This is a genomic window from Pseudomonas mandelii (assembly GCF_006438925.1).
In the GTDB taxonomy this organism is placed as follows: domain Bacteria; phylum Pseudomonadota; class Gammaproteobacteria; order Pseudomonadales; family Pseudomonadaceae; genus Aquipseudomonas; species Aquipseudomonas mandelii_C.
Genome location: NZ_RCZA01000002.1, coordinates 401,228 through 458,898, shown reverse-complemented (window position 1 = coordinate 458,898; position 57,671 = coordinate 401,228). Strand labels below are relative to the sequence as shown.

Annotated in this window: 51 protein-coding genes and 1 pseudogene (1 of these 52 cut by a window edge); 27 read left to right on the top strand and 25 right to left on the bottom strand. The window is 59.5% G+C overall.

Going from position 1 to position 57,671, the window contains the following annotated elements; all coding sequences use genetic code 11:
• Positions 1–40: 40 nt before the first annotated feature.
• Complete coding sequence (gene apbC / locus EAH74_RS05940; RefSeq protein WP_046055352.1) at positions 41–1,135, top strand: iron-sulfur cluster carrier protein ApbC; 1,095 nt, start codon at positions 41–43, stop codon at positions 1,133–1,135.
• 92 nt (positions 1,136–1,227) lie between these two features.
• Here the strand turns inward: apbC and EAH74_RS05935 are convergent, their stop codons facing one another.
• Positions 1,228–1,986 (bottom strand): SDR family oxidoreductase, encoded by a 759-nt coding sequence (locus EAH74_RS05935; RefSeq protein WP_140676983.1) that lies wholly within the window; start codon positions 1,984–1,986, stop codon positions 1,228–1,230.
• Positions 1,987–2,153: 167 nt separating this feature from the next.
• On the opposite strand from EAH74_RS05935, the gene EAH74_RS05930 reads away from it, so the two are divergent.
• From EAH74_RS05930 to groL, 4 genes are all read left to right on the top strand, one after another.
• Complete coding sequence (locus tag EAH74_RS05930; RefSeq protein WP_056742005.1) at positions 2,154–2,885, top strand: HugZ family protein; 732 nt, start codon at positions 2,154–2,156, stop codon at positions 2,883–2,885.
• Between the two features lie 66 nt (positions 2,886–2,951).
• Positions 2,952–3,428, top strand: a complete 477-nt coding sequence (locus EAH74_RS05925) for an FxsA family protein (protein WP_140676981.1) — start codon at positions 2,952–2,954, stop codon at positions 3,426–3,428.
• Between the two features lie 249 nt (positions 3,429–3,677).
• Positions 3,678–3,971, top strand: a complete 294-nt coding sequence (locus tag EAH74_RS05920) for a co-chaperone GroES (protein ID WP_008155545.1) — start codon at positions 3,678–3,680, stop codon at positions 3,969–3,971.
• 49 nt (positions 3,972–4,020) lie between these two features.
• On the top strand, positions 4,021–5,664 hold the full coding sequence (groL, locus tag EAH74_RS05915; RefSeq protein ID WP_008155543.1) for a chaperonin GroEL: 1,644 nt from the start codon (positions 4,021–4,023) through the stop codon (positions 5,662–5,664).
• 159 nt (positions 5,665–5,823) lie between these two features.
• Here the strand turns inward: groL and EAH74_RS05910 are convergent, their stop codons facing one another.
• The gene (locus tag EAH74_RS05910; protein WP_140676979.1) at positions 5,824–6,567 is read right to left on the bottom strand and encodes a phosphatase PAP2 family protein; all 744 of its coding nucleotides are present in this window, start codon (positions 6,565–6,567) and stop codon (positions 5,824–5,826) included.
• A 54-nt stretch (positions 6,568–6,621) separates the two neighbouring features.
• The gene (locus tag EAH74_RS05905) at positions 6,622–8,571 is read right to left on the bottom strand and encodes an LTA synthase family protein (RefSeq protein WP_140676977.1); all 1,950 of its coding nucleotides are present in this window, start codon (positions 8,569–8,571) and stop codon (positions 6,622–6,624) included.
• A gap of 204 nt (positions 8,572–8,775) precedes the next feature.
• Between EAH74_RS05905 and colR the strand changes: the two genes are divergently transcribed.
• The 5 genes from colR to EAH74_RS05880 all read left to right on the top strand — a co-directional run bounded on the left by colR (position 8,776) and on the right by EAH74_RS05880 (position 12,505).
• Positions 8,776–9,459, top strand: a complete 684-nt coding sequence (gene colR / locus EAH74_RS05900; protein WP_123368483.1) for a two-component system response regulator ColR — start codon at positions 8,776–8,778, stop codon at positions 9,457–9,459.
• A complete protein-coding gene (locus tag EAH74_RS05895) occupies positions 9,449–10,726 on the top strand; it encodes a sensor histidine kinase (RefSeq protein ID WP_123368484.1) in 1,278 nt (425 codons plus the stop codon). Before colR ends, EAH74_RS05895 begins: the two co-directional genes overlap by 11 nt.
• A gap of 162 nt (positions 10,727–10,888) precedes the next feature.
• Complete coding sequence (locus EAH74_RS05890) at positions 10,889–11,557, top strand: class I SAM-dependent methyltransferase (protein ID WP_140677285.1); 669 nt, start codon at positions 10,889–10,891, stop codon at positions 11,555–11,557.
• Positions 11,558–11,561: 4 nt separating this feature from the next.
• Positions 11,562–12,275: a lipopolysaccharide kinase InaA family protein gene (locus EAH74_RS05885; protein ID WP_140676975.1), complete on the top strand. Its 714-nt coding sequence runs from the start codon at positions 11,562–11,564 to the stop codon at positions 12,273–12,275.
• Between the two features lie 2 nt (positions 12,276–12,277).
• Complete coding sequence (locus EAH74_RS05880; RefSeq protein WP_123368486.1) at positions 12,278–12,505, top strand: hypothetical protein; 228 nt, start codon at positions 12,278–12,280, stop codon at positions 12,503–12,505.
• Positions 12,506–12,645: 140 nt separating this feature from the next.
• On the opposite strand, the gene EAH74_RS05875 is transcribed toward EAH74_RS05880, so the two are convergent.
• The 5 genes from EAH74_RS05875 to EAH74_RS05855 all read right to left on the bottom strand — a co-directional run bounded on the left by EAH74_RS05875 (position 12,646) and on the right by EAH74_RS05855 (position 20,671).
• A complete protein-coding gene (locus EAH74_RS05875) occupies positions 12,646–15,672 on the bottom strand; it encodes a multidrug efflux RND transporter permease subunit (RefSeq protein WP_140676973.1) in 3,027 nt (1,008 codons plus the stop codon).
• Between the two features lie 13 nt (positions 15,673–15,685).
• Positions 15,686–16,834, bottom strand: a complete 1,149-nt coding sequence (locus tag EAH74_RS05870; protein WP_140676971.1) for an efflux RND transporter periplasmic adaptor subunit — start codon at positions 16,832–16,834, stop codon at positions 15,686–15,688.
• 203 nt (positions 16,835–17,037) lie between these two features.
• Positions 17,038–18,138, bottom strand: coding sequence for a DUF1513 domain-containing protein (locus EAH74_RS05865; protein ID WP_140676969.1), 1,101 nt, complete (start codon positions 18,136–18,138; stop codon positions 17,038–17,040).
• A 14-nt stretch (positions 18,139–18,152) separates the two neighbouring features.
• On the bottom strand, positions 18,153–19,217 hold the full coding sequence (locus tag EAH74_RS05860; RefSeq protein WP_140676967.1) for an imelysin family protein: 1,065 nt from the start codon (positions 19,215–19,217) through the stop codon (positions 18,153–18,155).
• A gap of 26 nt (positions 19,218–19,243) precedes the next feature.
• Positions 19,244–20,671, bottom strand: a complete 1,428-nt coding sequence (locus tag EAH74_RS05855) for a di-heme oxidoredictase family protein (protein ID WP_140676965.1) — start codon at positions 20,669–20,671, stop codon at positions 19,244–19,246.
• Between the two features lie 240 nt (positions 20,672–20,911).
• On the opposite strand from EAH74_RS05855, the gene EAH74_RS05850 reads away from it, so the two are divergent.
• Positions 20,912–21,241, top strand: coding sequence for a DUF190 domain-containing protein (locus EAH74_RS05850; RefSeq protein ID WP_123369312.1), 330 nt, complete (start codon positions 20,912–20,914; stop codon positions 21,239–21,241).
• A gap of 49 nt (positions 21,242–21,290) precedes the next feature.
• Here EAH74_RS05850 and EAH74_RS05845 read toward each other — a convergent pair whose 3' ends face one another.
• Together EAH74_RS05845 and EAH74_RS05840 are read right to left on the bottom strand one after the other, a co-directional pair.
• Entirely contained in the window at positions 21,291–22,637 is a 1,347-nt protein-coding gene (locus EAH74_RS05845; RefSeq protein WP_140676963.1) for an imelysin family protein, read from the bottom strand.
• 207 nt (positions 22,638–22,844) lie between these two features.
• Positions 22,845–24,896 carry a putative bifunctional diguanylate cyclase/phosphodiesterase gene (locus EAH74_RS05840; RefSeq protein WP_140676961.1) on the bottom strand — a complete coding sequence of 684 codons (2,052 nt, stop codon included), beginning with the start codon at positions 24,894–24,896 and terminating at the stop codon, positions 22,845–22,847.
• Positions 24,897–25,923: 1,027 nt separating this feature from the next.
• Between EAH74_RS05840 and EAH74_RS05835 the strand changes: the two genes are divergently transcribed.
• A complete protein-coding gene (locus EAH74_RS05835; RefSeq protein WP_140676958.1) occupies positions 25,924–26,190 on the top strand; it encodes a DUF6124 family protein in 267 nt (88 codons plus the stop codon).
• A 174-nt stretch (positions 26,191–26,364) separates the two neighbouring features.
• Here EAH74_RS05835 and EAH74_RS05830 read toward each other — a convergent pair whose 3' ends face one another.
• From EAH74_RS05830 to EAH74_RS05820, 3 genes are all read right to left on the bottom strand, one after another.
• Positions 26,365–26,961, bottom strand: a complete 597-nt coding sequence (locus tag EAH74_RS05830; RefSeq protein WP_008156084.1) for a superoxide dismutase — start codon at positions 26,959–26,961, stop codon at positions 26,365–26,367.
• Between the two features lie 176 nt (positions 26,962–27,137).
• Entirely contained in the window at positions 27,138–27,740 is a 603-nt protein-coding gene (locus EAH74_RS05825; protein WP_140676956.1) for a LysE/ArgO family amino acid transporter, read from the bottom strand.
• A 7-nt stretch (positions 27,741–27,747) separates the two neighbouring features.
• Positions 27,748–28,149 (bottom strand): ACT domain-containing protein, encoded by a 402-nt coding sequence (locus tag EAH74_RS05820; protein ID WP_033057513.1) that lies wholly within the window; start codon positions 28,147–28,149, stop codon positions 27,748–27,750.
• Positions 28,150–28,245: 96 nt separating this feature from the next.
• On the opposite strand from EAH74_RS05820, the gene EAH74_RS05815 reads away from it, so the two are divergent.
• The 4 genes from EAH74_RS05815 to EAH74_RS05800 all read left to right on the top strand — a co-directional run bounded on the left by EAH74_RS05815 (position 28,246) and on the right by EAH74_RS05800 (position 32,291).
• Positions 28,246–29,139 (top strand): LysR family transcriptional regulator ArgP, encoded by an 894-nt coding sequence (locus EAH74_RS05815; RefSeq protein WP_140676954.1) that lies wholly within the window; start codon positions 28,246–28,248, stop codon positions 29,137–29,139.
• Positions 29,140–29,207: 68 nt separating this feature from the next.
• A complete protein-coding gene (locus tag EAH74_RS05810; protein WP_140676952.1) occupies positions 29,208–30,200 on the top strand; it encodes an NAD-dependent epimerase/dehydratase family protein in 993 nt (330 codons plus the stop codon).
• Positions 30,201–30,318: 118 nt separating this feature from the next.
• On the top strand, positions 30,319–31,194 hold the full coding sequence (locus EAH74_RS05805) for an ATPase (RefSeq protein WP_140676950.1): 876 nt from the start codon (positions 30,319–30,321) through the stop codon (positions 31,192–31,194).
• 248 nt (positions 31,195–31,442) lie between these two features.
• Complete coding sequence (locus EAH74_RS05800; RefSeq protein WP_140676948.1) at positions 31,443–32,291, top strand: cache domain-containing protein; 849 nt, start codon at positions 31,443–31,445, stop codon at positions 32,289–32,291.
• A gap of 87 nt (positions 32,292–32,378) precedes the next feature.
• Here EAH74_RS05800 and EAH74_RS05795 read toward each other — a convergent pair whose 3' ends face one another.
• Both EAH74_RS05795 and pobA read right to left on the bottom strand, forming a co-directional pair.
• A complete protein-coding gene (locus EAH74_RS05795) occupies positions 32,379–33,896 on the bottom strand; it encodes an MDR family MFS transporter (RefSeq protein ID WP_140676946.1) in 1,518 nt (505 codons plus the stop codon).
• An 80-nt stretch (positions 33,897–33,976) separates the two neighbouring features.
• Positions 33,977–35,161: a 4-hydroxybenzoate 3-monooxygenase gene (gene pobA / locus EAH74_RS05790; protein WP_185049435.1), complete on the bottom strand. Its 1,185-nt coding sequence runs from the start codon at positions 35,159–35,161 to the stop codon at positions 33,977–33,979.
• 188 nt (positions 35,162–35,349) lie between these two features.
• Between pobA and EAH74_RS05785 the strand changes: the two genes are divergently transcribed.
• Complete coding sequence (locus EAH74_RS05785) at positions 35,350–36,246, top strand: helix-turn-helix domain-containing protein (RefSeq protein WP_140676944.1); 897 nt, start codon at positions 35,350–35,352, stop codon at positions 36,244–36,246.
• Between the two features lie 9 nt (positions 36,247–36,255).
• Here EAH74_RS05785 and EAH74_RS33050 read toward each other — a convergent pair whose 3' ends face one another.
• Positions 36,256–36,432, bottom strand: coding sequence for a hypothetical protein (locus EAH74_RS33050; RefSeq protein WP_170206612.1), 177 nt, complete (start codon positions 36,430–36,432; stop codon positions 36,256–36,258).
• Positions 36,433–36,666: 234 nt separating this feature from the next.
• On the bottom strand, positions 36,667–37,572 hold the full coding sequence (locus EAH74_RS05775) for a LysR family transcriptional regulator (protein WP_140676942.1): 906 nt from the start codon (positions 37,570–37,572) through the stop codon (positions 36,667–36,669).
• A gap of 208 nt (positions 37,573–37,780) precedes the next feature.
• Here EAH74_RS05775 and EAH74_RS05770 point away from each other — a divergent pair, with 208 nt between their 5' ends.
• Both EAH74_RS05770 and EAH74_RS05765 read left to right on the top strand, forming a co-directional pair.
• Positions 37,781–38,662 (top strand): MBL fold metallo-hydrolase, encoded by an 882-nt coding sequence (locus EAH74_RS05770; RefSeq protein WP_140676940.1) that lies wholly within the window; start codon positions 37,781–37,783, stop codon positions 38,660–38,662.
• A 163-nt stretch (positions 38,663–38,825) separates the two neighbouring features.
• Positions 38,826–39,440, top strand: a complete 615-nt coding sequence (locus EAH74_RS05765; RefSeq protein WP_140676938.1) for an NAD(P)-dependent oxidoreductase — start codon at positions 38,826–38,828, stop codon at positions 39,438–39,440.
• 175 nt (positions 39,441–39,615) lie between these two features.
• On the opposite strand, the gene EAH74_RS05760 is transcribed toward EAH74_RS05765, so the two are convergent.
• Positions 39,616–40,497, bottom strand: a complete 882-nt coding sequence (locus tag EAH74_RS05760) for a LysR substrate-binding domain-containing protein (protein ID WP_140676936.1) — start codon at positions 40,495–40,497, stop codon at positions 39,616–39,618.
• Between the two features lie 159 nt (positions 40,498–40,656).
• On the opposite strand from EAH74_RS05760, the gene EAH74_RS05755 reads away from it, so the two are divergent.
• From EAH74_RS05755 to EAH74_RS05730, 6 genes are all read left to right on the top strand, one after another.
• Positions 40,657–42,294 carry a 5-guanidino-2-oxopentanoate decarboxylase gene (locus EAH74_RS05755; RefSeq protein ID WP_140676934.1) on the top strand — a complete coding sequence of 546 codons (1,638 nt, stop codon included), beginning with the start codon at positions 40,657–40,659 and terminating at the stop codon, positions 42,292–42,294.
• An 8-nt stretch (positions 42,295–42,302) separates the two neighbouring features.
• Positions 42,303–43,751, top strand: coding sequence for an aldehyde dehydrogenase family protein (locus EAH74_RS05750; RefSeq protein WP_140676932.1), 1,449 nt, complete (start codon positions 42,303–42,305; stop codon positions 43,749–43,751).
• Positions 43,752–43,969: 218 nt separating this feature from the next.
• Positions 43,970–45,073: an extracellular solute-binding protein gene (locus tag EAH74_RS05745; protein WP_140676930.1), complete on the top strand. Its 1,104-nt coding sequence runs from the start codon at positions 43,970–43,972 to the stop codon at positions 45,071–45,073.
• 230 nt (positions 45,074–45,303) lie between these two features.
• Positions 45,304–46,212 (top strand): ABC transporter permease, encoded by a 909-nt coding sequence (locus tag EAH74_RS05740; RefSeq protein WP_140676928.1) that lies wholly within the window; start codon positions 45,304–45,306, stop codon positions 46,210–46,212.
• Positions 46,209–47,057 carry an ABC transporter permease gene (locus EAH74_RS05735; RefSeq protein WP_140676926.1) on the top strand — a complete coding sequence of 283 codons (849 nt, stop codon included), beginning with the start codon at positions 46,209–46,211 and terminating at the stop codon, positions 47,055–47,057. The genes EAH74_RS05740 and EAH74_RS05735 overlap by 4 nt, the downstream gene beginning before the upstream one ends.
• 15 nt (positions 47,058–47,072) lie before the next feature.
• Entirely contained in the window at positions 47,073–48,128 is a 1,056-nt protein-coding gene (locus EAH74_RS05730) for an ABC transporter ATP-binding protein (RefSeq protein ID WP_140676924.1), read from the top strand.
• 148 nt (positions 48,129–48,276) lie between these two features.
• On the opposite strand, the gene EAH74_RS05725 is transcribed toward EAH74_RS05730, so the two are convergent.
• Entirely contained in the window at positions 48,277–49,206 is a 930-nt protein-coding gene (locus EAH74_RS05725; protein WP_140676922.1) for an AraC family transcriptional regulator, read from the bottom strand.
• A gap of 428 nt (positions 49,207–49,634) precedes the next feature.
• Between EAH74_RS05725 and EAH74_RS05715 the strand changes: the two genes are divergently transcribed.
• Positions 49,635–49,988, top strand: coding sequence for a putative quinol monooxygenase (locus tag EAH74_RS05715; RefSeq protein WP_123368238.1), 354 nt, complete (start codon positions 49,635–49,637; stop codon positions 49,986–49,988).
• Between the two features lie 41 nt (positions 49,989–50,029).
• A complete protein-coding gene (locus tag EAH74_RS05710; RefSeq protein ID WP_123368237.1) occupies positions 50,030–50,260 on the top strand; it encodes a hypothetical protein in 231 nt (76 codons plus the stop codon).
• On the opposite strand, the gene EAH74_RS05705 is transcribed toward EAH74_RS05710, so the two are convergent.
• The 6 genes and pseudogenes from EAH74_RS05705 to EAH74_RS05680 all read right to left on the bottom strand — a co-directional run.
• Positions 50,261–50,890 carry a flavin reductase family protein gene (locus EAH74_RS05705; protein WP_140676916.1) on the bottom strand — a complete coding sequence of 210 codons (630 nt, stop codon included), beginning with the start codon at positions 50,888–50,890 and terminating at the stop codon, positions 50,261–50,263.
• An 86-nt stretch (positions 50,891–50,976) separates the two neighbouring features.
• A pseudogene (locus EAH74_RS05700) lies at positions 50,977–51,171 on the bottom strand (hypothetical protein); the annotation flags it as partial.
• 208 nt (positions 51,172–51,379) lie between these two features.
• Complete coding sequence (locus tag EAH74_RS05695) at positions 51,380–52,699, bottom strand: MFS transporter (protein ID WP_140676910.1); 1,320 nt, start codon at positions 52,697–52,699, stop codon at positions 51,380–51,382.
• Positions 52,700–52,965: 266 nt separating this feature from the next.
• Positions 52,966–54,291: a sigma-54-dependent transcriptional regulator gene (locus tag EAH74_RS05690; RefSeq protein ID WP_140676907.1), complete on the bottom strand. Its 1,326-nt coding sequence runs from the start codon at positions 54,289–54,291 to the stop codon at positions 52,966–52,968.
• Complete coding sequence (locus EAH74_RS05685; protein WP_140676904.1) at positions 54,285–56,093, bottom strand: sensor histidine kinase; 1,809 nt, start codon at positions 56,091–56,093, stop codon at positions 54,285–54,287. The genes EAH74_RS05690 and EAH74_RS05685 overlap by 7 nt, the downstream gene beginning before the upstream one ends.
• Positions 56,094–56,129: 36 nt before the next feature.
• Positions 56,130–57,671: the 3' portion of an RHS repeat domain-containing protein gene (locus EAH74_RS05680; protein WP_140676901.1), read on the bottom strand. 1,296 nt of this gene lie beyond the right edge of the window; the window shows 1,542 of its 2,838 coding nt (coding positions 1,297–2,838); its start codon lies off the right edge, out of view; it ends in the stop codon at positions 56,130–56,132.

Here is a 57,671-nt window from a genome sequence, read left to right as displayed (position 1 = left end):
ATACCCGCCTGATTTTCCAGTCTTGCTATCGGAGTTGCCCATGAGCGCCGTCAATCGCGCAGCGGTGGAAGCCGTCCTTCGCCAATACACCGACCCTTATCTGAACCAGGACCCGGTCAGCGCCGGGTGCGTACGCGGCATCGACATTCAGGGTGATCGCGTCAGCGTCCAGCTGGAGCTGGGTTACGCCGCCGGTCTGTTCAAGAGTGGCTGGGCGCAGTTGCTGCAAATGGCCATTGAAGGGCTGGACGGCGTGACCATCGCCCGCGTCGAGATCACCAGTGTTATTGCCGCGCACAAGGCTCAAGCGCAGATCCCGGGGCTGGCAAACGTCAAGAACGTGGTGGCCGTGGCGTCCGGCAAGGGCGGTGTGGGCAAATCAACCACCGCCGCCAACCTGGCTCTGGCCCTGGCCCGCGAAGGCGCCAAGGTCGGGATTCTCGACGCGGACATTTACGGACCGAGCCAGGGCATCATGTTTGGCATCCCCGAAGGCACCCGACCCAAGGTCAAGGATCAGAAGTGGTTTATTCCGATCGAGTCCCATGGTGTCGAAGTCATGTCCATGGCGTTCCTGACCGACGACAACACGCCGATGGTCTGGCGCGGGCCGATGGTTTCCGGCGCCTTGTTGCAACTGGTCACTCAAACCGCCTGGGGCGACCTGGATTACCTGGTCATCGACATGCCACCAGGCACCGGTGACATCCAGCTGACTCTGGCGCAGAAAGTCCCGGTGGCCGGCGCGGTGATCGTTACCACGCCACAAGATCTGGCATTGCTGGACGCACGCAAGGGCGTGGAGATGTTCCGCAAGGTCAACATCCCGGTGCTGGGCGTGGTGGAAAACATGGCCGTGCACATCTGCTCCAACTGCGGGCATGCCGAGCATCTGTTCGGTGAGGGTGGTGGTGTGAAACTGGCCAACCAGTACGGCGTCGAACTGCTGGCTTCGTTACCGCTGGCGATGGCCATCCGCGAACAGGCCGACGGCGGCAAGCCAACGGTGATCGCCGAGCCTGACAGCCCGATTGCGATGGTTTACCAGGAACTGGCCCGCCATGTCGGCGCGCGGATCGTGTTGCAGGAAGCGGTTTCGCCCGCGATGCCGAACATCACCATCAGCGACGATTGATTCACTGAAAAAAGATCGCAGCTCCTACCTGGATTGGCTTACACCTGTAGGAGCTGTCGAGCGAAGCGAGGCTGCGATCTTTTGATCTTGCTTTAGATCCGCAACCCGCCATCCAACTCCAGAATCCGACCGGTGAAGTAGTCGTTCTCGAAGATGTAGGCCGCCGAATGGGCGATCTCTTCAATCTTGCCCATGCGTTTGAGCGGAATCGCGGACGTTATCTTCTCCAGCGCCTCAGGCTTCATGCTCAGCGTCATTTCGGTTTCGATAAAACCCGGTGCAATGGCTGCCACACGAATACCGTAGCGTGCCAATTCCTTCGCCCAGGTCACGGTCATCGCGGCGACACCGGCCTTGGCGGCGGAGTAGTTGGTCTGGCCGGCGTTGCCAGCACGGGAGATCGACGAGATATTAATGATCGTGCCGCTGTTGTTCAGCTCGATCATTTTGGCCGCGACTTCACGGGTGCACAGGAATACGCCGGTCAGATTGACGTCGATGACCGACTGCCACTGAGCCAGGCTCATCTTGGTCATCTCGCCGTCCTTGACCTTGATGAGCAAGCCATCGCGCAGGATCCCGGCGTTGTTGATCAGGCCATGAATCGCACCGAAGTCTTCGGCCACCTGGGTGGCCATATGGGTCACTTGCTCTTCATTGGCGACATTGCACAGATAAGCGCGAGCCTCGACGCCTTTAGCCTTGCAAGCGGCGACGGCGTCGTCGAGCTTTTCCTGGTTCAGGTCTACCAGCGCCAGCTTCGCGCCTTTACCGGCGAAATACTCGGCCATGGAACGGCCTAAACCCTGGCAACCGCCGGTGATAATGATTACTTTGTCAGTGAGTTGCATTCGCATGCCCCAATAGCAGGTCAGAGGAGTGGTTTCCTTTTAGAGAGTAGCCTCTCGATCTGCACCTGATGGCCTGGCTGCACATGAGAACTGCCCCGATGGCGTACTGGAACTTATCCCCAGGCGCCTGTCCGTTTTTTTGACGGATTCTAATAAGGAGTCATAAATTGAGCGTTGAAGCGGCCAAGAATGCCCGAGAATTGCTTCTCAAGGAATACCGTGGAGTGCTCTCGACACACTCCAAGGCGATGCCCGGTTTCCCGTTTGGCTCCGTGGTTCCGTACTGTCTGGACGAACAGGGCCGGCCGCTGATCCTTATCAGCCGTATCGCCCAGCACACCCACAACCTGCAGAAAGATCCCAAATGTTCACTGTTTGTGGGTGAGCGCGGGGCTGAAGATGTGCAAGCCGTTGGTCGGCTGACCTACCTCGCCGAAGCAGAAAAGCTCGAAGACGAGGCCGCCATCGAAGCGGCAGCTGAGCGTTACTACCGCTATTTCCCGGATTCGCAGAGCTACCACAAGGCCCACGATTTCGATTTCTGGGTGCTCAAACCGGTACGTCACCGTTACATCGGCGGCTTCGGTGCGATTCACTGGGTCGATCAGTTAACGCTGGCCAACCCGTTCGCCGGAAAAGCCGAAGCGAGCATGGTCGAGCACATGAATGCCGATCACGCCAAAGCCATCGCCCATTACGTCGAACTGGCGGGCCTGCCGAAAACCGAGCCGGCGCAACTGGCTGGTATCGACACCGAAGGCATGCACCTGCGCATTGGCCAGGGGCTCTATTGGTTGCCGTTTCAAGCGCCGTGTAATACGCCGACACAAGTGCGCGAAGCCTTGGTTTTCCTGGCTCACGCCGAACATTGGCCGAAAAATGAAGTGGCCGACGCTTGAATTCACGAATCGGCGACGTCATCTAGGGAAGACTGGCAAGGCATTCTTGCGTTGAGGAACCATTTGATGCGCCCTTTTTTATTGCTCTTTGTACTGTTTCCGGTGTTGGAGCTGTTCGTATTCGTCAAGGTGAGCGGGGCGATCGGGTTTTTCCCGGCCCTGCTGCTGGTCATTCTCGGCTCGATGCTCGGCGTGTTCGTGCTGCGTATCGCTGGTCTGGCAACCGCATTGCGTGCTCGTGAAAGCCTGAACCGCGGCGAGCTGCCGGCCCAGACCATGCTCGAAGGTTTGATGCTGGCACTGGCGGGTGGTCTGTTGATCCTGCCGGGCTTCGTCACTGACGCGCTGGGTCTGATCATGTTGTTGCCGCTCTCTCGTCGACTGTTGGCCAATAAAATGCGCCAGCGTGCCGAAGAGGCGGCAATCCGTCAGCGTGCGTTCGCCGACGACCTTCAGCCACGTGGCGGCCCTGCGACCCGCGAGCCGCTGGGCCGTGAGCCCAACGTGATCGAAGGCGAATTCGAACACCGCGATACCAAGTAATCCACACCACCGGCACGGCACCTTCGGGTGCCGTGTTCGTTTGTGGGGCAGCAACCTGAAAAAATTTGCTTCCTCGCCCTTGTAATAAGCTTATGCGCCCTTATGTAACGGTCACCGCAAGGTTTCTGGCGATCACGCCAGACAGACTTCCGCGGTTCGCTTGACGAACCGCACCCGGCACCGCCGGATTTTGTTAAACCCGCCGGGAATACACCGGCCGATGAAAACCACAATTAGGAGAGATCGACAATGAAGCTTCGTCCTCTGCATGACCGCGTCGTCGTCCGTCGCAGCGAAGAAGAAAAGAAAACCGCTGGCGGTATCGTCCTGCCAGGTTCGGCTGCTGAAAAGCCAAACCAGGGTGAAGTTCTCGCCGTAGGTCCAGGCAAAGCACTGGAAAACGGTGAAGTGCGTGCACTGGCTGTGAAAGTGGGTGACAAGGTTGTGTTCGGCCCGTACTCCGGCAGCAACACCGTGAAAGTCGACGGCGAAGACCTGCTGGTAATTGGCGAGAGCGAAATCCTCGCCGTTATCGAAGGCTGATTCCCCGCTCATTTTCCCGCTACTACAAAGTATTTAAGGAATATCGATCATGGCTGCTAAAGAAGTTAAATTCGGCGATTCCGCCCGCAAGAAAATGCTCGCCGGTGTCAACGTCCTGGCTGACGCAGTAAAAGCGACCCTGGGCCCTAAGGGCCGTAACGTGATCATCGAGAAGAGCTTCGGCGCTCCGACCATCACCAAGGACGGCGTGTCCGTTGCCAAAGAAATCGAGCTGAAAGATCGCTTCGAAAACATGGGCGCGCAGCTGGTCAAAGACGTTGCCTCCCGTGCCAACGATGACGCAGGCGACGGCACCACCACCGCTACCGTTCTGGCTCAATCGATCGTCAACGAAGGCCTGAAAGCCGTCGCTGCCGGCATGAACCCGATGGACCTGAAGCGCGGTATCGACAAAGCGACCATCGCTATCGTCAAAGAGCTGAAAGCCCTGTCCAAGCCTTGCGCTGACACCAAGGCCATCGCTCAGGTCGGCACCATCTCGGCCAACTCCGACAGCTCCATCGGCGACATCATTGCCGAAGCCATGGAAAAAGTCGGTAAAGAAGGCGTGATCACCGTTGAAGAAGGCTCGGGCCTGGAAAACGAACTGTCGGTTGTTGAAGGCATGCAGTTCGACCGTGGCTACCTGTCCCCGTACTTCGTCAACAAGCCAGAGACCATGACTGCCGAGCTGGACGGTCCGCTGATCCTGCTGGTCGACAAAAAGATCTCGAACATCCGCGAAATGCTGCCAGTACTGGAAGCCGTTGCCAAAGCCGGCCGTCCACTGCTGATCGTGGCCGAAGACGTTGAAGGCGAAGCCCTGGCGACTCTGGTTGTGAACAACATGCGTGGCATCGTTAAAGTTGCAGCCGTCAAGGCGCCTGGCTTCGGCGACCGTCGCAAGGCCATGCTGCAGGACATCGCTGTTCTGACTGGCGGTACCGTTATCTCCGAAGAGATCGGTCTGAGCCTGGAAAGCACTACCCTGGAACACCTGGGTAATGCCAAGCGCGTGATCCTGTCCAAAGAAAACACCACCGTGATCGACGGTGCCGGCGTTGAGGCTGACATCCAGGCTCGCGTTCTGCAGATCCGTCAGCAAGTGGCTGACACTTCGTCCGACTACGACCGTGAAAAACTGCAAGAGCGTCTGGCCAAACTGTCCGGCGGCGTTGCAGTGATCAAGGTTGGCGCTGGTTCCGAAGTTGAAATGAAAGAGAAGAAAGCCCGCGTTGAAGACGCCCTGCACGCTACCCGTGCAGCCGTTGAAGAAGGCGTGGTACCTGGCGGCGGCGTGGCGCTGGTTCGCGCTCTGCAGGCTATCTCCGAGCTGAAAGGCGACAACGATGACCAGAACGTTGGCATCCAGTTGCTGCGTCGCGCTGTTGAAGCGCCACTGCGTCAGATCGTTGCCAACTCCGGCGACGAGCCAAGCGTAGTTGTCGACAAGGTCAAGCAGGGTTCGGGTAACTACGGTTACAACGCTGCTACCGGCGAATACGGCGACATGATCGAAATGGGTATCCTGGACCCGGCTAAAGTGACTCGTTCGGCTCTGCAAGCGGCTTCGTCGATTGCCAGCCTGATGATCACCACCGAAGCCATGATCGCTGAGATCAAGGAAGACGGTCCAGCTGGCGGCGGCATGCCAGACATGGGCGGTATGGGCGGCATGGGCGGCATGATGTAAGCCAGCCTTACCCCTATAAAAAAAACCCCGCCTGCGCTAAGCAGGCGGGGTTTTTTATTGCCCTCTATAAAGTCAAAAGATCGCAGCCTGCGGCAGCTCCTACAAAAGAAGGCGATCCCCTGTAGGAGCTGGCGAAGCCTGCGATCTTTTGATCTTCCCTCAGGCGCTGACAGATTCTGCCTTGGTCACCCGATCAGCCTTGGAAGCTGGCCGATACAGGATGTAGTAATACGACCCCAGACAAATCAGCCAGCAGAAAATCGCCGTCCACACATTGTGCGAAAAGAAGTGCGCGCCCTGCATCATCCGGCTGATGGAAAACACCGTGCCCAACGCGAAAGCGAACACAAACGCCTTGCGTGCCAGACGCGGACGACGATCGCGCAGGACAAAGAACAGCGCAAACAGTGTGAAACCGGTCGCCGCATGGCCGCCTGGCCAGCAACGGCCGGGTTTATCGGTGTGCGGGCGAGGGCTGAGCAGTTCGCTATAGGTTTCGTGACCGCCAAACTGCTCAAGGCTCCACGGGCATTGAACGGCTGTCACTGCTTTGACTGGGGTGACAAAGGATGTAGCCAGAGCCAAAGACAGCACCAGGCAGCCCAGTTCCCGTTTGATCGGTTTGAGCCTGTCCATGAAAAAGGAGGCGATGAAACCGAAGATGGCCAACACCGAGAAGGCGATGACCACTTGCTTGGCACGGTCATGCAGGATGTCTTCCAGGAAGTAACTGTGCCGTCCGATGAAATCACCCGCAACCGGGTCATACAATAGTTTGGCAAGGTCCATGTCCAGGGACGTCAGTTCGAGCAACACCAGAGTGATCGCCGCGATGGCGGGAACGCCTAGGCACACCCAGAAATTGAGCGGGCGGGAGGCGGGGCGGACAGCAATTGATGACATGGAGGATCCTGAACAAAGGAAAAAGCCCCGGGGCATCAGCCCGGGGCGATTCGATTAATGTGCGCTGACTTGGTCGGTGCCCTCCTTGGGCGTCTTCCAGCCAAGCAGCTGTTGCTTGAAGCCATAACTGGCGGTTTGGTAATAGGTAATAGCACGGACAATCAATGGGTCGCTGGCGGTGGCCCGGGATTCGCGGCTCTCGGTCAGCGCGTCATCATGGCGCCGCAGCCCTTGGCGAGGGCTCAGGATCGCCAAATTCTTGCCGTCGAACAAGCCCAGATGCTGGTAATTGCCAACGACCACGCGGGGCGGCAGTGGATTGTCCTGCAGCAAGTTACGGCCAAAGAAGGTCGATTGATAATCCAGGTTCAGCAAACCCAGCAAGGTTGGCGCCAGGTCGATCTGGCTGGCCAGTTGCGCGGTTTCCCGTGCATCGATCAGCTTCGGTGCATAGATGAACAGCGGAATCTGATAGTTGCTGATCGGCAAGTCTTCCATGCCGGCGCTGCCGGCCGTGTGGTCGGCGACGAAGACGAAGATTGTATTGTCAAACCACGGCTTTTGGCGCGCCTGATCGAGGAACTGACCAATGGCATAGTCGGTGTACTTCACCGCACCGTCACGACCGTTGCCGGACTTGATGTCAATCCGGTTGTCGGGGTAGGTATAAGGACGATGGTTGGAGGTGGTCATCACTTGCAGCAGAAACGGCTGCTGTTTCGCGTAGTCAGCGTCGGCCAGTTTGAGGGTCTGCTTGTAGAGATCTTCGTCAGCCATGCCCCAGGCATTTTTGAAGTGGATTTCTGATTCCTCAACGCTGGTCTGGTCCACCACACGGTAACCGTTGCCACTGAAAAACGCGTTCATATTGTCGAAGTAACCGCGTCCGCCATAGACGAACACGCTGTCGTAACCCACGGCGGTGAGTTGCTGGCCGAGGCTGGCGAAACCGCTTTCACGCCCCACACGCTTGACGATCGAACGCCCCGGGGTTGGCGGGATCGCCAGGGTAATGGCCTCAAGGCCGCGATCGGTGCGGGTGCCGGTGGCGTAGAAGTTATTGAAGTACAGGCTCTGCTTGCGCAAGGCATCGAGATTGGGGGTCAGGTTGCGGGCGTCGCCGTTACTGCCCATGTACTTGGCGCTGAAGCTTTCAATCGTCACCAGCACTATGTTGGGTTTGCGCGCAGTGCCCGGGTTGTCGATCATCCGGCGAATGTCCTGCGGGTCCTCGCCGATGAAACGCGCGTTGGGTTCGCTCAGTTCGGCACGAATCTGCTGAGCAACGATTGCCGGTGGCAGGCTGCTGTAGAACTGCGGGTAATCCAGTTCGTTGTTACGGAATGCAGCGAAGAACTGATAGGGCCCATTGCTCGCCAATTCGTTCTGATAGGCGTTACCGCCCTGGGCGCGCGGCGAATCCTGACTGAGCAGTTGCAAGCTCAGCCCCGCGACAATCAACAGGCCCAGCGCATTCAGCAGGCGCCCGCGCAGTGGCGGCAACGGTGCGTCCAGCGCGGCATTGAAAGGTTTGCGCAACGCAAAGCTCAAGGCGACGGCCAACACGGCAAGGATGCTCAGCAGCGTACCGATCGGATAAGACTCCAACAGGTTGTTCAACACCTCGTCGGAATACACCAGGTAATCGACAGCGATGAAGTTGAAGCGCACACCGAACTCATCCCAGAATAGCCACTCGGCTACCGCGGTGAACAACATGGCGAACAGGCTGACGGTTAGCAGTCCCTGAAGGAACCAGCGGTGCCCGCGGCGACGCCACAAGGCCGGTGGGCAGAGCAGCAAGTAGAGGCCCATCGGCAGTGCTGCGTAGACAATGAAGCCCAGGTCGTAAAGCAGGCCGATGCCAAACACCGACAGAAATCCGCTACCGGCCTCATCCAGATGGGTGAGCAGCAAAACCATGCGGGTCAGCAAGAAAATGACCAGCCATGTGCCGGTCACGAGCAGGAGAAAGCGCATTGGCGCGGTCTTGAAGAGGTCCATTGTGTGTACATTCCTTAACAACAGTTGCATGGGATTCTCGCACCGCCACTGTAGTCGGCTTGTGAATCGATAGTGAAAAACATGTTAACGCCATAATGTGGTTGAGCGAATCGATTCCTAGGCCCGTAACCCTAGCCCTCAGCCACACTTGGCCTTAAGCTGCGCGGGCCAAGACGGCCGTTACTGTGTACGCAGGAGAGACCCATGCGAATTCTATTGGTTGAAGACAACCGCGATATCCTGGCCAATCTGGCCGATTACCTGGGGCTCAAGGGTTATACCGTGGATTGCGCGCAGGACGGTTTATCAGGCTTGCACCTGGCGGCCACCGAGCATTACGACTTGATCGTGCTCGACATCATGTTGCCTGGCATCGACGGTTACACCCTGTGCAAACGTCTGCGTGAAGACGCGCGCCGCGACACGCCGGTGATCATGCTCACCGCTCGCGATCAATTGGACGACAGGCTGCAAGGCTTCAAATCCGGCGCCGATGACTACCTGATCAAACCCTTTGCGCTATCTGAATTGGCGGCGCGCATCGAGGCGGTCATGCGTCGCGCCCAGGGGGGCGGCCGTCGCACCTTGCAGGTCAGCGATCTGATCTACGACCTCGATACCCTGGAAGTGACCCGCGAAGGTCGTCTGCTGAAACTCAACCCGGTGGGACTGAAGTTGCTGGCCGTGCTGATGCAAAAAAGTCCTCATGTACTGCGTCGCGAAATTCTCGAAGAGGCGCTGTGGGGTGATGACTGCCCGGACAGCGACAGCCTGCGCAGCCACGTCCATCAGTTGCGCCAGGTGATCGACAAGCCTTTCGCCAAACCGTTGCTGCAAACCGTGCACGGTGTGGGTTATCGCTTGGCCGAGGGCCGTGATGGAGTTTAAGCAGAGCCTTGCTCAACGGATCATCATCGCCTTTGCGCTGATGAGCGCATTGGTCGCGGGAGCCTTTGCCATGGGCATTGTGGCGACTGTGCACCTGGTGGAAGAAAAACTGATTTCGGCAGGTCTGGGGGGAGATTTACAACGGCTGTTGCTGATGGACAGTGTCATGGACTGGAACCATCGTCCTGAGCCGGACCAACTGTTCTATTTCAGCGGCGGGCCGGGCGATTTTCAGTTACCCAAGGATCTGCGACATCTGGACCCGGGTTTTCACGAAGTGTTTCGTGAGCAGTTGTCGTATCACGCGATGGTCGAAATCGTCGACGGCCGGCGTTACGTGCTGTTGCAAGATCAAAGTGATTTCGAAGAGCGCGAGCGGGTGCTGTTTGCCGTGGTGCTGGTGGGCTTCGTCCTGAGCCTGGCATTGGCGGTGTTTCTCGGATGGGTACTGGCTCGCAAAGTGATGGCGCCCGTGGTGCGGCTGGCCCGCCAGGTCCGTCACCGTGATCAATTGTTAGGTCTGGCGCCACCACTGGCGCCGGATTACGCCGCCGATGAGGTCGGTGAGTTGGCCGTGGCCTTCGATGCCACCCTTGGGCGCTTGCGCCAGGCGTTGACCCGCGAACGGTTGTTCACCAGTGACGTCAGCCACGAACTGCGCACGCCATTGATGGTGCTGGCCAGTTCCTGCGAGCTGCTGCTGGAAAACCCCGGCATCGATCAGCGTGGTCGTGCTCAGGTCGAGCGAATCGCCCGCGCCTGTGAAGAGATGCGCGAGCTGGTGCAAACCTTTCTGATGTTGGCCCGCAAACAACGTGAAGACGCCAGCATGTCGCCCCAGCAAACCCTGAACCAGGTCGCCGATGGACTGCTCAATCTGTGGCGCGAGCCGATCGAGTCCAAGGGATTGACGCTGATCTTTGAACCGGGCAATCCGGCAAACACCTGCTACAACGCAACCCTTCTGCACGCGGTCATGGGCAACCTGCTGCGTAATGCGCTGCATTACACCGAGCACGGGTTTATTCGCCTGACGCTGACCGCCACCGGTTTCATCGTCGAAGACAGTGGCGTGGGTATTCCCGAGGAAAAACGCGAGGCGATGTTCGAGCCCTTCGTGCGGGGCAGCGAGAAGCGCGGCGAAGGCCTGGGCCTGGGGCTTTCACTGGTGCAACGGATCTGTGAAAACCAGGGTTGGAGCGTCAGCCTGACGAACATGGAGCCCAACGGCTGTCGTTTTCAGGTGGAGCTGTCAACGAATAACTGATCGTCTTATTTAAACGCATTAACCCAGTGCATTCGTTTTCGTCCTGTAAGTCCTCGAAATAATTCGGGGTTTTACATAACATTTTTTTCACAACGGCATGACCTGACGCTGACACGGCGCTACCTATCGTGGGAGCCATCAGCAGCTCAGGAAACCTTGATGATGGACGGCCCGATCAAACTGGATTTTTCCGAAAAATACGACGATCAACACGCTCAACAATACCTGCGCAAACACAAGGATGGCCTTGGCCGCCGCCTGTCCCACTGGCGTGACGAGCAACTGGCGCGCAAGGCGTTGGCACTGGCTGGTGACCCGGGGCTGATCCTCGATTTGCCCTGCGGTGCGGGGCGCTTCTGGCCATTGCTGGCGGAAAAAACAAATCGTGCGATCATTGGTGCCGACAACTCTGAATCCATGCTGAAGGTTGCCATGCAGGCGCAACCTGCCGCGGTAGTGAAACGGGTACAACCCTTGCACACTTCTGCATTCGACATCGCCTTGCCTGATAACGCCGTCGACAACATTTTCTGCATGCGTTTGCTCCATCACATCGGTGAAGCCGAGCATCGACTGGCTATTTTGCGTGAATTCGAGCGCGTCACGCGTGATAGCGTGATCCTTTCTGTGTGGGTGGACGGCAATTTCAAAGCGTGGAAACGCAAGCGCCTCGAGAAAACCCGTGAGCAGGGAGGTTACCAAAATCGATTTGTGTTACCGGCTGCTACGGTTGAAAAGGAGTTCGAGCAGGCGGGTTTCCGTATTCAGGAACATCTGGACTTTTTACCGCTCTATGCCATGTGGCGGGTTTATGTATTACGCAAGAGGTAACAGAATGGCAGTGCAATGTGCAGCAGAAACGGACGTCGCTCCTCAGGACCGCTTCGACTATTTCTGGAATCAGCGCGGTGAGTGGGTAGAAGAACCCAACGTCCGTCGCGGTGGAGAAAGCGGCGTGCAGCGCGTCGTGAGCAGCAATGGACAGCTGCTTTACGTTAAACGTCAGACCGGGCATATCTATCGCAGCTTGCTGCACCCGTTCGGTCGGCCGACGGTGTTACGCGAGCGCGATGCGCTCATCGGCCTGAAACTGCTCGACGTTCTCGTTCCGGAAATCGTTTTCTGCGGTGCACAGCGTGATCCGGTGCATAAATGGCGCGCATTGCTGATCACCAAGTCGCTGGACGGCTTCGAGGAAATCGAACACTGGTACGCTGGCGGCGGTCGCGAGCATCACGGTGAGGCTGTGCATGATCGAGTGTTGAAGGAGCTGGCCGAGAGCCTGGCCCGGATGCACAAGGGCTGCTGGCAGCATGGCTGCCTCTACTTCAAGCACGTATTCGTGCGCATCACCGGCGAAGGCGAGGCTGCCAAGGTTGAAGTGGCCTTGATCGATCTGGAGAAAGGCCGGCAGCGTTGGACCTCCCGGCAAGCGGCGATTCATGACATGAAGCAGCTGCGTCGCCACTCGTCGTTCAGCACGACGGACTGGCAGAAACTCGTCTACTTTTATAAGACGGCGTTTGGCAGCGCTATCAAGGGTTTATAGCAATGAAACTCGAAATTGCACGAGGTGTATTTTTAATAGGAGCCTTGGCAGTTGCTTCACTCGCGGTGGCGGCTTGGGAGCAGCCCCGCACGCAAGTCCTCAGTTCAGTGAACGGCGGCGCACACTGTCCATTGCCACGTGTTGCGAAGGCATCCGTGGCATCCCAACCCGATCATGATTTTTTGCTGTTCATGTTCGGACTTTCTCAAGGATTGAGGCCACAAAGTTGAACAGATTGAAGCCCAAATAAAAGGCCTCGCTAATGCGAGGCCTTTTTGTTTTTCAACGGCAAAAGATCGCAGCCTTCGGCAGCTCCACATTGAATCGGGTACATCCTGTAGGAGCTGCCGAAGGCTGCGATCTTTTGATCTTAGGGTTTATCGGGTTTCGCCAAAAGCGTGTACACGCACGGCAGCACAAACAACGTAAACAACGTCCCGATCGACATCCCTGTGGCGATCACCATGCCAATGTCGAACCGGCTGACGGCGCCCGCCCCCGTGGCGATGACCAACGGCACCATACCGAACACCATCGCCGCGGTGGTCATCAACACCGGACGCAGACGAATGGCCGCTGCTTCCTCCACGGCTTCGCGCGGCGTCAGGCCTTTGTCCTTGCGTAACTGGTTGGCAAATTCGACGATCAGGATTCCGTGTTTGCTGATCAGCCCGATCAACGTCACCAGACCGACCTGGGTGTAAATGTTCATGCTCGACCAGCCCAGGAACAGCGGGATCAGCGCACCACAGATCGACAAAGGCACGGTCACCAGAATCACCAGCGGATCGCGGAAGCTTTCGAACTGGGCCGCCAGTACCAGGAAAATGATCGCCAGCGCCAGGGCGAAGGTGGCCCACAGCGCACTGCCTTCCTGGACGTATTGCCGTGATGCGCCGGCATAGTCGAAGGCATAACCCACCGGTGCCTCTTCCCGAGCGATCTGGCGCACGGTGTCGATCGCTTCACCCATGCTGACCAGCGGCACCCCGGACAGGATGGCCGAGTTGAGTTGCTGGAACTGGTTCAACTGCCGTGGACGCGCCCGGTCGGTCACGGTGATCAGGGTCGACAGGGCCAGCAGTTGGCCTTGGGTGTTCTTGACGTAATAGTTATTCAGCCAGTTGGGGTTATCCCGGAAGGGCCGTTCGACCTGCGCGATGACTTTGTAGCTGCGACCTTCAATGGTGAAGCGGTTGATCTCCGCTTCACCCAGCAACGTCGCGAGCGTCCCGCCCAGGTCCTGCATGGAAACACCCATCTGTGCGGCCTTGGCGCGATCGATATCCACCACCACTTCAGGCTTGTCGAACGCCAGGTCGAGGTCGACGAAGGCGAACTTGCCGGACTCCATTGCCCTTTTTTTGACTCGGTCGGCCACTTGCAGCAGCGAGTCGTAATCGTTGGCGGAGTTGATGACGAACTGAAACGGCAGCCCCTCGCCGGTACCAGGCAGGGAAGGCAGGTTGAAGCCGAAGATCTGCAGCCCGGAAATGCTCTCCAGTTTGCGCTGGACCTCGGGGAGGATCGCCATCTGAGTGCGGCTGCGTTCGTTCCACGGTTTGAGCAGGAAGCCGCCGATCCCCGATTGCACGCCGTTGAAGCCATTGATCTGGAACGACGAGTAGTACTCGGGAAACGTCTTGAAGATCGTGACGAACTCGTCGGTGTACGCGCTCAGGTAGTCGAGGTTGGCCGGTTGCGGGGCGCTGGCCATCATGAAAATGATGCCCTGGTCCTCGTCCGGCGCCAGTTCCGACTTGGTGAACTTGAGCAGCACTGGAATCAGGCACAGCACGATCACTGCGAACACCAGCACCACCGGCCGGGTATTGAGGGTGCCATGAAGCATGCTTTGGTAGCGGCGCTTGAGGCCTTCGAAAATCCGATCCAGGCGATGGGCCAGGCCGCTGGGATTTTCGTCGTGGCGCAGCAATAAGGCGCACATCATCGGTGACAGGGTCAGGGCGACGATACCGGAAATCACCACCGCGCCGGCCAGGGTCAGGGCGAACTCCTTGAACAGCGCCCCCGTGAGCCCCGTCAGGAAACCGATCGGCGCATAGACCGCCGCCAGCGTGATGGTCATCGAGACCACCGGCATGGCGATTTCCCGGGCGCCTTCGATGGCCGCATCCAGCGGCGTCTTGCCTTCTTCGATGTGCCGGTGGATGTTTTCAACCACCACAATGGCGTCGTCCACCACCAGGCCGATGGCCAAAACCATCGCCAACAACGTCAGCAGATTGATCGAGTAGCCCATCATCTGCATGAAGAACATCACGCCGATCATCGACAGCGGGATGGTGACTACCGGGATCACCACCGAACGCAGCGCGCCGAGGAACAGGAACACCACCACGATCACGATCAGCACCGCCTCGAACAAGGTTTTGATCACCTCGTTGATCGAGGCCTGGATAAACAGCGTGGCGTCGTAGGCGATTTCACCTTTGAGGTTCGGCGGCAGCTGGGCTTCCAGGTCCGGCATGATCTTGCGCACTTCCTTGATCACGTCCAGCGGGTTGGCGCCGGGCGTGGCCTTGATGCCGATGTATACCGAAGGGGTGCCGCCGAAGGAGCTGATCGAATTGTAGTTTTCCGCACCCATTTCAACCCGCGCCACATCGCTGAGCAGCACGCGACTGTCGCCCTCGACCTTGAGCGGAATCGCGGCAAAGGCTTCGGCGGATTTGAGCTCGGTATTGGCGTTGATGCTGGTGACGACGTACTCGCCTTTCACTTCGCCGGCGGCGGAGAGGAAGTTGTATTTGCGCACGGCATCGGTCACGTCGCTGGCACTCAGGCCGAAACCGGCGAGCTTGACCGGGTCCAGCCACAGACGCATGGCAAATACCTGGTTGCCGAGAATCTCGGCTTCGGCCATGCCCGGCAGGGTCGCCAGTTTCGGCTGGATGACCCGCGACAGGTAGTCGGTAATCTGCGGGTTGCTCAGTTCCTTGCTGAAGAAGCTGATGTACATCAGTGCCGAGGCGTCGGCAGCTTCCTTGCTCAGCACCGGGTCTTCGGCGTCCTGAGGCAGTTGGTTCTTCACCTCGTTGGCTTTGGCCAGCAGTTCGGTGAACAACCGGTCGCTGTTGGAGCCGATGCGCGCGTAGATCGAGATCACCGAGAAGTTCTGGCGACTGACCGAGGTCATGTAGTCGATACCTTCGGCACTGGCCAGACTTTGCTGCATCGGTTGGGTGATGTAGCCCTGAATGGTTTCGGCGTTGGCCCCGGGATAAGCGGTGGTCACCGTGATCAGGGCGTTTTCCATTTGTGGATATTGGCGCAGCGGCAACTTGCTCCAGGCCTGGAAGCCCAGCAGCACAATCAACAGGCTGACCACGGTGGCGAGCACCGGGCGACGGATGAACGGGTCGGTAAAAGCCATGGGGATTCCTTGATCAGTCCGCGCGCGGCGGGCTGTTCTTCTCGGCTAAGGTCTTGTCGTCGCTGATCGCAATGTGTGCGCCGTTGTCCAGTTTGATCTGGCCGGCCGTGACCACTTTTTCGCCGTTCTGCACACCTTTTGTGATCATCACTTGCCCATCGCGGCGCTCACCGGTTTCGATGAAACGCCGTTCGGCGATCAGGATCGGTTGGCCCTTGTCGTCTTTTTCCAGGCTGCCGTCTTCGGCTTTTTTCTGCGCAACGACATAGACCGAGTTGCCGTACAGCGTGTAAGTAATCGCGCTTTCCGGCACGACGATGCGCGGCTGCGGGTCGGGCAACAACACTTGCAGGCTGGCGAACATCCCCGGCAGCAGTTTGCCGTCGGGGTTGGCCAAGGTCGCGCGGACCTGGACATTGCGCGTGCTGTTTTCGACTTTCGGGTTGATCGCGCTGATGGTGCCGGGGAAGGTTTGTGTCGGGTAGGCCGCGACAATGATCTGCACCGGTTGGCCGAGGGCGATTTTCGGTACCGATTGCTCGGGCACGAAGAAGTCTACATAGAGGCTGCTGAGGTCTTGCAGGGTGGCAATCATGGTGCCGCTGGCGAGATAGTCACCGATGTCCACCTGACGAATACCGATAGTCCCGCTGAACGGTGCGAGCAAGCGTTTTTTGGCCAGCGCCGCTTTGAGCTGATTCACCGTGGCCCGGCTCTTTTTCAACACCGCCGAGAGCCGGTCGAATTCGCCTTTGGAAATGGCCTGGCTGCCCACCAGTTGACTGCCGCGACCGTAATCGAGCTGCGCCAGCCCCAGGTCGGCCTGAGCGGTTTCGAGCAGGGCGGTCTCTACCACGCTATCAAGCAGAAGCAGCGGTTGGCCGACCTTGACCTTCTGCCCTGACTCGAACTGCAAATCGATGACGGTGCCGTCGGTCTCCAGGCTCAGGTCCACGCCTTGCAGCGCCTTGAGCGTGCCGACGGTAGGCAGGCGGGCTTGCCACGGCCGTTCGGTGGCCGTGGCCACGGCGACACTGATGGCCGGTTTCGGTGCAGCAAAGCCCTGAATCATCGTATAGATGGAGAAGGCTTTGTAACCGGCCAGGACCAGCACGATCAGCAAAACAACACCCAACATGATCAGCATGCGGCGACGCAGCATATTTCCACTTCCTTGGAGAAAATCAGGTGAGACAGTCGGGCACATTACTCTGAGTGGGAGGTTGATTCCAACTGGCAGAACTTACAGGGTGCAAGGCTATCGATTGGTGTTGGCCTGAAAAGATCGCAGCCTTCGGCAGCTCCTACATTGGAATGCGTACACCCTGTAGGAGCTGCCGAAGGCTGCGATCTTTTCGGTGTTACTCACGCCATCAGGTGAAGGTGGTTGTCCCAGAGCCCTGCGGGTAGATCGAGGGGTTTTGCAACAAGATCTGTCTGACGGCAATCGTAGTACCGGCATCGCCCTTGACCCGAGGTCACGACAAAGCCATCGGCTACCGCGCCGACCCCGGCGCAATCGGGAAGCGGCGCGTCCAGGCGCACTTCACCGCTGTCCAGGTCCCAGATGAAAAAGCGGTTGCCCCGTGGCGCGGTCAACGCCACCAGGCGCAGTTCGCTGTGCACCGCGACGCTGGCGGTGTAATGCCCCATGGCTTGCAATTGATGCTCAGGCACCGGGAAGGCCACGAACGGCTGGCCGGGCCGCTTGATCGCCAGCAGCTCCGACGACTCGTGAGACGGCCCCATGAACTGCTGACCGGCGACGATGGTGCCGTCGCTGGCAATCCCCAAATGACGCACGCTGTTCATCTGCTGGGCGAGGGTTTCCTTGCTCAGCAGGGTGCCGTCCCGTTGCATCAGGACCAGGCTCGGTTCCATGGCGTTGAGGTTCATCTCGACGCGGCTTTCGGCCTCGGTGCGAATGCCGCCGTTGGCCACCACCAGGGTTTCACCATCGGGCATCCACGACACCTGATGCGGGCCGACGCCGTGGGTCGAAATCTCACCGCTGTGCACCAGCCGCTCACCTTCGAACTTATACACACCGAGCAAACCTCGACCCGGATCGGAGGTGTCGTTCTCGGTGGCGTACAGCCAGTCGCCGCTCTTGTGAATCACCGCATGACCATAGAAGTGCCGGTTCGGCAACGAGGTCACGGTTTGCAGCAGCGTGCCGTCGCGCAGGTCGATCAGGTAGCTCTCGGTACCCGGACGACGGGCGACGAACAGCGCAATCGGCAGCGTCGGGTGGTTGATGATGTCGTGGCAACGCTGGCCGACCTGGGTGGCAAACACCCGGGTGCCGTCCAGCCGGTAACCGACGGCGTAGTGCTTGCCGTCGGTATCGTCCCGCGCCGAGAGCAGCAGCGGGCTTTTGTCTTTTTGCTTGAACAGCGTCCAGCCGCCCAGTGTCACCGCACCCAGCAGCAAACTACCTAACGTCAGAGCCTGGCGTCGCAGCATGGCACTTGCCCTCATCAGTCACCGTCGTTGGCGTTGAAGCCCAGTTGGATGCCCAGCGCCTTGGCCAGGTCGCCTTCGTGCAGGCGGTGGACGACGTTGAGGCTGTCGTAGAGATCGTTGAGTTGCTGGCGACCGGCGTCGTCATTGAGCATCTCGGTCAGCGAGCGTTGGTTGCTGGCGAACAGTTTCAGGGACGCGGCGTAAGCGGCGTCGATCTTGTCGGCCAACGCTTTCTGCTCGCTCGGCAACAGGCCGCGCAGGCCTTTGTTGTCGACGCCTTCCCAGACCGTTTTGGCGGCGGCGAGGCTGGCTTCGAGGCCCGTCAGGGACGACTGGCTGCGCCATGCATCGGCCTGGAACGGCTGCGGCACACCCTTCGTCTGACGGCCCATCGGCGTGCCGAGTTTTTTCTTCAGGCTGTCGAGGGCGGTGACTTGCACACGCAGCAGATCGGCGATGGCTTCGTGGGAATCGGCGTAGCGCTGGTTCGGGAATTTGCTCATCTGCGCGAGCATACCGTCGGTGTTGTTCCAGCTTTTCAGAATCTCTTCGGCCAGTTGTTTCTGACGCTCGCCAATCGCGATCAGCAGCGGGCAGTACTTGGCTTTCTGTTCAGCGTTGGCCATATCAGGCTTGCTGTCGAACAGGATGTATTCGTAGGCGGACAGGCCTTGCACCACAACGCTCGACTTGGCCAGAGCGGCGGCATCGATCTGCGGCTGTGCGGTGACCAGTTGTTCGACCTGACGGCCGACGAGGTTTTTCTTGTCCGGCCAGAACTGCACCTGCCAGGCGCGATTGCCTTCGGCCAGTGGCCCGATCAGCAATGGTTGCAGCTCGGCCCAGGCTTTCTGCGCATGCAGGAAGTCGGCGCGGGCGGTGTCGAGGTTTTGCTTGCCTTCGCAGTAGGCCAGAGCGCTGACGGCCAGTTGGCGGTCGGCTTCAACCCAGCGCGTGTAGGTCGGCAGGATCACCGACTTGGCGATCGCCGCCGAAGTGACGGCCTGCGGATCCTGCGGTGAACAGGCGCCCAAGGCGAGTGCGGCAAGGCTGGTGAACAACAATTTGGGACGGAACATGTCGGGCTCCCGCTATGGAATACATATTAAAGAGAATTCAAAAACGCCAGCAACACAGCGCGCTGCTCGGCATTGAAAGACAAAACCTGTTGCTGCGCCGCTGTGGCTTCGCCGCCATGCCAGAGCACGGCTTCGAGCAGATTGCGGGCGCGGCCATCGTGCAAAAACTGGGTGTGGCCACTGACCGCCTGCGTCAGGCCGATGCCCCACAACGGCGGGGTGCGCCAGTCGCGGCCGCTGGCCTGGAATTCGGTACGGTTGTCGGCCAGCCCGTCGCCCATGTCATGCAGCAGCAGATCGCTGTAAGGGCGAATCACTTGATTGGCCAGTTCAGGTTCTGCGGCGTTGGCGGCGGTGGTGTATTTCGGGGTGTGGCAGGACTGGCACCCAGCCTGGAAAAACAGCGTCTTGCCGGCCAGCACCTCGGGGGCGCTGACATCGCGGCGGGCCGGTACGGCGAGGTTACGGCTGTAGAACAGCACCAGACGCAGGATGTTGTCGATGACTTCCGGCTCACCCTCCGGGCCATTGCCGTTGGGCGCTTGCTTGCAAGCGGTTTGCGCGTCGGTGCAGTCATCTACGGGGCGCAGACTGGTGGTGAGGCCCATGTCGCCGGAGAAAGCATGAACGTTCTGTTGATTGAGGTTCGGTTGCCCGGCCTTCCAGCCAAATCGCCCAAGGACGGTTTTTTGCTGCGCGTCATCCCAGACTCTGTTCGGCCGCCCGGCGATACCGTTTCTGTCTTTTGCCTGAGCCTCGGCATTGGCCAGGATCGCCTCGTCAGGAATCGCTTCGAGCAGGCCCAGGCCAATCATTGGCGGGGCGACCCTGGCCGAGAAACGCGTGTCAGGGTGCATCGGGCCGTAGCCGAGCTGGGTGATCTGCAACGTCGGTTTGCGCAACTCGACTTCGGTGCCGTCCTTGAAGCGAATCGGAACGGGCGTGTAATCGACGCGCACTTTGCCTTCCGGCACGACACCCGGCACGGACATGTCCTGGAATTGTCCGCCGTAGACCGGCTCCGGGACGACACCGAGCTGCTCGATGACCTTGGCATAGGCCGGCGTATCGGGAATCGACAGGCGTACCAGCATCGACACGGCGTTCTGCGCATCAGGCATGGGCGGATGACCGCGGCCGTCCTTGATGTGGCAGTTCTGGCAGGCGTTGGTGTTGAACAGCGGGCCGAGGCCATCCCGGGCGGTGGTGGTCGACGGAGCGATCACCCAGGGATTACGGAAAAAGCTGTTGCCGACACTGAAGTCCACGCGCCGTGATGGCGGCAGGTTGGCGGACGGTAGGGAAAATGAGTTCTGATCGGTCTTGCGCACGGTTGCGCTGCCACCGGACCGGGCTTCGCCGGGTTCGGCTTTGGTAAAACGCGGGACGTCATCGCAGGCACTCAGGCCCAGGGCCAGCAACAGTGCGGACAAGCGAAGAGGCAGCGAGGGCATCAGACATCCTGCAAGACGAGCAAAACAAGGGCGCAAAGTCTAACAGGGCAGGGGAGATTGAATAAGAGGAATTATCGTTTACTTGATGTGAGGCAATGCATCCGCAAGGTATCCGCGCCTTTAAGCGTTCAGTCCCCGGTTATGCCCGGCTGTCAGTACGCGGACAGTCGGGTCATCCTGCGAGAGGCGGCGAAGCTATGCTGAACCTGTAGGTTTTGCGCATTTTGCGGGAGGTCAATCATGGACGGTTTTCTGGTGATTTTTTTTACCCAACAGAGTCGCCGTCATGAGGGCAGGATGCTTGGCGAGTGGATAGTCGATCAGGCCAAGGAACTGGGTTTGCGCGGCGCGACAATGACCACTGGCATCGAGGGCTTTGGGCATTCCGGACAGTTGCACTCTTCGCATCTTTTCGAACTGGCCGATCAGCCCATTGAAGTCCGCCTGGCCCTCACGGAAGACGAGCTGACATGCCTGTTTCAGCGTTTGGATGCCGAAGATATTTCCCTGTTTTACATCAAGACGCCGATTGAATTGGGCACCTTGGGCCAAAAAGCCAGCCAGCCCTGAAATGAAAAAAGGCGACCCGGAGGTCGCCTTTTTATTCAGCCAGCGTTGATCAGAATTCGTGATCAGCGTTGTCCGGGTTCAGGTCGCTGATGCCCAGTTTTCCAGCCGCGGCTTCGATCGAACCGGTCTGCTTGACCAGGGAAGCGATCGCGTCGCGGATGATCTGGTTGCCAGCGGTGTTGCCGGCGGCGATCAGTTGGTCGTAGTGCTCACCCTTGTTGGCGTGATCGACGATGACCTGCAACTTGGCTTCGGTCGCCGCCAGGTCGGTTTTCAGCGCAGTATCGGCAGCCGGGTCAGCCTTGGCCACCAGGGACGACAGGCTGGCGCCGGTCATTTTGGTACCGTCGACACGGGTGTATTCGCCCAGGTACACGTTGCGAATGCCTTTGGCATCGTAGAAGTGCGAGTTGTGGGTGTTGTCGCTGAAGCAATCCTGTTCGTCTTCCGGGGAGTTGGCTTCCAGGGAAACTTTCATGCGCTCGCCCGCCAGTTCGCCCAGGGACAGGCTGCCCATGCCGAACAGCATTTTGCGCAGGCCGGATTCAGCTGGCTCGGCTTCGAGGGTGGCGCGGTAGTTGTCGGCCACGTTCGGTTTCCAGTTACCGACCATCTCTTCCAGGTCGCTGACCAACAGTTGGGTCACGGACTTCAGGTAAGCGCGACGACGATCGTTGTGACCGCCGGTTGCGCCTTTGCCTTCCAGGTAGTCGGAAGCTGGACGGTTGCCGGCGCCAGGGCCGGTGCCGTTCAGGTCCTGGCCCCAGAGCAGGAATTCGATGGCGTGGTAGCCGGTGGCGACGTTGGCCTCGGAACCTCCCAGCTCGTTCAGGCTGGCGAGTTTTGCGGGGGTGATGTCTTTCACTTCGACCTTGTCTTCGCCGACCTGAACTTCAGTGTTGGCGATGATGTTGGCCGTGGCGCCCGGGTTACCCAGTGCGTGCTCGTAGGATTTGTCGACGTAGTCGATCAGGCCTTCGTCCAGTGGCCAGGCGTTCACCTGACCTTCCCAGTCGTCGATGATGGTGTTGCCGAAACGGAACGCTTCGCTCTGCAGGTAAGGAACGCGCGCAGCAATCCAGGCAGCCTTGGCGGCTTTCAGGGTGTCGGCGTTTGGTTTGGCAAGGAAGGCATCGATGGCGGTTTGCAGGGTCTTCGCGGTGGATTCGGCATCGCTGTAAACGGCGAAGACCATGTCGGCATAATGCGCGACAACGGCTTTGGCGGCGGCTTCGTCGACTTTACTGGCAGCGGCAGGTGCAGCCGCAGGGGCCGTGGTGCTGGCGGCCGGAGTCGGTGCTTGCGCAGCGACAGCTTTGTCTTTGCCTTCGCCACAACCGGCGAGGGAAATAGCGATGGCCAACAGACTGGCGGTAGCCAGAGGCATACGAATCATGGCGAACATCCTGCTTCGAGAGGGGTGGAATGGCGCAGCAAGCGCGCAAAGCTGCGACATAATGCAAATCTTTCGCATTATCTGTAAAGGGTTGTACCTGGAAATATTTCTTATTCACGGAGACCCGTGAGGTAGATCAAAAGATCGCAGCCTCGTTTCACTCGACAGCTCCTACAGAGTGAAACGAGGCTGCGATCTTTTGATTTTTTACAAAATAGCCGCGTTGCTGCGTTGGGCCTGTTTCAGATATGCGCTCAATTCCCGCGCCGGCAGCGGCTTGCTGTAGAGATAGCCCTGACCTTCGTGACAGCCCTCGGAGATGATGTAGGCCTCTTGCTCGGCGGTTTCCACGCCTTCGGCAATCACCTGCATGCCCAGGCTCTTGCCCAGCTGGATGATGGCCCGAACGATGGTCGCATCGTCGTCGTCATCGAGCAGGTCTTGAACGAAGCTCTTGTCGATCTTGATCTTGTCCAGCGGCAGGCTTTTCAGATAACTCAGTGACGAGTAACCGGTGCCGAAGTCGTCGATCGCGATCAGCGCGCCGGAGCGGCGCAGGCTCAGCAGGTGCTGGGCGGCCGTGCTGATGTCTTCCATCAGACCGGTTTCGGTGACTTCCAGCTCCAGGCTGCGCGGTGGCAGGCGATACATCTGCAGCAAATTGTTGACCACCCGTGGCAACTCGGCGTGGTGCAGCTGCACAGTGGACAGATTCACCGCCATGCGCAGGTCGACGAAACCCTGGTCATGCCAGTCGCGCAATTGCTTGCACGCCTGATCCAGCACCCATTCGCCGATGGCGATGATGGTGCCGTTCTGCTCGGCCAGGGGGATGAACAAGTCCGGCGGAACCAGCCCGTGCTCGGGATGCTGCCAGCGAATCAGCGCCTCGACACCCACTACCCGGTGATCGCGATAGCTGATCTGCGGTTGGTAGACGAGGTAGAGCTGATCGCGGGCCAGGGCGTCGCGCAGGTCTTTTTCCAGCTCGCGACGGCGGCGCATCTCGGTGTCGACGCTGGCGATATAGAACTGATAACGGTTGCGCGAGCGAGTCTTGGCCAGGGTCATGGTCTGCTCGGCTTTTTGCAGGAGTTTCTCGGTGCTGTCACCGTCCTCGGGGAACAGGGTGATGCCGATGGTGGCGCGCAGGCGAATCTCCTGATGATCGAGGGCAAATGCCGCTTCCAGGTCATCGAGAATGCTTTGGGCCAGTTCGGCCGCTTCGTAGGGTTGTTCGATGTCGGCCTGAACCAGGGCGAACTGGTCGCCGCCGAGGCGGGCGAGGGCGCCAAGGCGTCCGCTGTGAGCTCGCAGGCGATCGGCCAGGGCCAGCAGCAGTTGGTCGCCGGTCTGGTAGCTGAATTGTTCGTTGATGCCCTTGAAGTCGTCGAGGCCGACCACCAATACCGCGACCCGACGTTGCAACTTGCCAGCGTCGACCAGGATTTTGTCCAGTTGTTGCTGTAATTGCTGGCGGTTCGGCAGGCCGGTGAGGAAGTCGTACTGCGCCATGCGTAGCAGGCTGTTTTCCGCTTCGTGGCGCAAATGGGTGTTGCGCTCGATGGACTCGAGCAACTGGTTGGCGGTGTTGATCCAGATCCCCAGTTCGTTCTTTTCATGCCCCTTGAGCAGCGGGATCTTGTGTGCGCTGGGGCGATCCGGATTGATTTCCGTGAGGTGTTCGATGATCCGCGACAGCGGCTTGGTCAGCAGCCAGTGATAGACCAGGTACAGCACCAGCCCCATGGCCATCGCACGCAACACGCCGGAGATGAAGATGATCACCGAACTGACGATGAAACCCTGGCCGTAGGTGGCGGTGTCGAGGGTGATGCTCAAGTCGCCGTAATACTCGCTGTAAGGGCCGCGACCCACCAGCTGGGTGGTGAAGGTGCGTTCCTTGCCGAGGATCAGGTCGGTCAGCCAGCGACTGTCGGAATGCTGCAGCTCGCGAGACTTTTGCGCGAGCATGGCTTCGCTGGGATGGCCAATGGAGGCCTTGCGCACAGCGTCGTCCTGAAACAGGCCTTCGATCACCTGCATACCCATTTCCCGGTCCAGGCTGTAGACGGCCTGGGTCGAGGGGTCGCGGAACATGTCGAGGATGCGTTGGGCATCGCTGGCCACGGCCTGGCGTGTTTTATAGGCATCAAAAACGATCTGTGCGCAGCTCAAGACCACGCCGACGATCAATGCCGACAGGAGCACGACCCGAAGCAACTTCACCGACAAGCTGTTCTTGAGTTCCAGCTTCAAAGAGTCATTCCTTGTTCCGTGCGGGTAGCGTCAAGTTGCCGTGAGTATTGGCAATCCGGTGATGGCAGTCAAAGGGACAATCGATCACATGGGGTTTTGCCTGTAGCTTGGCTGAAATGCTGTTGTCTGGAGTATTTGTACTGGTTGTACTGTGTCGGTTGTTGGGTCCTTCAACTTGAGGGGGATTTGGACATATTTTCCGTTTGATTGATGTTAGACGGCTGTGGCGGTGGGGCAAGGGGCTGAAGGCTGGTTTCATCTTGGGAAATCGCCCTGGTTTTGCGGATACACCCGGTGTACATATCCATTTCTGCGGTAACGGCCACTTGGGGTTTCGCCCTTACGGCGACTCACTTTTTTTACAAACGCCTAAAAAAAGTAAGCAAAAAAACGCTCGCCCCAAGCGTCCGGCCCCTCGCCTGGGCTCGGCGTTCCTTCGCTTCGGTATCCATCCGGGGACACTGCCCTCCGGTCTGCTTCGCGACGACCTACATGCAGCGTGTTCGACTGCGTCGAACGGCGCTGCGCGCCACTCCCCGGATGAACACCTCCACTCAGCCTCCCGAAGGGGCGGGTGGATCAAGGTCAAGAGCTGCAGGCGAGCTAACGCTCGGCCTGATGAGTGGTGAGGAGCGAAAGGCGTACGCCGCCCCCCTGTGGGAGCGAGCCTGCTCGCGATGACGGCTGCATGGGCAACGGATGCGTCCGTTTAAATAGCGGTAAAAAAACCAGACCTTTCCCACGAGGTTTTCAGGTTGCCCGTAGGAAGCGGGTTCAATAACCTTTTGGGTGTCGCTGAAAACTCAGCGATCGGGTGTGAGAACCCGGCAAGTCATAGTCATCCAGCGCCAGTATCCGCATAATTGCCGCCAGCTTATCTGCTGCATATGCGTTATGGCGGCTGTGTGCGGGCAGACTTCGGTCTGGCCGGGTGTCTATGACCGGTTTCTCACCTCGCACATAGCTGCCACCTCTTCGTCGCGTGAGAAACGGCGAGGGAATGGCACCCAACGTCATAGGCATTCCCTTGGATAAATTAATCCCCGATCCCCCCTTCAACAGCTCCAAACCCTACAACCCCAGCCCCATGTTCCTGATCTCCCCGGACATGAACACCGAAACCCTCCTGGCCCACGCCTGTGAGTCATTGGCCTCGGCAAGTGTTCTGGCCAGCGATTTCGCCACCTACCTGAGCGGCTCCCAGCGCAGTACGGCGTTGGCCATTGCGCAGATAGTCATGCTGGCGGACTTAGCCGTTAATCGGGCGCTGGATATCGTCGACCCGCAGGAATAGGCGTTCAGTCAGTTCTACCGCGTCATCGTTCTTCGCGAGCAGGCTCGCTCCCACAGGTACAGTGGTGTCCTTGTGGGAGCGAGCCTGCTCGCGAAGGCGGCCTGACAGGCAACACATTTCCAGCGCCCATAAAAAAACCCGACCTAAGCCGGGTTTTTTTGACTGGCGTCGATCTTAAGCGGTGAAGGTTTTGCCTTCGAACTGCTCAGCCACGAATTTCCAGTTGACCAGGTTCCAGAACGCTTCGACGTATTTTGGACGAAGGTTGCGGTAGTCGATGTAGTAAGCGTGTTCCCAGACGTCGCAGGTCAGCAGCGGGGTGTCGCCGTTGGTCAGCGGGTTGCCGGCGCCGATGGTGCTGGCCAGGGCCAGGGAACCGTCAGCCTTTTTCACCAGCCAGCCCCAACCGGAACCGAAGGTGCCGATGGAAGTCTTGCTGAACTCTTCCTTGAACTTGTCGAACGAACCGAAGGCTGCATTGATTGCCTCAGCCAGTGCGCCGGTTGGTTGACCGCCGGCGTTTGGCGCCAGGCAGTTCCAGTAGAAAGTGTGGTTCCAGACCTGAGCGGCGTTGTTGAAGATACCGCCCGAGGAAGATTTGACGATTTCTTCCAGAGTCTTGCCTTCGAACTCGGTGCCTGGCACCAGGTTGTTCAGGTTCACGACATAGGTGTTGTGGTGCTTGTCGTGGTGGTATTCCAGAGTTTCCTTGGAAATGTGCGGCTGCAGGGCATCGTGTGCGTAAGGCAGCGGCGGCAATTCGAAAGCCATGATGATTCTCCTAATCAGGTCAGTTGCGGTGAGCGCAAGGCCGATCACGGGCGGCCAGACAAGCGCCGGGGAGTTTGTACTCTTTGCGGCGCATCGGACCGGATCATAGCACCGGGGGGGCGGCATAACCACGCAACAACTGTGTGGGATAGAGGTTCCAGAGCCTTTTGGAATAATCAGCCGGCGGCGATCAATTGAAAGGCCACGGCAAACATCATCACCGCCACCAACAGATCGAGAATCCGCCAAGTGCTCGGCCGGGCCAGCCATGGTGCCAACCATGCGGCGCCCAACGCCAAAGTGAAAAACCACAGCAAAGAAGCACTGGCCGCACCCACCACATACGCACCGGGCTCGGTTTGTTGGGCACCGAGAGAGCCGATCAGCAACACGGTATCCAGATAAACATGCGGGTTGAGCAACGTCACCGCCAAAGCACTGAGCATCACCGCGCGCAGCGAGCGCACCGTTTGGTTTTCGCCCTGTTGCAGGCTCTGTTTCGAGCAGGCCCGACGCAACGCCAGGCTGCCATACCAAATCAGAAACGCCGAGCCACCCCAACGGGCGACTGCCAGCAACGTCGGGTTCTGCGCCAGCACCGTCGCCAGGCCGAATACCCCGGCGGCCACCAGCAAGGCATCGCAGATCACGCACAGTGCCGCCACGGGCAGGTGATGTTCGCGCCGAAGGCTCTGAGCCAACACAAACGCATTCTGAGTGCCGATCGCCATGATCAGCCCCGCGGCCACCAACAGGCCGTTCACATAGCTTTGCCACATAAGATGTTTACTCCGCGTTGGCCGCCAGATCCCGCAGCACGTGCAGGGCGCGTTCGGCATCGGCCTGGCCGACGAATAAATGGTCGTGGTAATAGCCAGCGATCACGTTGCAACTGATGCCGGCCTGGCCCAATGCCGTGGCGAACGCGGCGGTCAGGCCGACGGCTTCGAGGGCCGAATGCACGTTCAAGGTGATCCAGGCCGCGACGTAATCGAAACTGAAACCAGCCTTCTCAGCGTGGGAACGTTCCAGAATCACCGTCAGACCTTCCTGCTCGCGAAAGCTGCCGACAATCTCAAGGCCTGCCGGCAACTTGCCGTCGCGCAGGGTGCAGAACACGTATTCGCCGACGTTGAGTTGCGGGCTCATGCTACGCAGCAAGGTTGCCAATGAAGTTTCGCCAGCCATGTCGATGATCCTTATTCAAGAGTTCTTGCTGGCCATTCTCCGGTGTCAGGCTGTATAAGAAAAACCAATCATGCTGATCGCTCATTAGGAAAACTGATGTTCGACTATAAATTGCTTTCTGCCCTGGCCGCGGTGGTCGAGCAGGCCGGGTTCGAACGAGCTGCGCAGGTGCTCGGCTTGTCGCAATCGGCGATCTCCCAGCGCATCAAATTGCTCGAGGCGCGGGTCGGCCAACCGGTGCTGGTGCGGGTGACACCGCCAGCCCCGACCGAAATCGGCCGACGGCTGCTCAACCATGTGCAGCAGGTGCGTTTACTTGAACGGGACTTGCAAACCTTGGTGCCGGCACTCGACGAAGAAGGTCTGCCGGAACGCCTGCGCATCGCCTTGAACGCCGACAGTCTGGCCACGTGGTGGGCCGCAGCCGTCAGTGATTTCTGCGCCGAGCAACACCTGCTGCTGGATCTGGTCGTCGAAGACCAGACGGTGGGCCTCAAACGCATGCGCGCTGGCGAAGTGGCCGCGTGCATCTGCGCCAGCGAGCGACCGGTGGCCGGCGCGCGCAGCGTTTTGCTGGGGGCCATGCGCTACCGTGCGTTGGCCAGCCCGGCATTTATTGCCCGGCATTTCCCTGAAGGGGTGCGCGCCGATCAATTGTCGAAAACGCCAGCGCTGGTATTTGGCCCGGACGATTTCCTACAGCATCGCTACCTCGCATCCCTCGGCGTCGATGGCGGATTCGAACACCATCTATGCCCCTCGTCCGAAGGCTTCATCCGTCTCACGGAAGCGGGACTCGGTTGGGGCCTGGTGCCTGAACTGCAGGTGCGCGAGCAACTGGAACGCGGTGTATTGGTAGAGCTTTTGCCCGATAAGCCGATCGATGTGCCGCTGTACTGGCATCATTGGCGCAATGGCGGTCAGTTGCTGGGGTTACTCACCGATCAGTTGGTGCGTTCGTCGAAGCAATGGCTGGTGCCGTTGGACTGACGGCCAGCGTCAAGACCTCACGCCTTACGCAATATGCAAAACGCAAAACGAAATATTCGGAGCAATTCATGAAGATTCTGGTTACCGGCGCAAGCGGCTTCATCGGCGGGCGCTTTGCGCGTTTTGCCCTGGAGCAGGGCCTGGACGTGCGGGTCAACGGTCGCCGGGCCGAAAGTGTGGAGCATCTGGTGCGCCGTGGCGCCGAGTTCATCCCGGGTGACTTGAGCGACCCGGAACTGGCACGCGATCTGTGCTCAGACGTCGAAGCCGTGGTGCATTGCGCCGGTGCGGTCGGTTTGTGGGGGCGTTATCAGGACTTCCATCAAGGCAACGTGCAGGTCACGGAAAACGTGGTCGAGGCCTGTCTGAAACAGCGGGTTCGCCGACTGGTGCACTTGTCGTCGCCGTCCATCTACTTCGATGGCCGCGATCACCTGGGGCTGACCGAAGAACAGGTGCCCAAGCGCTTCAAGCATCCCTACGCCGCGACCAAATACCTGGCCGAGCAAAAAGTTTTCGGCGCTCAGGAGTTCGGCCTCGAAACCCTGGCCCTGCGCCCGCGTTTCGTGACGGGGGCTGGCGACATGAGCATCTTTCCGCGGCTGCTGAAAATGCAGCGTAAAGGACGGCTCGCGATCATCGGCAATGGCCTGAACAAGGTTGATTTCACCAGCGTGCAAAACCTCAATGAAGCGTTGCTCAGCAGTTTGCTGGCCAGTGGTTCGGCGTTGGGCAAGGCCTACAACATCAGCAACGGCACGCCGGTGCCGTTGTGGGACGTGGTCAACTACGTGATGCGCAAGATGGATGTCCCACAGGTTACCCGCTACCGTTCCTACGGTTTGGCCTACACCGTGGCGGCGCTCAACGAGGGAGTGTGCAAGGTGTGGCCGGGTCGTCCTGAGCCGACCCTGTCGCGTTTGGGCATGCAGGTGATGAACAAAAATTTCACCCTGGACATCAGCCGCGCCCGGCATTATCTGGACTACGATCCCAAAGTCAGTCTCTGGACCGCCCTCGATGAATTCTGCGGCTGGTGGAAGGCCCAGGACATTCGCTGACGCATGGGTTAGCGCCGCCACACTGAACCGAGTTCGGGGTTGAGGGTCAATCGATGCGGCAGTGGGGGTTATACTGCGCCGCATCAAGCCATCACCGCGTTCCACAAAGGTTGACTCAATGTCCATGCGTAACGATGCCAACGACGACTTCGACGATGTCCCGAGCCTGCGTGCCGACAGCCTCGACGACGATGATTTTCCGACCACCGCTCGCACCTCCGTGCATTCGCGGACTACGCCAGTCGTCAAAGTCAAAAGTCCGAGCACCGGCCCGCTGTGGGCGCTGGTCGGCGCCTTGTTCTTTGCGTTTGCAGGCCTTGCCTGGTGGAGCTTCCAGCAGCTCTCGCTGATGGAACAGCAATTGGTGGCGACCCAGGAAAGTTTCGCGCGTATCAGTGAGGATGCGGCGGGGCGCTTGCAGGACATTTCCGGCAAGGTTGTCGCCAGTCAGACCAACGTCAGCAGCGACAGCGAAGCCTTGAAGCTGCAAATCAAACAGCTGGAAAGCAAGCTCCAGGATCAAAGCAAACAGCAGCAAGGCGTCCTCGGCCAGACCACCGATCTGGATAAGCGCCTGGCGCAGATGACTGCCCAAACCACTGATCTGGATAAGCGCTTGGCGCAGATGACCGCTCAGACCACTGAGCAACAGACCGCCACCATTCAATTGCAGGCTCAGGTCAAAGTCTTGAACAGCGATGTAGCCGTGCTGAAAAGCAACCCGGCGGACACAGAAAAATTCGACGCGCAACTTAAAAGCCTTGGCTCCGACATCGTTGCCCTGAAGAAACAAGGCAACCCGAGCGCCGCCATCGAGCGTCTGGAGCAGGAAGTCATTATTCTCAAAAGCCAACAGGACAATCGCCCGGCCGCGACGCCAGGCGGGACCAATACCGCCGAATTCGATGCCTTCCGTAGCCAGGTCACCCGCACCATCAACTCCCTTCAGGCGCAGATTCAGAATCTGCAGCAGCAGCTGCGCGCAAGGCCGTAAGAATCGGCCAGCTACATCTGAGCCCCTGTAGCAGCTGGCGCAGCCTGCGTTCGGCTGCGAAGCAGTCGTGATCCAGACACTGCGGTTCGTCCGATAAAACGCGGTGACTGATTTCACGACTGCTGCGCAGCCGAACGCAGGCTTCGCCAGCTGCTACCGGGGATCATCTTCTGTGCTTTCCTGAATATTCATACATATCCCCAAGCCGTCTACGCTCTTGAAACACCAACAAGAACGAGGGATGCGCAATGGAGTTTTTGCATAGGTTGGCCTTGCTGGGCGTGATGCTTTTGCTGTGTCTTGGCCAGGTTCAAGCCGCCGGCACGGAAAAGGATGACAGCCAGGCTGCCAAAGCCTTGCTGGAAAAAGCCCTGGCGTACTACCACGACAATGGCGACAAGGCCTTCGCTGCTTTCAGCCGTCAGGGGGAGTTTGTCGACAAGGATCGTTACGTGTTCGTGGTCGACACCCAAGGCGTGATGCTTGCCAGTGGCGGGCCGTCTTCGGCGTTGATTGGCCGTGATGTGTCCGATGTGCTCGGGCCGGATTTGCAGAAAGCCTTCAAAGACGCCTTGAAAGTGCCGGAGGGCAATGGCATCCAGCAGGCCGAATACCGCTGGCAGAACTGGTCCGACGGCAAGGTCGAACGCAAGCATGTGTTCTACCAGCGCATCGGTCAGCGGATCCTCGCGGTCGGTTACTACTTGCCACGGGCCTCAGCGGAACAGGCGATGGCGTTGCTGAACAAAGCGGCGGCCGATCTGGCCAAGGACGAGAAGGGTACGCTCACCGCCATCAACTCCCTCAAGGGCGGTTACTTGCAGGATGACCTGTACGTCTTCGTCGTCGACCTGAATAACCAGCGTTATGTCGCCCATGGCACCAACCTGCGGTTGATCAATACCGATTTCAGCAAGATCAAGGATCCGGAAGGCAAGCCGGTTGGGGAGCCGATCCTGGCGCTGATGGCCAAGCAGGACTACGGCGAATACGAGTACCGCTGGAAAAACCCGGTGACCGGCAAGGTCGAGGACAAGCATGCCTACCTGAAAAAGGTCGGGCATTTTCTGGTGGCTGTCGGGTATTACAGCCCTTGAAGATCAAAAGATCGCAGCCTGCGGCAGCTCCTACAAGGGTGTACGCATTCCACTGTAGGAGCTGCCGCAGGCTGCGATCTTTTGCTTTTAGCGAACCTTGTCCTCGCGCCCCCGCAACACCATGTTCGGCATGGCAACCGCCGCCGCCAGCCCCAGCAGCGACACCGCCGCGCTGACCATCAGCAAATGTTGAAAGGTCAGCAGCAGTTCAGCGCGCAAGGCGTTCTGCGCATCCCCCGGCGCGGCGTTCAAACCATCGAGCAAGACATTCCCCGAACTGCCCTCGGCAATCATCGAAGAGCCGGCCAGGTGGGCAAAACTTGAGTCCTGCAACAACGCCAGCAGCAGTGCCGACATCAAGGCCACACCCACCGCACCGCCCAGTGAGCGGAACAGATTGGTGGTGCTGGTGGCGACACCGATGTCCCGTTGTGCCACCGCGTTCTGCGTTCCGACCAGGGACGTCGGGAACTGCATGCCGCTAGCGATCCCGCTGAGCAACATGAACAGACTACTGAGCACAAATGCCTGGGGAGGACTGAACGCCATACCGAGAATCGAGAGGGGCATGATGAGGGCCCCGGTCAGAATCATGGGTTTGTAGCGCCCGGTCACCGAGGTTCGGCGGCCGGCGACATACGCCCCGATCGGCAAACCTATCGCCAGCGGCAACAGGTGCAGCGCGGCGCTGTCGGCCCCAGCGCCGGTCACGCTCTGGAAGCGCAGCGGCATCAACACAATCAGCGAGATCGCCTGGAAACTGGTGAAGAAAATCGTGCACCAGCACAGGATCGCATTGCGATTGGCGAACAAATGCATCGGCAGCAGCGGCTCCCGCGCCCGGCGTTCATGCCAGACGAACAGCGCCAGTACCAACACCGCACAACCGAGCAGGCCCAGCACTTCGGCACTGCGCCACGAATGGCCCTGACCGACCTGGGTGATGCCCAGCAACAAGGCGGTCAAGCCGATGATCATCAACAATGTGCCGAGGTAATCGATGATCGGTTTGCGTTGCGGCACTGGCAAACCCACCAACGTTCGATTGGCCACCAGCCAGGCACCGAGGCCCAACGGCAGGTTGATCAGAAATACCCAGCGCCATGACAGGTACTCGGTCATGTAACCGCCGAGTACCGGGCCGGCCACGCTGGCCACTGCGTACATGCTGCTGAAATAGCCTTGATAGCGGCCACGTTCCCGGGGCGGCACGATGTCGCCAATGATCGCCTGGCTGACCGAAATCATCCCGCCAGCACCGATGCCTTGAAGAATCCGCGCCAGCACCAATTGCTCCATGCTCTGGGCCATGCCGCAGAAAAACGAAGCGACCGTGAACATTCCCATGCCAAACAGCATCAACGTGCGGCGACCGTACAGATCGCCCAATTTGCCGTAGATCGGCACGGCCACCGTCATTGCCACCATGTAGCCGGAAATCACCCAGGCCAGCAGGCTGACGTCCTTGAATTGTGCGGAAATGGCCGGCATCGACACGGCGACGATGGTCTGGTCCAGCGCGCCCAGAAAGATCGCCAGCATCAGGGCGATCAACACGCTGCGAATGGCCGGTTTGGGCGTTTCAGGCTGGTTGAGATTGGTCACGGGTTAGAACCTGCGGACAGTGATTAACCCGCAAGGAGCAAGGCGAGCGGGGATGCTCGCCAGTGTAAGTCGATAGCAGGCTATTCGATAGCCTCGTATGGAAGGCCGACGTAATTTTCTGCAATGGTTTTCCGACCGGCTTCGGAGTCGACGAAGTACCCCAGTTCCGACTCGGCAATCCGCTGGCTGAAGGCGTCGTTATCGTCAAAGCGGTGCAGCATCGAGGTCATCCACCAGGAAAATCGTTCGGCTTTCCACACCCGACGCAGGCAGACCTCGGAGTATTTCTCCAGCAAATCCACACGGCCTTCCCGGTAAACCTTCAGCAGAATGTTGAACAGCGTACTGACATCGCTGGCCGCCAGGTTCAGGCCCTTGGCGCCGGTGGGCGGGACGATGTGCGCGGCGTCGCCGACCAAAAACATCCGCCCGTACTGCATCGGTTCGACGACAAAACTGCGTAACGGCGCGATGCTTTTTTCGATGGAAGGTCCAGTGACCAACGACGCTGCCAACGCACAAGGCAGACGGGATTTGAGTTCATCCCAGAAGCGCTGATCAGACCAGTTCTCGACGTGCTCGTCGGCCGGCACCTGGAGGTAATAGCGAGTGCGGGTGGCCGAACGCATGCTGCACAGGGCAAAACCGCGCTCATGCCGGGCGTAAACCAGCTCTTCGTGCACTGGCGGGGTATCGGCAAGAATCCCCAGCCAGCCAAACGGATAGACCCGCTCGAACACGTTCAGGCACTCGGCAGGAATCGACTGCCGGGCCACGCCATGGAAACCGTCGCACCCGGCGATGTAGTCGCAATCGAGTCGATACAGCTCGCCGTCCTTCTCAAAAGTCACGAACGGCTCTTCGGTTTTCATCCCGTGAGGAACGACGTTGCCTGCCTCGTAAATCGTCTGCGCCCCGGCCTCCCGACGAGCGGCCATCAGGTCGCGGGTGACCTCGGTCTGACCGTAGATCATCACCGTTTTGCCACCGGTGAGGGCGTGCAGATCGATGTGGACCTGACGTCCGTCGAGGGCCAGTTCGAAGCCTGTGTGGACCAGCCCTTCGGCGTCCATGCGCTGTCCCACCCCGGCCTGGCGCAACAGCTCTACCATGCCTTGTTCGAGGACGCCGGCACGGATTCGTCCGAGCACATAGTCCGGGGTCTGGCGTTCGAGAATGAGGGTGTCGATGCCGGCGTTGTGCAGCAATTGGCCGAGCAATAAACCGGACGGACCGGCGCCGATGATGGCGATTTGGGTTTTCAGCATTTTCATTGTTTTTATGACTCGCAAGCTTCACGCGACCAGGGCCGGTGAATAATTTTTATGGATCGAGTGCTTGCATTTTTCTCTCGTGAGTCTGTCAATTGAAGGGGAGAACTGAGCCGATACCTGTACATTCTGCCAATCGGTGCGATTATCGCCCGCCTACCCCCGAGGCCTGGATTGAAGTGATGAACAAGCCTGACCTACCTTCGATTCCAGTGTTCAAGCTCTACGGTGAAAGCCTGGATTGGCCGACCCCGGACTTGCTGCACTGTGAAACCATTTCCAAACGCAGCCGCGAACACCAATGGGAAATCAAACCCCACCGCCACGCCGATTTGTGCCAGCTGCTCTTCGTATTCAAAGGTCAGGCAGAGCTTGAAATCGAAGGCAAACGCACGCAATTGACTGAGCCGGCGATCCTGATCCTGCCGCCGTTATCGGTGCATGGCTATCGGTTTTCCGAGGACGTCGAAGGGTTTGTCGTGACCCTTGCCGCGCCGCTGGTTGCTCATCTTCAGGCGCAACTGGGCAACTCGGTGAACGCTCTGGCCCAGGCCGAAAGTTATCCGGCGGGCAAGGAAGGCGAATACCTCAACAGCCTGTTTTCAGCGCTGCAAGACGAATACACCGGGCACCAGCCGGCTCGCGAAATGCTCATGCATTCGTTGGTCAGCGTGATCATGGTGTGGGTCAGCCGCCAGGTGATTTCCCGCCGCAACGCCAGCCAGCGTCCGCAGCGAGCCCGGGAATACCTCAACGGTTTTATCCAACTGGTGGAAGAGACCTATCGCCAGCACGTCAAGGTCGAGGACCTGGCCCATCGGCTGGGGATTTCCGTGTCCCACCTCAACGGCACCTGCCGTGAGCTGGCGGGACAACCGGCGTTGCAGATCATGCACGAGCGTCAATTGCTGGAGGCCAAGCGCTTGCTGACCTACACCAGCATGACCATTTATGAGATGTCCGACGTGTTGGGGTTCTCTGATCCGACCAACTTCACGCGCCTGTTCCGGCGTCGAGTGGGGATCTCGCCCAAGGCATTTCGCGACCGCTTGAAGGCCGATCAGGACAACGAGGCCTGATCCCCTTCGTTACTTGAGGGCGTTGAGGGTCGCGTTGTGGGGAATGCAGCGTTCGAAGTTGCAGCTCGCGTATTCACGGGGCAGTTGTCGCAACTGCTCGACCCGCCAGGCCGCGGTGCCATACAGCGCGAGCGTGGCCGCGCAGGTGATGAAAATCGCGAGGTATCTTCTTGTTTTGATGTTCATGGCGTTGACCTCTGAACGAATACCCTTCGGTACTACTTTCAGCATAGGTCAGTGCCAGTGAGTTGCCAGCGATGGCGCTTTTGCATCTACCCCGATATTCAGAACACTGATGAACCCTTGTGGGAGCGGGCTTGCTCGCGAAGAGGTCGTTACATTCAAGAATGATGTTGGCTGACCCACCGCTTTCGCGAGCAAGTCGAATCGTCGCACCGCCGCTCCCACATTTTGATTGGTTTACAGGCCGATATCCCACGCCGGATCTTCCGGGAATCTGAGCACCAGAAAATCCAGCATGCTGCGCAACGCCGCCGGCATGTGTTTGCGTGAGGCATACACCGCGTAAACGTTCATTTGCCGGGGTTCAGCGTGGGGCAGCAGGCGGATCAATTCGCCGCTATGGATATGCACGCCGGCCTGATAACTGGGGAGCATCGCCACCCCTGCACCGGCCATCGCCGCGCGCAACAACGTGCTGGCTTCGTTGGCGCTGATGTTGCCCTGCACCGGCACTGACACCTGCTCACCGTCCTCCTCGAAATGCCAGAGGCTTTTGCCGAAGTAGGAGTGGGTCAGGCAATTGTGCTGGCTCAGATCCTCGACCCGCCGCGGTGTCGGGTGTTCGAGCAGATAAGCGGGGGAGGCGCAGATCACCGAGCGGCAGACCGTCAGCCGTCGCGCGATCAGGTTCGGGTCCAGGTCGTTGCTGGTGCGGATCGCCAGATCGATGCGCTCATCCACCAGGTTCACCGTGCGGTCGAGCATCTGCATGTCGATGCTGACGCCGGGATAACGTTTGACGTAAGCGGCCATGGCATCCGCCAGTTGTGCCTGACCGAACGAAGTGCTGACGCTGATCCGCAACACGCCGCGCGGTGCCTCGTCCGGTTCGCTGACGGCGGCCTGCATGTCCGTGGACAGGTCGAGCATCTGCCGACAACGAGGCAGGATTTCACTGCCGGCGGCGGTCAGGCTCAGCTTGCGCGTGGTGCGGTGCATCAGGCGTGCGCCGACCCAATCCTCCAATTCCGCCAGATAGCGCGAAACCACGGGCCGTGACAGGTCCAGGTGATCGGCGGCGGCTGATTGGCTGCCGAGGTCAACCACCGTGACGAACACCCGCATTGCTTGTAGACGATCCATCATTTGCTCACTTTCAGAAACAAACTATGTCCCAGCATCGCATTTTTTGTACTGAGTCATGCAACTAAGCTCTGTCCCCTGTAGGAGCTGACGAGTGAAACGAGGCTGCGATCTTTTGATCTTGTCTTTACCAGATCGCAGCCTCGTTTCACTCGACAGCTCCTACAGAACCATCGCCACGCACGGCAATTTGACAACGGAGCAACAGATGATCGGCTTCACCTCGCTTAAACGTATTTTGCTGGCCACCGCCACCCTCGGTTTCGCCGCCCACGCGGCGGCTGCCTCGACCCTGACCCTGGACGTCTACAACCCGGGCGACAAGGCGATTTTCCCGGTGACCTCGGTGCTGGTCAGCGGCGAGAAAGACGCGATTTTGGTGGATGCGCAATTTGGCAAATCCCAGGCCGAGCAAGTGGTCGAGAAGATCCGCGCCAGCGGCAAGCAACTGACCACCATCTACATCAGCCACGGTGACCCGGATTACTACTTCGGCCTCGACACCCTGACTGCCGCATTCCCCAACGCCAAAGTGCTCGCCTCGCAGCCGACCGTGGACCACATCCAGAAAACCGTCGACGGCAAACTGGCGTTCTGGGGGCCGAAAATGGGCGCCGACGTACCGGCCAAAACCATCGTGCCGGATGTACTCAAAGGCGACAGCCTGATGCTCGAAGGACAGAAGTTGCAGGTGGTGGGGATTGAGGGCAAGCAGCCGGATCGCACCTTTGTCTGGATTCCGTCGATCAAGGCGGTGGTCGGTGGCGTCGTCGTCGCGGAAAACATCCATGTGTGGATGGCAGACACCCAGACGCCGCAGTCCCACGCCGATTGGTTGACTACGCTGCATGCTATCGAAACCTTGAAGCCAAAAACCATCGTGCCGGGTCATTACCTCGGTGAGAGCGCCCGCTCCCTGGCCGCCGTGCAGTTCACCGCCGATTACATCAAGGCCTTCGACGAAGAAACCGCCAAGGCCAAAGACTCCGCTGCGCTGATCGCGGCGATGAAAAAACGCTACCCAAAGCTGGGTGAAGAAAGCTCCCTGGAACTGAGCGCCAAAGTCGCCAAGGGCGAGATGAAGTGGTAACCCGCCGTAGCTGATCGTTCCCACGCTCTGCGTGGGAATGCAGCCCGGGACGCTCCGCGTCCCATTCAAAAGCCGAACGCGGAGCGTCCGTTGAGGCATTCCCACGCAGAGCGTGGGAACGATCAATTCGCATCAGATTCAACTACGCCAACTGGAGAACGTCATGAGCAAAATCGCAATCATTGGAGCTACCGGTCGCGCCGGTAGCCAGCTGTTGGAAGAAGCCTTGCGCCGGGGTCACAGCGTTACGGCGATCGCCCGCGACACCTCGAAGATCGGCCAACGTGCCGGTGTGATGAGTAAAAATTTGGATGCGCTCGACGCTGAAACCTTGCAAGCGGCAGTCGCGGGCCATGACGTGGTGATCAGCGCTGCGCACTTCGCGACCCTTCCTGCCAGCGCGGTGATCGGACCGGTGAAACAGGCCGGCGTGAATCGTCTGCTGGTGGTGGGCGGTGCCGGTTCGCTGTTGCTGCCGGACGGAACCCGCGTCATCGACAGCGAGGGTTTTCCGCAGGCGTACAAGGCTGAGGCCAGTGCCGGTGCGCTGTTTCTGGAAAACCTGCGGCAGGAAAAACAGCTGGACTGGACCTTTGTGTCGCCGTCGGCAGAGTTTGTCGAAGGTGAGCGCACAGGCACGTTTCGGATCGGCAAGGATGATTTGCTGGTGAGTAGCGAAGGGCGGAGCTGGATTACTTTTTCCGATTATGCGATTGCGATGATCGATGAAGTGGAAGTGCCGAAGCATTCTCGGCAGAGGTTCACAGTCGGATACTGATCCTCGTAACACCACAAACCTGTAGCAGCTGGCGAAGCCTGCGTTCGGCTGCGCAGCAGTCGTAATCCAGCTGGCGCGGTGTATCTGGCGGAACGTGCAAGCAGGGTTTACGACTGCTGCGCAGCCGAACGCAGGCTGCGCCAGCTGCTACAGGGGCGGCGCAAGGGAACGATCATTAGCGCACCTGCGCCTGCTCCACCAACCACCCCATCAATTCACGCAACTTCGGCGAAGGTCCTGGTTTATCGGGGAAAACCAGGTAATACGCCAACCCGGTCTTCACCTTCAATTCAAACGGCATGACCAGCCGCCCGGCACTCAAATCATCGCCAATCAACGACCAATCCCCGATCGCCACGCCTGTCCCTTGGGACGCCATCGACATCGCCAGGTCCAGCGTTTCGAAATGCTGACCCTTGCCGACATTGCTCAAGCGAATATCCGCGGTGGCCAGCCAGGCCTTCCAGTCTCGTTCATCCCGTGTCGGGTGCAGCAGCATGTGCTGCTCCAGATCTTCCGGCGTCAGCAGCGGCACCGGACCTTCGAGCAACGGCTTGGAACAGACCGGCGTCAGTTGTTCGTCAAACAGCCGATGGGACGCCAGTGAGGTGTCCGGTGGCACGCCATACACCACCGCTGCATCGAACTGCTCGCGATGAAAATCCACACCGTGCTTGACCGTGGTGGTCAATTCCACCGGCACATCCGGGCGCTCCCGTTGCCACTGCAACAGCCGTGGCAACAGCCAGCGCATGACACACGTCGGGGCCTTGAGCTGCAGGGTTTCGCGCTTCTCGCCGATCTGTTCCACCGCCTCGTCGATCAGACCGAAAATCTGCTGGACCCGTGGCAGCCATTCCCGTCCTTCAGCGGTCAGGCCCAAGCCTCGAGCCTGGCGAATGAACAGTTCATAACCCAGATGTTCTTCCAGCCCGGCGATCTGCCGACTCACCGCACCTTGGGTGATGTACAGCTGTTCAGCAGCACGGGTGAAGTTGCAGCACTGCGCGGTAATCAGAAAAGTGTGCAGCGCCGGCAGGGGAGGCAATCGTTTCATTGGGATCCAAGGTATGACGTGAGGACATGGCTAGTATGACTTTTTATCCATTGTTGCGGCTACGTGTCGCCCGTTCCAATGAGGCCATCCCTGGACCTGCCCGCTCATCATAAACACTGCGCAGGTCCGGCGTCTCAAACGAACAAAAAGGGCAAAGACATGGCGACGTGCGGCGAAGTATTGGTCAAGTTACTCGAAGATTATGGGGTTGAGCAGGTGTTCGGCATTCCCGGGGTTCACACCGTGGAGCTGTATCGCGGGCTGGCCCGTTCGAGCATCAACCACGTCACTCCGCGTCACGAACAGGGCGCCGGTTTCATGGCCGACGGTTACGCTCGCACCAGCGGCAAACCGGGTGTGTGCTTCATCATCACCGGCCCTGGCATGACCAACATCACCACCGCCATGGGCCAGGCCTACGCCGATTCGATCCCGATGCTGGTGATCTCCAGCGTGCAATCGCGCAGCCAGTTGGGCGGCGGTCGCGGCAAGCTGCACGAGCTGCCAAACCAGAGCGCATTGGTCGGTGGCGTCGCGGCGTTCTCCCACACCTTGATGTCGGCGGCTGAATTGCCGGGCGTCCTGGCTCGCGCTTTTGCACTGTTCCAGGCTGGCCGTCCGCGTCCTGTGCATATCGAAATTCCGTTGGACGTGTTGGTAGAAGAGGCCGATGACCTGCTCGCCAGCGTACCCGTGAACATCGACCGCGCCGGTGCCTCGCCGAGCGCAATCAGCCGCATGACCGCGTTGCTGGCCGGTGCCAAGCGCCCACTGATTCTCGCCGGTGGCGGCGCCATCGATGCGGCCGCCGAGCTGACTGAACTGGCCGAGCTGCTGGACGCTCCAGTGGCCCTGACCATCAACGCCAAAGGCATGCTCGAATCCAATCACCCGTTGCTGATCGGCTCGACCCAGAGCCTGGTCGCGACCCGCGCCCTGGTGGCCGAGGCTGACGTAGTGCTGGCCATCGGCACCGAACTGGCGGAGACCGATTACGACGTCACCTTCGCCGGCGGTTTCGAGATTCCTGGCGTGCTGCTGCGTGTGGACATTGATCCCGACCAGACCGTGCGCAACTACCCGCCGAAAGTCGCGTTGGTAGCCGACTCACGCAACGCCGCCCAAGCCTTGCTGAGCGAACTGTCCCACCACTCGCTGGCCGAGCGCCGCAACGATTGGGGCCAGGTCCGTGCCGCACGCTTGCGCGACGAACTGGCCGCCACCTGGGACGCTCCGACCCTGGCCCAGACCCGTTTCCTGGAAACCGTTCTGCACGAATTGCCAGAGGCCGTTTTCGTCGGCGATTCGACCCAACCGGTATACACCGGCAACCTGACGTTTAACCCGGAACGTCCACGTCGCTGGTTCAACTCGTCCACCGGTTACGGCACCCTCGGTTACGCCTTGCCGGCAGCGATTGGCGCCTGGCTCGGCGGCAGCATCGAAAATGGTACCCGGCCGCCAGTGGTGTGCCTGATCGGCGACGGCGGCCTGCAATTTACCCTGCCGGAACTGGCCAGCGCCGTTGAAGCGCGCACTCCGGTGATCGTCCTGCTGTGGAATAACCAGGGCTACGAAGAGATCAAGAAATACATGGTCAACCGCGACATCGAGCCGGTTGGCGTAGACATCTACACCCCGGACTTCATCGGCGTGGCCAAGGCGCTGGGTTGTGCAGCCGAAGCCGTCTGCGGTGTCGAGCAACTGCGCAGCGCACTGCGCGCCGCCACCGATCGCCAGGGTCCGACCCTGATTGAAATCGATCAGACTGTTTGGATGAAGGCGGTGTCGAAATGACTTTCCGCATGACTTTCCCAACGGCACTGGATGGCCTGTTCATCGATGGCCAATGGTCCGCTGGCAACGAACACCTGCGCGTGATCAACCCGGCGACCGAAGCCCTGTTGACCACCGTGAACGGCGGCGATGAACGCGCGGTCGAGCAAGCCGTTACTGCCGCAACCAACGCCTTCGCCGACTGGTCGAAAACCACCGGCGCCGAGCGCGGTGCAATCCTGCGCAAAGTTGCTGCGGGCGTGCAGGCCAGTCGCGAACGGTTGATGCATTTGCAGTCGAGCAACAACGGCAAGCCGCTGTTTGAAGCCGCCATCGACGTCGACGACGTGATCGCCACCTTCGAGTACTACGCAGGTCTGGCCGAAGGCCTCGATGCCAAGCAAGACAGTAATGTTGAGCTGCCAACCGACGATTTCAGCGCTCGTGTGCGCCGCGAACCCTGCGGTGTGGTCGGCCTGATCGTGCCGTGGAATTTCCCGATGGTCACCACCGCCTGGAAACTCGCCCCGGCCCTGGCCGCCGGTTGCTGTGTGGTACTCAAACCGTCCGAAGTGACACCGCTCCCGGAACTGGAACTGGCGACGATCATCGCCGAGGCCGGTCTGCCCAAAGGCGTGTTCAACCTGGTCTGCGGTACTGGCCTGGCGGTCGGCGCGCCGTTGTCCGCTGATCCGCGCATCGCCAAAATTTCCTTCACCGGCAGCAACGCCGTCGGTGTTCAAGTCATGCAACGTGCCGCAGAAACCGTGAAGGGCGTGAGCCTGGAGCTGGGTGGCAAATCCTCGCTGCTGGTGCTCAAAGACGCAGACATCGAACTGGCCGTGGAAGTGGCCTGTGGCGGTGGATTCTTCAACGCAGGGCAGATGTGCTCGGCCACCAGCCGTGTGCTGGTCGCCGATGAACTGGCGGACGAATTCCTCATCCGTTTGAAGGCCCGCGCCGAAGCCATTCGCGTGGCTGATCCGTTCGACCCGAATGTGGAAATGGGCGCGCTGGTCAATCAGGCTCAATACCAGCGTGTGCTCGGTCACATCGATCGCGGTTTGAGTGCCGGCGCCAAACTGGTTTGCGGCGGCAATCGTCCGGCAGACCTGCCACGCGGTTATTTTTTGCAGCCGACGATTTTCACCGAAGTGCCCCTCGGCAGTGCGCTGTGGTGTGAAGAGATATTCGGCCCGGTGATCTGCGTACGCAGTTTTGCCACCGAAAGCGAGGCGATTACCCTGGCCAATGACAGCCAGTTCGGCTTGGTGGCCAGCGTGGTCACCCGCGACGCCGAAGCGGCAGATCGGGTCGCCAACGCCTTGCAGGCGGGGCTTGTGTGGATCAACGCACCGCAAGTGATCTTCCCGCAGACCGCCTGGGGTGGCTACAAACAGAGCAGCATCGGCCGCGAATTGGGGCCGTGGGGTTTGCAGGCTTTCCAGGAAATCAAACACGTGATTCGAGCGGTCTGACGGCCCGAAAAGGGTCAGCGCATGCCTCGTCATGAGGCATGCGTTGGCGTCATGGCTTCAATGAGTTTTTATCGATAGTCAGGTGTTTTGCACGACCTCAGGATGAACCCGTCGGCTCAGCGCAAGTCCTTTGAAACCGGGGACTTTAAGCCGATCTGACCGCGCGGATGCAACGGTTGCGACCAACCTCATACTTAAAAAAACAAAGGGAGTCCTTCATGGGCGAGCATGATTTAAACAGACGTCAATTCATCAAAACCGTGGGCGTGGCGTCCGTAGCCGCGGCGGCCATGAGTTTGCCCTTCGTCCGGGCCAATGCCAGTGACACACGCTTCCAGGGCAAAACCCTGCGCCTGCTGACCTGGTCCGACGACACCGGCCTGGCCGCACTGCGCAACATCGCGGCCACCTTCGAAGACAAGTACGGCTGCAAGGTCATCGCTGACCGCACCGGCAGTACCTCGGAAATGGTCGCCAAACTCAAGGCCGGCGGTGATCGTCCGCAGTACGACATCATCACCCTGGCAGGCGTCGGCGCCGAAGGTCTGGCCGCGGCCAACCTGCTGGAAAAACCCGACCTCAACCGCATTCCCAACCTGGTCGACGTACCGGAGAAATACCGCACCGGCGCCAATGGCCACGGCATCGGTTACCTGCTCTGGTGCAACAGCCTGGTTTACAGCACCCGCACCATCAAGGAAGCGCCGGACAGTTACGCCGCCCTGTGGGACGCCGAGCTGTCGCCGAACATCTTTCTGCCGCCGCCGAACTGGACCGAAGCGATGGACCTGATCATCATCGCCGCCAAACTGGCCGGTGGTGACGAACACAACATCGAGCCTGGCTTCAAGAAACTCGCCGAGCTGAAAGATCGCGTAGTGACCCTGGGTGAAAACCCGAACCAGATCGCCGAACTGTTCCGTACCGGTTCTCTGGACATGGGCGGGCTGTACGCGCCAGCGTTCTTCCCGAAACAGATCCGCGATCCGGCTTACGGTCTGGGCGCCACCTTCGGGATGAAGGAAGGTTTCTACACCGACCTGATGCTCTCGGTGATGCCGAAGAATCGTCCGGGCGATACCGGCCTGGCCTACGCCTTCATCAACCACTCTCTGGACCCGCTGGTGCAGGGCAAGATGGCTGAGGACATCTACAACGGTCCGGTCAACGCCAAGGCGATCATCTCCGCCGAAGCGCGCAAGAGCCCGTACATCCTCACGCCTGATCAGATTGCCGAGAAGGCGATCATGCACGACAACGCCTTCCTGGCCACCGTGCATGACCAATGGATTCGTCGTTACACGGAAATCTTTTCTTCCTGATCTGAATGGCGGGGAGGTTCTTCGAACCTCATCGCGGCACAGGTGTGACGGCTGACCGGATCTCCCTGTAGGAGCTGCCGAAGGCTGCGATCTTTTGATCTTGATGTTGATCCTCATCTACTCAGAAAAGATCAAGATCAAAAGATCGCAGCCTTCGGCAGCTCCTACAGGGGATCGGGTTGATACCCGCATTCTTGCGCCAATGATCTTCCATTGACGAGACCCTTGCTATGGAACACCAACCTTTGACTCATCCGGTCGTCGCCGTTCCCGCGCGCGCCAATCGGGGGGTTTCGCCGACGACGCGTGCCTGGTTTTTCCTCTCGCCGTCGATGCTGTTTCTGGGCGTATTGATCGCCGCCAGCCTCTTGGTACTGCGCATGAGCGTGGGCACCAAAGGCGCGGAATGGACCGGGTTCAGCCTGGCCAGTTACGCCCAACTGCTGGAACCGTACTACCTCAAATCCTTGCTGCTGACCCTGCGTCTGGCCTTGATCAGCGCGGTGATCGCGGTCGTGTTGGCAATCCCGGTGGCCTACACCATGTCGCGGCTGACCTCACCGTTTGTGCGACGGATCTTCCTCGCCGCGGTGCTGCTGCCATTGCTGGTCAACCTGCTGCTGCAAAGCTACGGCTGGCTGGTGATTCTCGGTCCTGGCGGGATGCTCAACCAGGCGCTGATGGGCCTGGGCCTGATCAAGCGCCCGATCATGTTGCTCTACAACCAGAACGGCGTACTGATGGGCCTGGTGCAAACCGCATTCCCGTTGGCCGTGCTGCCGATTGCCAGCGCCATGCGCGGCGTCGCCCGTACTTATGAAGAAGCCGCTGCAACCCTGGGTGCCAGCCGTTTGCAGGTGTTCCGTCAGGTGGTGCTGCCGATGAGCATGCCGGGGATCATCACGGGCGCGACGTTGGTATTCGCCTATAACGCCAGCAGCTTCGTGGTGCCATTGCTGCTCGGCGGCCGACGCGTGCCGATGCTGGCCGTGATGGTGCATGACCAGATCGCCCCGCTGATGAACTGGCCTGCCGCCTCCGCTGCCGGTGTGGTGCTGATTGTCACCACGCTCGCAATCATGACCTTGTCCGAATACATCACTGGCCGTCGTCGGCGCATGCTGGAGGCTTCCCAATGAGCACCCTGATCAAGAAACGTTATGGGCTGCTGCCCGGCGAGACCGGCAAGTTTGCCGGCATCCTGTCGGGCTTCATCCTGCTGCTGGCGGTGTTGCCGATCCTGACCATGATCGTGATGTCGTTCAGCGGTGCGTCGAACCTCGACTTTCCGCCGAGCAGCTACAGCCTGCAATGGTACAAGGCTGCCTGGCACACCTTCGTGTCGCCGGATTCCAGTGATGTGCTGAGCCTCGGCAAAGCCATGACCACCAGCCTGATGGTGGCGTGCCTGACCATGGTGTTTGCAACGATTGTCGCGGTGCCGGCAGCCTATGCCCTGACCCGTTGCGAGTTCCGCGGCAAAGCCGTGGCGCTGCAACTGATGTCGCTGCCATTGGTGTTCCCGATGGTGGTGTTGGGGCTGGCGTTATTGCTGGTGTTTGACAGCCTGCCCTTTCAAATCACTACGTCGCGGCTGGTGATTGCCCACGTGATCCTGGCGCTGCCGTTCGTGGTGAAAAACTGCACCGCCGCGATGCTCTCCATCGGCAGCGAAGTCGAAGAGGCCGCGCAGATGCTTGGCGCTTCACCGAGCCGGGCGATTATCGATGTGGTGGTGCCATTGATGAAGTCGGGGATTTTGGCGGGGATGCTGCTGGCGTTCATCGTCTCGTTCAACGAATTCACCGTGACCTACTTCCTCTACACCATCGACGTCATGACCGTGCCGATCTGGATGTACAGCCGCACCGTGTCATCGCTCGACCCAACCGTATTTTCGTTTGCCGTGCTGATCGTGCTGATCGACTTCGTCCTGATCTGGGCGTTGGAGAAGCTCGTCGGTGAAGGTGGCGTTTCGTTCTGATTCTTGAGGTGCAACATGACTGGTCTGATTCTGGAAAACGTCGAGAAACATTACGGCTCGGCCTGCGCGGTAAAGGACGTGAACCTGCATTTGCCTGAGGGCAAACTGGTGTGTTTTCTCGGCCCGTCGGGCTGCGGCAAAACCACCTTGCTGCGAATGATCGCAGGGCTTGAAACCCTGAGCGGCGGCGAGATTCGCCTGGACGGTGAAGACATCGGCCACACGCCTGCGCATCAACGTAACTTCGGCATGGTGTTTCAATCGCTGGCGCTGTTCCCGCACATGACAGTGGGGGAGAACATCGCCTATCCGCTGAAACTGCGTGGCGTCAGCAAGGCTGATCAGCAGGCGCGGGTGGTGGAGTTGCTCGAGCTGATTCAGCTGAGCGAGATGATTGATCGCCCGGTGGCCAAACTCTCCGGTGGTCAACGTCAGCGCGTTGCGATTGCCCGGGCGATTGCCTCGCGGCCTAAAATCCTGCTGCTGGATGAGCCGCTGTCGGCGCTCGACGCCAAGCTGCGCGAATCGATGCAGGTGGAAATCCGCCAGCTGCAACAACGCTTGAACATCACCACCATCATGGTGACCCACGACCAGCGTGAAGCCATGACCATGGCGGATATCGTCGTGGTATTGGGTGAGCATCGGGTGCAGCAGGTGGGTACGCCGATTGAAATCTATCGTCACCCGGCCAACGAGTTTGTTGCGGACTTTATCGGCTCGGGCAATATTTTCCCGGCCACCGCGCTGGGCAACGGCAAGATCGGGCTGCCGGGTGGCGATGCGCTGGAAGTGCCGATCTGCAGCAGTATCGTGGTGGGTGAGAAAGTGAAGATGCTGATTCGCCCTGAGGATCTGCAACTGTCGCATCCGCAGGCGACGGCGGGGAATCGGTTGCTGGGTAAGGTGACGTTTGTTCGTGATATTGGCGCGACGATCGAAACGACCGTGGAGTGTTCCGGGGTGTCGTTTACGGCGTTGAGTACGCCGTGTCAGGGGTTTGGGTTGAGCATTGGCAATCCGGTGTCGGTGACCCTTCCGGCGGAGGCGTGCCGAGTACTCAGTGCCTGACGGACTGGCCCCATCGTCGGAACGCCGCCCGGAGCCGGCTCGCTCCCACAGTTGATCTCCTGTGAACACAGAATTTGTGAACACCAAAGTTCCAATGTGGGAGCGAGCCTGCTCGCGATGAGGCCGGCACAACCAACAAAAATCTCAGCTAGACCGACAACCGCAACCGCGCCAAATCCCTTAACGGCGGAGCCCCGAACAATCGGCTGTACTCACGGCTGAATTGCGAGGGGCTTTCATACCCGACCCGATACCCCGCCGCCGAAGCCTCCAACCCTTCCGCCAGCATCAATCGCCGCGCTTCTTGCAGGCGCAGTTGCTTCTGATACTGCAACGGACTCATCGCCGTCATCGCCTTGAACCGGTGATGCAGCGTCGACACACTCAGGTTCACTTCCTTCGCCAGATCATCGATGCGCAACGGCTGTTCATAGTTGCCGTTGAGCCATTTGATCGCCTGGCTGATGCGATGGCTCTGGCTGTTGGCGATAGCGATTTCGTACAGCCGATGGCCCTGCTGACTGCGCAACAACCGATACAGAATCTCCCGGCGAATCAACGGCGCGAGCATGGCGATGTCTTTCGGCGCATCCAGCAAACGTGCCAGACGCAACACCGCGTCGAGCATCGCGGTGTCGATCCGTTCGACATACAAGCCGCGCCCCGTCGGCCGGGTGGGCACACCGAGAGGACCGGCGTCGGCAATCAGCGCGGAGATTTCCGCCGGGTCGATATCCAGCCGCACCGCGAGAATCGGTTCTTCAGACGTGACGTTCACCACTCGTCCGCTCAATGGCATCGAGACCGACACCACCAGGTAATTCAGCGGATCGTAATTGAAGTATTCATCGGCCAGCCTGACCTCTTTACGGCCCTGCGCCATGATACACAGCGCGGGTTGCGCCAGTACCGGGGCAAACTCATGGGACTTGCTATGGCGAGACATGAAGAGCGAGCCGACGGCAGTCGCATAAGTGCCATCCTCCGCCGTGTTATGGCGAATGATAGCGGCCAGTTCCGCGCGCTGTTTCTCCATGTCGGCATCCAGCGGGGCTTTAAAGTGATCGAGCGACGACATGCAAGGCATCCTCGGTGGGGCGTCAGTAATGAGGCGAGCTTAAGTTTGTGCAAGACGAAGCGGTAGACACATCCTGCCTCAACCTTGCCTGATTCTGCACGGGCTTCGTGTGCCGCCCCGTCATGACGTGATGCAGATGGGCAACGGCTGACGCAAGCCTGCCCCTGTAGGAGCTGCCGGAGGCTGCGATCTCTAGATCTTGAAAACAGAAGTCAAAAGATCGCAGCCTTCGGCAGCTCCTACACAAAGCTCGTGTGACAGTGGTATGACGGGTTTTACCGGTTGTTACAGGTGTTGAGCCAAGTTTCGCAGGATTGTGCAATGTGTCGGCAGGAATCGACTAACCGCGCTTCTACCTGCGCGCTTAACCTTGGATCCTGTCGCAGCCCGTCCCACGGCTGCTACTCGACTACCTGGGAGGGTTGAACATGTCTACGCAGATCCCCGTCAGTCATATGGCTTTTGTCCGCGCCCGCGCCGGGCGTTCGGCGGAACTCGGTGCGCGCCTGAGCGCCTTGATCGAGCCGTCCCGCAGCGCACCGGGTTGCCTGAATTTTGCCCTGCAGCATTCGCAGTGCGATCCGGAGCTGTGGCTGGTGTCCGGTTTCTGGATGAACCAGCAGGCCATGACCGCTTATTTCAGCACCCCGGCCATGCAGATTTTTGCCGAGCTGGTGCAAGACCTGGTGGTCAATAGCCTGGATTTTCATACCTTCAAGGACGTATCGGCCGCCCAGGCGCTCGGTCAGTCTCAGTCGTGGGTACACAAAATGGCGGGTTGAGGGTTTAATGGCTCAATTCTCAGTTAGCCAGGATCCGCGACATGGCACGTAAAGCCTTTGAAACCTTCGAAGCCGTATCCGCCGTAGTACCCCGCGAGGGCGGTTATCACGCCGCGATCGCCACCAAAGCCATCGGTGGTTCGGGCGCGCCGCGCTTTCATAAGCTGCTCGAAGAACAAACCTTCAAAACTGCCCGCGAGGCCGATGAAGCCGCCGCGCTTGAGTTGACACGCCTCAAAGACGTCAGCGAAGACGGCGACCTGATCTGGTAACTACCTTTTCGCCCCCGGGCGATACATCTTGAACAACGCCTCAGGCCCCAGCTGGAAATAATCCCCTGGCCCGCCGCCGCGCAGGATCGGTTCTGCGGCGGCGGTGTCGTACACCCCATCCTTCAATAGCCACTTGGCGATATGCACGGCGACCACTTCGCCGAGAATCAGCCAGCTGGGCACCACTTCGCCGTCCGCCCGCTGCAACTGAATGATCTGCGTGACCTTGCACTCGAAGGACACCGGGCTTTCGGCGACGCGTGGCACCTGAATGATTTTCGACGCTGCCGGGGTTAGCCCGGACAGCTCGAACTCGTTGACCTCAGGCCCGACCATGGCCGAGCACTGGTTCATCTGCTCGGCCAGCGGACGGGTCGCCAGGTTCCAGGCGAACTCGCCGGTTCGCTCGATGTTATTCAGGCTGTCTTTGCGCCCGACACTGGAAAATCCAATGATCGGCGGAATGTAGTTGAAGGCGTTGAAGAAACTGTAAGGCGCCAGGTTCAAGCGGCCATCGGCATCCTGGGAGGAAATCCAGCCAATGGGACGTGGGCCGACGATGGCATTGAACGGGTCATGCGGCAGGCCGTGGCCGTTGGCGGGTTCGTAGAAGTGGATGTCGTCAGCCATGGCATGGAGTTCCTGAATTCGGTTCGTAGCGAAGACGGCCATAGTGCAAGGGCTGACGGGTAATTTCCAGCGTGAGATCAGTTGGTACGGGCTGCGTCGGTGTGATCGGCGCTGTCGGAAGCGACCTTCGCCGAGTCAGTGCGATCGTTTCCAGCGGAGGCGACTGCAGCGCCACTTCCGGAGGTGAAAGCGGCAGAGCCGGTGCGATCGTAACCGTCAGCGGCGAAGGTACTGGCGGCCAGTACAGAGAGGGTCAGGGCGAGGATCAGTTGGGTTTTCATGGTGTGTACTCCAGGTTCGCTTGCACAATGTAATGAATCGGCGAGGAGAGTCCGTGGAGGGCGTTAACCGCTGATTAATTCGCTCTTTTGCTTATGTGACAAATTGTTCATGGCGCACTTATTTGTCTTGACCGCACTCTTTTCAGCGTCAATGAAAAAGGGGCAGACCTTTGCCAGGTCTGCCCCTTTTTTTGTGTCGCTTGCGGAATTAGTCCGTCTCGATCCGCGAATGCTTGCGGGTGTCTTTCATGGTCACGTAGACCAGCAACGACACGGCAATACACGCGGTGACATACCAGTAGTAACCGGTTTCCATACCGATGCTCTTGAACCACAGTGCGATGTATTCAGCGGTGCCGCCGAAGATCGACACGGTCAGCGCGTACGGCAGGCCGACGCCCAGCGCACGGATTTCGGTCGGGAACAGTTCGGCTTTGACCACCGCGTTGATCGAGGTGTAGCCGCTGACGATGATCAGCGCCGCCATGATCAGGAAGAACGCGCCCCACCAGGTCTGTACGGTGTGCAGGGTGGTCAGGATCGGCACGGTGAACAGCGTCCCGAGAATACCGAAGGCAATCAGGATTGGCCGGCGACCGACTTTATCCGACAAGCCGCCGATGATCGGTTGCAGGCACATGAACAGGAACAGCGTGGCAGCGGAAATGGTGGTGGAGTCGGAGATGCTCATGCCGACGGTGTTCACCAGGTATTTCTGCATGTACGTGGTGTAGGTGTAGAACGCCAGGGTGCCGCCCATGGTCAGGCCGACCACGGTCATCAGTTCCTTCGGATGGCGCATCAAGGTGCGCATCGCGCTTTCCTTGGCCTTCTCTTTCTTGGTGAACGACTCGGTTTCTTCCATGCCACGACGCAGGTACAGCGCGACCACGGCACACAGCGCGCCGATGGCGAACGGGATGCGCCAGCCCCAGGCATACAGCTGCTCGGTGGTCAGGGTCTGTTGCAGCACGATCAGCACTGCCAACGCGATGAGCTGGCCGGAGATCAGGGTCACGTACTGGAAGCTGGAGTAGAAGCCGCGACGATCCTTGGTCGCCATCTCGCTGAGGTACGTTGCCGAGGTGCCGTACTCGCCACCGACCGACAGGCCCTGCAGCAGGCGGGCGAAAATCAGCAGGATCGGTGCGCCAATGCCAATGGTTTCATAACCCGGGCTCAGGGCAATCAGCAGCGAGCCGAAACACATCAGATACACCGAAGCCATCAGTGCTTTCTTGCGACCGGCCTTGTCGGCGTAGAGGCCCATCAGCCAGCCACCGATCGGGCGCATCAGGAAGCCCACGGCGAAGATCGCGGCGGTGTTCAGCAGTTGTGCGGTGGTGTCGCCTTTGGGGAAAAAAGCCTTGGCGAAGTACAGGGAGAAGGCGGCATAGACGTACCAGTCGTACCACTCGACCATGTTGCCGACTGAGCCGCTGAAGATCGATTTGATGCGACTGGCAGTGGTTCTTTCTTTGGCAGGCGAAGCTGCCGACCCAAGAGGCAGGGATTGTGAGTTATCCATGACGGATCCTTCATTTAATTGTTTTTGTGGAGCGCGTTGAAACGCAGCCTGCTTGGGCTATAGCAGGAGCTGTGCCAACGGGAAGAGGGCCGGTTTAGAGGGGTTTTGAAACTTGAGTGAGCGGAAATCCGCTTATTCTGAGTTTGGTGTGAGCGGAAAATCGCCGAAAGATCAAAAGATCGCAGCCTTCGGCAGCTCCTACAGGGTGTACACCATCCCAATGTAGGAGCTGCCGAAGGCTGCGATCTTTTGATCTTGACGGTCGATTACACAAACATCTCGCGGGTCAGGCCATGTCGCTGCATCTTTTCATTGAACGTCCGGCGCGGCAGTTGCAGCTCTTCCAACACCGCTTTCACGTCGCCCTTATGCCGGGTCAACGCCGCGCGCAGACAATGCGCTTCAAACGCTTCCTGCTGCGCCGCCAGCGACTGCCCAGGGTCGATGCCCACCGGTTCCGGCTCGCCCAGCCCCAACACTTGTCGCTCAGCAACGTTCGCCAATTCGCGCACATTGCCCGGCCAGTCATGGCTCAGCAGGTGGCTCAACTGCGGGCCGCTCAGCGGTGGAAAAGTGCGCCCCAAACGCTCGGCGGCATTTTGCGCAAACGACTCGAACAACAACGGAATGTCTTCACGCCGCTCGCGCAACGGTGGCAGCCGCAACTCGGCCACGTTCAACCGATAGGCCAGGTCCTCGCGAAAACGTCCGGCCCGGGCTTCGTCCAGCAAATCGGGTTTGGTTGCGGCGATGATCCGTAAATCCACGCGGATGCTCTGATTGGAGCCTAACCGCTCCAGCTTCTGTTCCTGCAACACCCGCAGCAATTTCACCTGTTGGGCCAGCGGCATGCTTTCGATTTCATCGAGAAACAGCGTGCCGCCATCGGCGTATTCGAGCTTGCCGATGCGTTTGCCCGAGGCGCCAGTGAATGCGCCGCTCTCGTGGCCGAACAGCTCGGCCTCGAACAACTGCTCGGGGATCGCCGCACAGTTCAATGCCACAAACGGTTTGTCGGCACGCGGACCGAAGTCGTGCAGGCAACGGGCAACCAATTCCTTACCGCTGCCGGTTTCACCGCGAATCAACACATTGACCGGCAGCGTCGCCAGGTCCAGCACTTGCCGACGCAGCGTCTGCAAGCCACGGGACACGCCCAGCAACGTCGCATCGAGTTTGGCGCGGTTGTCCGCCTGCTCGTGCAGGGCGCGGTTTTCCAGCACCAGCCGCCGCTTGTCCAGCGCACGGCGCAGACTGCCGAGCAGGGTTTCGGGGCTGAAGGGTTTTTCAAGGAAGTCGTAGGCGCCATCGCGCATCGCTTCGACCGCCATCGGCACATCGCCGTGACCGGTCAGCAGAATCACCGGCAAGTCGGCGTCGCGCCGCTGAACTTCGGCCAGCAGTTCCAGGCCGGTCATGCCCGGCATGCGCACGTCGCTGAGGATCACCCCGGGGAAATGCTTCGGCAGCTGCGCCAGGCATTCAGCGGCGCGGCTGAACAATTGCACCTCGAACCCCGACAGGCTCAGCCATTGTTCGACGGCACTGCGAATACTGCTTTCGTCGTCGACCACCATCACTGAATTCAGCATGAGCCAGGTGCCTCCAGGTCGATGGGCAAGGTCACGGTGAACACCGCGCCGTTTGCATGATTGTCGGCGCTCAGGCGTCCGCCCGATTCGTGAACGATGGCAAAGGATACGGCCAGCCCGAGGCCCAGGCCATCACCCACCGGTTTAGTGGTGAAGAACGGATCAAACACGTTGGCCAAGTTTTCTTCGGCAATGCCGCCACCGTTGTCGGCGACCGTCAGGCGCCAGAGTTGTTCGTCGGCTTCGAGACGGATTTCCAGGCGTTTGCAGGGTTTGTCCTGCATGGCGTCCAGGGCATTGCGCAGCAAATTGATCAGCACCTGTTCCAGGCGAATCGCATCGCCACGCACCCACGCCGGGCGCGTCAGGTGCAGCACCGTGCTGACCTGTTCATCGCGCAACCTCGTGTCGAGCAGCTGCAATGATTGGTCGACCACCGCCGCCAAATCCAGTCGTTCGCGCAGACCGCTGGGGCTTTTGCGGGCGAAGGTTTTCAGGTGGCCGGTGAGGGCGGCCATGCGCGTCAGCATGTCATCCACCGGTTTGAGCGCCTTGTAAGCGTCGTCGACCCGACCGTGATCGAGCAGCAGCCTCAGAGTAGCAAGCTGCATGCGCTGGGCGGTCAGTGGCTGGTTGATTTCATGGGCCAGCGCGGCAGACATCTGTCCGAGGGCGGCGAGTTTGGCCGACTGCACCAGACCGTCCTGAGCGGTGCGCAGGTCGCGGGTGCGTTCTTCCACCAGTTGTTCGAGCTCTTCGCGACTGCGCTGGCGCAGCTTGGCCAGACGCCAGCGCTGATTGAGGAACAGCAACAGAAACACCACAGCCAGCCACAACCCGGCGGCTGCGAGCCCGGCGTTGCGGCTGTCTTCGAACGCCACTTGCGGGCGGCGCAGCAGGTGCAACGTCCAGCCTTCAGTGCTTAGCGGCAGCGATTCCCACAGGTAATTCGCCGTCCCGTCAGGACCCACGACCCGTGTCAGGTCACTGTTGTCGTCGAAGCGCCGCACCGATTGATACTCGAGTGGTGTCAGCGGTTGTTTGTCGTATTGGCGGGTGGCCTTGAGTTCGGCGTGATCGCTGTCACTCAGCGGTTTCAACGAGCGATAGCGCCAGCCCGGCTGGTTGGCGATGAAGATAATCCCGCGTGCATCGCTGACCAGCAGCGTGTCGCTGCCCTGACGCCACTCGCGCTCCAGCTCCGGAAATTCGAGCTTCACCACCATCGCGCCGAGGAACTGGCCGCTGTCGCCGGTGACCGCGCTGGACAGGAAGTAACCGGGAATGCCGCTGGTCACGCCCACCGCGTAAAAGCGCCCGGTGCCTTGGGTGCGGGTCTGGCTGAAGTAGGGGCGAAAGCCGTAGTTGTGGCCGACGTAGCTGCTGGGCAAACGCCAGTTGCTGGCGGCCACGGCGAGGCCGGTGTGATCCAGCAGTTCGAGTGTCGAGGATTGCGCCGCGCCGTTGATTTTTTCCAGTTTACGGTTCAGTGCGTCCTGTTGTTCAGCGGATACCGAACCATTGAGGGCTGCGCGCAATTCGGGGTCCAACGCGAGCACGGCGGGCAGGGCGCGGTAGCGGTCGATCAGGGTGTGCAGGGAATTGGCGTAGAGCGCCAATTGCTGATTGGCGCGGGCGGCATCTTCCTCCAGCGCCTGACGTTCGGCGTGGCGGATGGCCAAACCGGCGGCGAGAATCGCGCCAGCGGCTATGACCAGGGTGTAGAGCACCAAACGCAAGAAACGTGAAGTCGGCTGCATGCTGTAGAAAACAGATATGAGAACGGGCGGGCACCATAACATGGGCCCGTGGATCGTTCTGCCCCGAGATGCAGCCGCCTACACGGCGGTAAATTTACTGGATCTGGAGCGCAGCATGGTTTGGGTATCCTTCAGCACACCTATTACTTCTCTCGTCTCTTGCCCGAGGCTCTGAACCGAGTCCCCTGCCGTTTCTCCAAAAAGGCTGAAGATGTTCATGGCGCTAACGTCCATCGAATTGAAAGACGCTTCAATACCGGCCATTCGGGTGTTCAGCACGTCAATCAGGTTGGTCAGATGAGTGTCTGCCTTGGCGGTTTTTTCTGCCGACAGCTCGTTTCCGGCGCCGCTGACCTCATGAATAATCTCAATCCCGCCAAGCACCATGCTCAGTCCTGTACTGGCCTCGCTGGCAACCTCCGGAGTGAATAGTTTCAGGGCCACGCTGGTGCCAACACTGGTGCCTTCTTTGCCGGCCTTGAGCCGGCTTTTTGTAGAGTTCTGGGTCATTTGTTCATATTTTTTCTCGATATAGGGGATGAACGCCATCGTCTTGTATTCGGCTTTATTGATGATTTTCTCCGGGGAGAGCTTGCTGCCCTTGAATTTTACAGAAGCACTGGCGCCTGTTCGTTCGGCGATGTAGTCCACCGCAAAACTGACGCCCTTTTTCGCCGCAAATCCAAGGGCTACGGCCGCCGCATTTCCGACACCGGGTGCGGCAGACGCCAGGGGTTGTAAGCCAGCCGCGATCCCGATCCCGACGCCATAACTCAAAACCTGCCCACCAATGTGGACCGCTGTTCTGCGAGTGGTGGAGGCTGCGTGCTCCGAGGAGGAGCGGTGGTTGAGAATCTGCTGCTGAGCATCCAATCCACGTCGTTTCGACAGGCCCAATATTTTCAGGTGCGTTTCAATATTTTTTTGCAGCGCCTGTCTTGCCCGGACAGGCGCATTGGCTTGGCGCATGCTGGCGTATACGGCGTTCTCCCGCGCTTGAAATCTTCTCGTTGCCTCGCTAAAAGAATTGCTTCTGGTTTCGCCAATGACGTCGACGTACAGCATCGGGTTGTTGCCCACAAACCCATACAGATTCAGCCCATCCACATCCCCCGCCGGATCGGCACTGATCCAGCGCTGCAACCATGGTGCGTAATACCGCGCACCGTAGTAATACAGCCCGCTGTCATCCATTTCCTTGCCCGAATAGCGGATGGTTTTGTAGTCAACGTGTACCTCACTTCCGCGTGCGAACCAGGCCGTGGCGCCGAACGGGTAATAGCCTTCCTCGCTGATCACCTGCGCCTGTTGATCGAGCTCCAGCGCGCAGGAACCCAAATGATCGTCGAGGCTGTAGCGCAATTGATCGGCGGCGATGTTGGCGGGTTTGCCAGTGACCCAGTGCAGGCAACGCACGCTGCCGTGTCCGCCGGACAGGGTGATCACGTGCAATTTTTCGCCGTTGTCGCGGGTGCGGATTTCCAGCCCCTGCAGGTAGATCACTTCCTGAAAGTGGGTCAGCGAGGGCGTGTGGGTTTCGTGACGTTTGTACACGCGCACGCCCTGGCTGTAGCGGTAGAACTCTTCGTCATCGGGTCCATTGGCGCGTTTGACCAGGGT

Coding starts and splice junctions, on each gene's coding strand:
- apbC (WP_046055352.1), top strand. CDS start 41: ATGAGCGCCGTCAATCGCGCAGCGGTGGAAGCCGTCCTTCGCCAATAC.
- EAH74_RS05935 (WP_140676983.1), bottom strand. CDS start 1,986: ATGCAACTCACTGACAAAGTAATCATTATCACCGGCGGTTGCCAGGGT.
- EAH74_RS05925 (WP_140676981.1), top strand. CDS start 2,952: ATGCGCCCTTTTTTATTGCTCTTTGTACTGTTTCCGGTGTTGGAGCTG.
- EAH74_RS05920 (WP_008155545.1), top strand. CDS start 3,678: ATGAAGCTTCGTCCTCTGCATGACCGCGTCGTCGTCCGTCGCAGCGAA.
- groL (WP_008155543.1), top strand. CDS start 4,021: ATGGCTGCTAAAGAAGTTAAATTCGGCGATTCCGCCCGCAAGAAAATG.
- EAH74_RS05910 (WP_140676979.1), bottom strand. CDS start 6,567: ATGTCATCAATTGCTGTCCGCCCCGCCTCCCGCCCGCTCAATTTCTGG.
- EAH74_RS05905 (WP_140676977.1), bottom strand. CDS start 8,571: ATGGACCTCTTCAAGACCGCGCCAATGCGCTTTCTCCTGCTCGTGACC.
- colR (WP_123368483.1), top strand. CDS start 8,776: ATGCGAATTCTATTGGTTGAAGACAACCGCGATATCCTGGCCAATCTG.
- EAH74_RS05895 (WP_123368484.1), top strand. CDS start 9,449: ATGGAGTTTAAGCAGAGCCTTGCTCAACGGATCATCATCGCCTTTGCG.
- EAH74_RS05890 (WP_140677285.1), top strand. CDS start 10,889: ATGGACGGCCCGATCAAACTGGATTTTTCCGAAAAATACGACGATCAA.
- EAH74_RS05885 (WP_140676975.1), top strand. CDS start 11,562: ATGGCAGTGCAATGTGCAGCAGAAACGGACGTCGCTCCTCAGGACCGC.
- EAH74_RS05880 (WP_123368486.1), top strand. CDS start 12,278: ATGAAACTCGAAATTGCACGAGGTGTATTTTTAATAGGAGCCTTGGCA.
- EAH74_RS05875 (WP_140676973.1), bottom strand. CDS start 15,672: ATGGCTTTTACCGACCCGTTCATCCGTCGCCCGGTGCTCGCCACCGTG.
- EAH74_RS05870 (WP_140676971.1), bottom strand. CDS start 16,834: ATGCTGCGTCGCCGCATGCTGATCATGTTGGGTGTTGTTTTGCTGATC.
- EAH74_RS05865 (WP_140676969.1), bottom strand. CDS start 18,138: ATGCTGCGACGCCAGGCTCTGACGTTAGGTAGTTTGCTGCTGGGTGCG.
- EAH74_RS05860 (WP_140676967.1), bottom strand. CDS start 19,217: ATGTTCCGTCCCAAATTGTTGTTCACCAGCCTTGCCGCACTCGCCTTG.
- EAH74_RS05855 (WP_140676965.1), bottom strand. CDS start 20,671: ATGCCCTCGCTGCCTCTTCGCTTGTCCGCACTGTTGCTGGCCCTGGGC.
- EAH74_RS05850 (WP_123369312.1), top strand. CDS start 20,912: ATGGACGGTTTTCTGGTGATTTTTTTTACCCAACAGAGTCGCCGTCAT.
- EAH74_RS05845 (WP_140676963.1), bottom strand. CDS start 22,637: ATGATTCGTATGCCTCTGGCTACCGCCAGTCTGTTGGCCATCGCTATT.
- EAH74_RS05830 (WP_008156084.1), bottom strand. CDS start 26,961: ATGGCTTTCGAATTGCCGCCGCTGCCTTACGCACACGATGCCCTGCAG.
- EAH74_RS05825 (WP_140676956.1), bottom strand. CDS start 27,740: ATGTGGCAAAGCTATGTGAACGGCCTGTTGGTGGCCGCGGGGCTGATC.
- EAH74_RS05820 (WP_033057513.1), bottom strand. CDS start 28,149: ATGGCTGGCGAAACTTCATTGGCAACCTTGCTGCGTAGCATGAGCCCG.
- EAH74_RS05815 (WP_140676954.1), top strand. CDS start 28,246: ATGTTCGACTATAAATTGCTTTCTGCCCTGGCCGCGGTGGTCGAGCAG.
- EAH74_RS05810 (WP_140676952.1), top strand. CDS start 29,208: ATGAAGATTCTGGTTACCGGCGCAAGCGGCTTCATCGGCGGGCGCTTT.
- EAH74_RS05805 (WP_140676950.1), top strand. CDS start 30,319: ATGTCCATGCGTAACGATGCCAACGACGACTTCGACGATGTCCCGAGC.
- EAH74_RS05800 (WP_140676948.1), top strand. CDS start 31,443: ATGGAGTTTTTGCATAGGTTGGCCTTGCTGGGCGTGATGCTTTTGCTG.
- EAH74_RS05785 (WP_140676944.1), top strand. CDS start 35,350: ATGAACAAGCCTGACCTACCTTCGATTCCAGTGTTCAAGCTCTACGGT.
- EAH74_RS33050 (WP_170206612.1), bottom strand. CDS start 36,432: ATGAACATCAAAACAAGAAGATACCTCGCGATTTTCATCACCTGCGCG.
- EAH74_RS05775 (WP_140676942.1), bottom strand. CDS start 37,572: ATGGATCGTCTACAAGCAATGCGGGTGTTCGTCACGGTGGTTGACCTC.
- EAH74_RS05770 (WP_140676940.1), top strand. CDS start 37,781: ATGATCGGCTTCACCTCGCTTAAACGTATTTTGCTGGCCACCGCCACC.
- EAH74_RS05765 (WP_140676938.1), top strand. CDS start 38,826: ATGAGCAAAATCGCAATCATTGGAGCTACCGGTCGCGCCGGTAGCCAG.
- EAH74_RS05760 (WP_140676936.1), bottom strand. CDS start 40,497: ATGAAACGATTGCCTCCCCTGCCGGCGCTGCACACTTTTCTGATTACC.
- EAH74_RS05755 (WP_140676934.1), top strand. CDS start 40,657: ATGGCGACGTGCGGCGAAGTATTGGTCAAGTTACTCGAAGATTATGGG.
- EAH74_RS05750 (WP_140676932.1), top strand. CDS start 42,303: ATGACTTTCCCAACGGCACTGGATGGCCTGTTCATCGATGGCCAATGG.
- EAH74_RS05745 (WP_140676930.1), top strand. CDS start 43,970: ATGGGCGAGCATGATTTAAACAGACGTCAATTCATCAAAACCGTGGGC.
- EAH74_RS05740 (WP_140676928.1), top strand. CDS start 45,304: ATGGAACACCAACCTTTGACTCATCCGGTCGTCGCCGTTCCCGCGCGC.
- EAH74_RS05735 (WP_140676926.1), top strand. CDS start 46,209: ATGAGCACCCTGATCAAGAAACGTTATGGGCTGCTGCCCGGCGAGACC.
- EAH74_RS05730 (WP_140676924.1), top strand. CDS start 47,073: ATGACTGGTCTGATTCTGGAAAACGTCGAGAAACATTACGGCTCGGCC.
- EAH74_RS05725 (WP_140676922.1), bottom strand. CDS start 49,206: ATGTCGTCGCTCGATCACTTTAAAGCCCCGCTGGATGCCGACATGGAG.
- EAH74_RS05715 (WP_123368238.1), top strand. CDS start 49,635: ATGTCTACGCAGATCCCCGTCAGTCATATGGCTTTTGTCCGCGCCCGC.
- EAH74_RS05710 (WP_123368237.1), top strand. CDS start 50,030: ATGGCACGTAAAGCCTTTGAAACCTTCGAAGCCGTATCCGCCGTAGTA.
- EAH74_RS05705 (WP_140676916.1), bottom strand. CDS start 50,890: ATGGCTGACGACATCCACTTCTACGAACCCGCCAACGGCCACGGCCTG.
- EAH74_RS05695 (WP_140676910.1), bottom strand. CDS start 52,699: ATGGATAACTCACAATCCCTGCCTCTTGGGTCGGCAGCTTCGCCTGCC.
- EAH74_RS05690 (WP_140676907.1), bottom strand. CDS start 54,291: ATGCTGAATTCAGTGATGGTGGTCGACGACGAAAGCAGTATTCGCAGT.
- EAH74_RS05685 (WP_140676904.1), bottom strand. CDS start 56,093: ATGTTATGGTGCCCGCCCGTTCTCATATCTGTTTTCTACAGCATGCAG.